The sequence below is a fragment of the Nonomuraea sp. NPDC050328 genome, assembly GCF_044459405.1.
Taxonomy (GTDB): Bacteria; Actinomycetota; Actinomycetes; order Streptosporangiales; family Streptosporangiaceae; genus Nonomuraea.
Map to the genome: position 1 here is coordinate 1 of NZ_JBITIW010000008.1, position 56925 is coordinate 56925.

52 protein-coding genes (1 of these 52 only partly in view) are annotated in these 56925 nt (G+C 71.6%); 24 read left to right on the forward strand and 28 right to left on the reverse strand.

Features of this window, described 5'->3' with window-relative positions; all coding sequences use genetic code 11:
- Both ACIBG7_RS27595 and ACIBG7_RS27600 read right to left on the reverse strand, forming a co-directional pair.
- Positions 1-546, reverse strand: a 546-nt coding sequence (locus tag ACIBG7_RS27595) for an FAD-dependent monooxygenase (protein ID WP_397338137.1), incomplete at its 3' end; no start/stop codon positions are given.
- Positions 543-1940 (reverse strand): MFS transporter, encoded by a 1398-nt coding sequence (locus tag ACIBG7_RS27600; protein WP_357921229.1) that lies wholly within the window; start codon positions 1938-1940, stop codon positions 543-545. The genes ACIBG7_RS27595 and ACIBG7_RS27600, both read right to left, overlap by 4 nt.
- An 89-nt stretch (positions 1941-2029) precedes the next feature.
- Here ACIBG7_RS27600 and ACIBG7_RS27605 point away from each other — a divergent pair, with 89 nt between their 5' ends.
- The 4 genes from ACIBG7_RS27605 to ACIBG7_RS27620 all read left to right on the forward strand — a co-directional run bounded on the left by ACIBG7_RS27605 (position 2030) and on the right by ACIBG7_RS27620 (position 6246).
- Positions 2030-2341, forward strand: coding sequence for a helix-turn-helix domain-containing protein (locus tag ACIBG7_RS27605; protein WP_357921232.1), 312 nt, complete (start codon positions 2030-2032; stop codon positions 2339-2341).
- A gap of 123 nt (positions 2342-2464) precedes the next feature.
- Entirely contained in the window at positions 2465-3667 is a 1203-nt protein-coding gene (locus ACIBG7_RS27610) for a thiolase family protein (protein ID WP_397338138.1), read from the forward strand.
- Positions 3664-5754, forward strand: a complete 2091-nt coding sequence (locus tag ACIBG7_RS27615; RefSeq protein ID WP_397338139.1) for a 3-hydroxyacyl-CoA dehydrogenase NAD-binding domain-containing protein — start codon at positions 3664-3666, stop codon at positions 5752-5754. The genes ACIBG7_RS27610 and ACIBG7_RS27615 overlap by 4 nt, the downstream gene beginning before the upstream one ends.
- A gap of 111 nt (positions 5755-5865) precedes the next feature.
- The gene (locus ACIBG7_RS27620) at positions 5866-6246 is read left to right on the forward strand and encodes an SSI family serine proteinase inhibitor (protein WP_357921241.1); all 381 of its coding nucleotides are present in this window, start codon (positions 5866-5868) and stop codon (positions 6244-6246) included.
- Here the strand turns inward: ACIBG7_RS27620 and ACIBG7_RS27625 are convergent.
- From ACIBG7_RS27625 to ACIBG7_RS27650, 6 genes are all read right to left on the reverse strand, one after another.
- Complete coding sequence (locus ACIBG7_RS27625; RefSeq protein ID WP_397338140.1) at positions 6234-6902, reverse strand: hypothetical protein; 669 nt, start codon at positions 6900-6902, stop codon at positions 6234-6236. The genes ACIBG7_RS27620 and ACIBG7_RS27625 overlap by 13 nt on opposite strands.
- Before the next feature lie 72 nt (positions 6903-6974).
- Positions 6975-8180 (reverse strand): ROK family protein, encoded by a 1206-nt coding sequence (locus ACIBG7_RS27630; protein ID WP_397338141.1) that lies wholly within the window; start codon positions 8178-8180, stop codon positions 6975-6977.
- 34 nt (positions 8181-8214) lie between these two features.
- A complete protein-coding gene (locus tag ACIBG7_RS27635) occupies positions 8215-9441 on the reverse strand; it encodes an ABC transporter permease (RefSeq protein ID WP_357921250.1) in 1227 nt (408 codons plus the stop codon).
- On the reverse strand, positions 9438-10205 hold the full coding sequence (locus ACIBG7_RS27640) for an ATP-binding cassette domain-containing protein (protein ID WP_357921253.1): 768 nt from the start codon (positions 10203-10205) through the stop codon (positions 9438-9440). The genes ACIBG7_RS27635 and ACIBG7_RS27640 overlap by 4 nt, the downstream gene beginning before the upstream one ends.
- A gap of 75 nt (positions 10206-10280) precedes the next feature.
- The gene (locus ACIBG7_RS27645) at positions 10281-11405 is read right to left on the reverse strand and encodes a substrate-binding domain-containing protein (RefSeq protein ID WP_357921256.1); all 1125 of its coding nucleotides are present in this window, start codon (positions 11403-11405) and stop codon (positions 10281-10283) included.
- 107 nt (positions 11406-11512) lie between these two features.
- On the reverse strand, positions 11513-12988 hold the full coding sequence (locus ACIBG7_RS27650; protein ID WP_357921259.1) for an amino acid permease: 1476 nt from the start codon (positions 12986-12988) through the stop codon (positions 11513-11515).
- 86 nt (positions 12989-13074) lie between these two features.
- Between ACIBG7_RS27650 and ACIBG7_RS27655 the strand changes: the two genes are divergently transcribed.
- The 5 genes from ACIBG7_RS27655 to ACIBG7_RS27675 all read left to right on the forward strand — a co-directional run bounded on the left by ACIBG7_RS27655 (position 13075) and on the right by ACIBG7_RS27675 (position 16814).
- Positions 13075-13731, forward strand: a complete 657-nt coding sequence (locus tag ACIBG7_RS27655) for a VTT domain-containing protein (RefSeq protein WP_357921262.1) — start codon at positions 13075-13077, stop codon at positions 13729-13731.
- A gap of 62 nt (positions 13732-13793) precedes the next feature.
- A complete protein-coding gene (locus ACIBG7_RS27660; RefSeq protein WP_357921265.1) occupies positions 13794-14780 on the forward strand; it encodes a GlxA family transcriptional regulator in 987 nt (328 codons plus the stop codon).
- Between the two features lie 78 nt (positions 14781-14858).
- Complete coding sequence (locus tag ACIBG7_RS27665) at positions 14859-15467, forward strand: cysteine hydrolase family protein (RefSeq protein WP_357921267.1); 609 nt, start codon at positions 14859-14861, stop codon at positions 15465-15467.
- A gap of 51 nt (positions 15468-15518) precedes the next feature.
- Positions 15519-16310, forward strand: a complete 792-nt coding sequence (locus ACIBG7_RS27670; protein WP_397338142.1) for an ArsR/SmtB family transcription factor — start codon at positions 15519-15521, stop codon at positions 16308-16310.
- A 33-nt stretch (positions 16311-16343) separates the two neighbouring features.
- Positions 16344-16814, forward strand: a complete 471-nt coding sequence (locus ACIBG7_RS27675) for a hypothetical protein (RefSeq protein WP_357921272.1) — start codon at positions 16344-16346, stop codon at positions 16812-16814.
- 213 nt (positions 16815-17027) lie between these two features.
- Here the strand turns inward: ACIBG7_RS27675 and dxs are convergent, their stop codons facing one another.
- Positions 17028-18905, reverse strand: coding sequence for a 1-deoxy-D-xylulose-5-phosphate synthase (gene dxs, locus ACIBG7_RS27680; protein WP_397338143.1), 1878 nt, complete (start codon positions 18903-18905; stop codon positions 17028-17030).
- Between the two features lie 170 nt (positions 18906-19075).
- Here dxs and ACIBG7_RS27685 point away from each other — a divergent pair, with 170 nt between their 5' ends.
- From ACIBG7_RS27685 to ACIBG7_RS27695, 3 genes are all read left to right on the forward strand, one after another.
- Positions 19076-19855 (forward strand): neutral zinc metallopeptidase, encoded by a 780-nt coding sequence (locus ACIBG7_RS27685; protein WP_357921275.1) that lies wholly within the window; start codon positions 19076-19078, stop codon positions 19853-19855.
- Positions 19856-19902: 47 nt separating this feature from the next.
- Positions 19903-20736 (forward strand): neutral zinc metallopeptidase, encoded by an 834-nt coding sequence (locus ACIBG7_RS27690; RefSeq protein WP_357921278.1) that lies wholly within the window; start codon positions 19903-19905, stop codon positions 20734-20736.
- A gap of 260 nt (positions 20737-20996) precedes the next feature.
- The gene (locus ACIBG7_RS27695; RefSeq protein ID WP_397338356.1) at positions 20997-21611 is read left to right on the forward strand and encodes a neutral zinc metallopeptidase; all 615 of its coding nucleotides are present in this window, start codon (positions 20997-20999) and stop codon (positions 21609-21611) included.
- Positions 21612-21659: 48 nt separating this feature from the next.
- Here the strand turns inward: ACIBG7_RS27695 and ACIBG7_RS27700 are convergent, their stop codons facing one another.
- Entirely contained in the window at positions 21660-22379 is a 720-nt protein-coding gene (locus ACIBG7_RS27700) for a sulfite exporter TauE/SafE family protein (protein ID WP_397338144.1), read from the reverse strand.
- A gap of 100 nt (positions 22380-22479) precedes the next feature.
- Between ACIBG7_RS27700 and ACIBG7_RS27705 the strand changes: the two genes are divergently transcribed.
- Complete coding sequence (locus tag ACIBG7_RS27705; RefSeq protein ID WP_397338145.1) at positions 22480-23208, forward strand: neutral zinc metallopeptidase; 729 nt, start codon at positions 22480-22482, stop codon at positions 23206-23208.
- A 64-nt stretch (positions 23209-23272) separates the two neighbouring features.
- Here ACIBG7_RS27705 and acnA read toward each other — a convergent pair whose 3' ends face one another.
- Positions 23273-25999 (reverse strand): aconitate hydratase AcnA, encoded by a 2727-nt coding sequence (acnA, locus tag ACIBG7_RS27710; RefSeq protein WP_397338146.1) that lies wholly within the window; start codon positions 25997-25999, stop codon positions 23273-23275.
- Positions 26000-26301: 302 nt separating this feature from the next.
- Between acnA and ACIBG7_RS27715 the strand changes: the two genes are divergently transcribed.
- Positions 26302-26802 carry a hypothetical protein gene (locus tag ACIBG7_RS27715; RefSeq protein ID WP_357921290.1) on the forward strand — a complete coding sequence of 167 codons (501 nt, stop codon included), beginning with the start codon at positions 26302-26304 and terminating at the stop codon, positions 26800-26802.
- A 64-nt stretch (positions 26803-26866) separates the two neighbouring features.
- Here ACIBG7_RS27715 and ACIBG7_RS27720 read toward each other — a convergent pair whose 3' ends face one another.
- Positions 26867-27595 (reverse strand): metal-dependent hydrolase, encoded by a 729-nt coding sequence (locus tag ACIBG7_RS27720; protein WP_397338147.1) that lies wholly within the window; start codon positions 27593-27595, stop codon positions 26867-26869.
- A 403-nt stretch (positions 27596-27998) separates the two neighbouring features.
- Here ACIBG7_RS27720 and ACIBG7_RS27725 point away from each other — a divergent pair, with 403 nt between their 5' ends.
- Complete coding sequence (locus ACIBG7_RS27725; RefSeq protein WP_397338148.1) at positions 27999-28736, forward strand: PadR family transcriptional regulator; 738 nt, start codon at positions 27999-28001, stop codon at positions 28734-28736.
- A 7-nt stretch (positions 28737-28743) separates the two neighbouring features.
- Positions 28744-29448 (forward strand): DUF1707 domain-containing protein, encoded by a 705-nt coding sequence (locus tag ACIBG7_RS27730; protein WP_397338149.1) that lies wholly within the window; start codon positions 28744-28746, stop codon positions 29446-29448.
- On the opposite strand, the gene mug is transcribed toward ACIBG7_RS27730, so the two are convergent.
- The 5 genes from mug to ACIBG7_RS27755 form a co-directional block, all read right to left on the reverse strand.
- Positions 29445-29957, reverse strand: coding sequence for a G/U mismatch-specific DNA glycosylase (gene mug, locus ACIBG7_RS27735; RefSeq protein ID WP_397338150.1), 513 nt, complete (start codon positions 29955-29957; stop codon positions 29445-29447). The genes ACIBG7_RS27730 and mug overlap by 4 nt on opposite strands.
- Before the next feature lie 30 nt (positions 29958-29987).
- Positions 29988-31391 carry a sugar porter family MFS transporter gene (locus ACIBG7_RS27740; RefSeq protein ID WP_357921304.1) on the reverse strand — a complete coding sequence of 468 codons (1404 nt, stop codon included), beginning with the start codon at positions 31389-31391 and terminating at the stop codon, positions 29988-29990.
- Positions 31392-31477: 86 nt separating this feature from the next.
- A complete protein-coding gene (locus tag ACIBG7_RS27745; RefSeq protein ID WP_397338151.1) occupies positions 31478-34039 on the reverse strand; it encodes a polynucleotide kinase-phosphatase in 2562 nt (853 codons plus the stop codon).
- Positions 34032-35594, reverse strand: a complete 1563-nt coding sequence (locus ACIBG7_RS27750; RefSeq protein ID WP_397338152.1) for a 3' terminal RNA ribose 2'-O-methyltransferase Hen1 — start codon at positions 35592-35594, stop codon at positions 34032-34034. Before ACIBG7_RS27750 ends, ACIBG7_RS27745 begins: the two co-directional genes overlap by 8 nt.
- Positions 35595-35644: 50 nt before the next feature.
- On the reverse strand, positions 35645-36559 hold the full coding sequence (locus ACIBG7_RS27755) for an LLM class F420-dependent oxidoreductase (protein ID WP_357921310.1): 915 nt from the start codon (positions 36557-36559) through the stop codon (positions 35645-35647).
- A gap of 78 nt (positions 36560-36637) precedes the next feature.
- On the opposite strand from ACIBG7_RS27755, the gene ACIBG7_RS27760 reads away from it, so the two are divergent.
- Genes ACIBG7_RS27760 through ACIBG7_RS27775 form a run of 4 tightly spaced genes read left to right on the forward strand, consistent with a single transcriptional unit; the run spans position 36638 to position 40602 of the window.
- Positions 36638-37774: a hypothetical protein gene (locus tag ACIBG7_RS27760; protein ID WP_397338153.1), complete on the forward strand. Its 1137-nt coding sequence runs from the start codon at positions 36638-36640 to the stop codon at positions 37772-37774.
- 10 nt (positions 37775-37784) lie between these two features.
- Positions 37785-38882: a sensor histidine kinase gene (locus ACIBG7_RS27765; protein ID WP_397338154.1), complete on the forward strand. Its 1098-nt coding sequence runs from the start codon at positions 37785-37787 to the stop codon at positions 38880-38882.
- Positions 38879-40009, forward strand: coding sequence for a histidine kinase (locus ACIBG7_RS27770; RefSeq protein ID WP_357921319.1), 1131 nt, complete (start codon positions 38879-38881; stop codon positions 40007-40009). Before ACIBG7_RS27765 ends, ACIBG7_RS27770 begins: the two co-directional genes overlap by 4 nt.
- Positions 40006-40602 (forward strand): response regulator transcription factor, encoded by a 597-nt coding sequence (locus tag ACIBG7_RS27775; protein ID WP_357921322.1) that lies wholly within the window; start codon positions 40006-40008, stop codon positions 40600-40602. The genes ACIBG7_RS27770 and ACIBG7_RS27775 overlap by 4 nt, the downstream gene beginning before the upstream one ends.
- Before the next feature lie 15 nt (positions 40603-40617).
- Here the strand turns inward: ACIBG7_RS27775 and ACIBG7_RS27780 are convergent, their stop codons facing one another.
- Both ACIBG7_RS27780 and ACIBG7_RS27785 read right to left on the reverse strand, forming a co-directional pair.
- Complete coding sequence (locus ACIBG7_RS27780; RefSeq protein ID WP_397338155.1) at positions 40618-41859, reverse strand: class I SAM-dependent RNA methyltransferase; 1242 nt, start codon at positions 41857-41859, stop codon at positions 40618-40620.
- A gap of 9 nt (positions 41860-41868) precedes the next feature.
- Positions 41869-43884: an APC family permease gene (locus ACIBG7_RS27785; RefSeq protein ID WP_357921326.1), complete on the reverse strand. Its 2016-nt coding sequence runs from the start codon at positions 43882-43884 to the stop codon at positions 41869-41871.
- Between the two features lie 49 nt (positions 43885-43933).
- Here ACIBG7_RS27785 and ACIBG7_RS27790 point away from each other — a divergent pair, with 49 nt between their 5' ends.
- The gene (locus ACIBG7_RS27790) at positions 43934-44599 is read left to right on the forward strand and encodes a TrkA family potassium uptake protein (RefSeq protein ID WP_357921329.1); all 666 of its coding nucleotides are present in this window, start codon (positions 43934-43936) and stop codon (positions 44597-44599) included.
- Positions 44599-45258: a TrkA family potassium uptake protein gene (locus tag ACIBG7_RS27795; protein ID WP_357921332.1), complete on the forward strand. Its 660-nt coding sequence runs from the start codon at positions 44599-44601 to the stop codon at positions 45256-45258. The genes ACIBG7_RS27790 and ACIBG7_RS27795 overlap by 1 nt, the downstream gene beginning before the upstream one ends.
- Before the next feature lie 125 nt (positions 45259-45383).
- On the opposite strand, the gene ACIBG7_RS27800 is transcribed toward ACIBG7_RS27795, so the two are convergent.
- Genes ACIBG7_RS27800 through ACIBG7_RS27830 form a run of 7 tightly spaced genes read right to left on the reverse strand, consistent with a single transcriptional unit; the run spans position 45384 to position 51439 of the window.
- Positions 45384-47492 (reverse strand): protein kinase, encoded by a 2109-nt coding sequence (locus ACIBG7_RS27800; protein ID WP_397338156.1) that lies wholly within the window; start codon positions 47490-47492, stop codon positions 45384-45386.
- 18 nt (positions 47493-47510) lie between these two features.
- The gene (locus ACIBG7_RS27805; protein ID WP_397338157.1) at positions 47511-48194 is read right to left on the reverse strand and encodes a DUF3159 domain-containing protein; all 684 of its coding nucleotides are present in this window, start codon (positions 48192-48194) and stop codon (positions 47511-47513) included.
- A complete protein-coding gene (locus tag ACIBG7_RS27810; protein ID WP_357921341.1) occupies positions 48191-48574 on the reverse strand; it encodes an OB-fold nucleic acid binding domain-containing protein in 384 nt (127 codons plus the stop codon). Before ACIBG7_RS27810 ends, ACIBG7_RS27805 begins: the two co-directional genes overlap by 4 nt.
- 27 nt (positions 48575-48601) lie before the next feature.
- Positions 48602-49234: a DUF3710 domain-containing protein gene (locus tag ACIBG7_RS27815; RefSeq protein WP_397338158.1), complete on the reverse strand. Its 633-nt coding sequence runs from the start codon at positions 49232-49234 to the stop codon at positions 48602-48604.
- 59 nt (positions 49235-49293) lie between these two features.
- Positions 49294-49734, reverse strand: a complete 441-nt coding sequence (dut, locus tag ACIBG7_RS27820; protein WP_357921346.1) for a dUTP diphosphatase — start codon at positions 49732-49734, stop codon at positions 49294-49296.
- Positions 49731-50276 (reverse strand): PaaI family thioesterase, encoded by a 546-nt coding sequence (locus ACIBG7_RS27825; RefSeq protein WP_357921349.1) that lies wholly within the window; start codon positions 50274-50276, stop codon positions 49731-49733. The genes dut and ACIBG7_RS27825 overlap by 4 nt, the downstream gene beginning before the upstream one ends.
- 11 nt (positions 50277-50287) lie before the next feature.
- Positions 50288-51439, reverse strand: coding sequence for an AI-2E family transporter (locus ACIBG7_RS27830; protein WP_357921352.1), 1152 nt, complete (start codon positions 51437-51439; stop codon positions 50288-50290).
- A 101-nt stretch (positions 51440-51540) separates the two neighbouring features.
- Between ACIBG7_RS27830 and ACIBG7_RS27835 the strand changes: the two genes are divergently transcribed.
- Positions 51541-53694, forward strand: coding sequence for a DUF6351 family protein (locus ACIBG7_RS27835; RefSeq protein WP_397338159.1), 2154 nt, complete (start codon positions 51541-51543; stop codon positions 53692-53694).
- Here ACIBG7_RS27835 and ACIBG7_RS27840 read toward each other — a convergent pair.
- A complete protein-coding gene (locus ACIBG7_RS27840; RefSeq protein WP_357921358.1) occupies positions 53672-54916 on the reverse strand; it encodes an MFS transporter in 1245 nt (414 codons plus the stop codon). The genes ACIBG7_RS27835 and ACIBG7_RS27840 overlap by 23 nt on opposite strands.
- A 54-nt stretch (positions 54917-54970) precedes the next feature.
- On the opposite strand from ACIBG7_RS27840, the gene ACIBG7_RS27845 reads away from it, so the two are divergent.
- Positions 54971-55489 carry a winged helix-turn-helix domain-containing protein gene (locus ACIBG7_RS27845; protein WP_357921360.1) on the forward strand — a complete coding sequence of 173 codons (519 nt, stop codon included), beginning with the start codon at positions 54971-54973 and terminating at the stop codon, positions 55487-55489.
- Between the two features lie 17 nt (positions 55490-55506).
- On the opposite strand, the gene valS is transcribed toward ACIBG7_RS27845, so the two are convergent.
- A protein-coding gene (valS, locus tag ACIBG7_RS27850) for a valine--tRNA ligase (RefSeq protein WP_397338160.1) crosses the window boundary here: on the reverse strand, positions 55507-56925 show its 3' portion. Its footprint extends 1059 nt past the window's final position; the window shows 1419 of its 2478 coding nt (coding positions 1060-2478); the start codon falls outside the window, past its right edge — the gene reads right to left on this strand; it ends in the stop codon at positions 55507-55509.

Below are 56925 nucleotides of genomic sequence, written 5' to 3' on the forward strand. Positions count from 1 at the left end.
GCCCGGCGCGCGCCGTACCTCGCCCATCCGGCGGGCCACCCGGGGGGGGGTGCCTACTACGGCGTTGCCCGCGGCCTTGCGGACGGCGCGGGGGGCGCCGTCCGCGCCGACCACGTAGCGGGCCTGGACCTCCTCGCCGCCGACGGTGAGGGTGACGTGCGTGGGGTGCTGGACCAGGCCGGTGACCTCGGCGCCGCGCCGGATCCGCGCCCCGAGCCGGGTGGCGCGGTCGGCGAAGACCTGCTCGGCGTGGGCCTGCGGGCTGCCCACGATGGACGGCCCGTCGGTGGCGACCGCGCCCAGGTCGAGCCCGAACATGCCGGAGAAGTGGAAGCGCTGGCTGCCGTAGGTCGGCCAGCCCGTCTCCTCCAGCAGGCCACGCCGCAGCAGGCTCTGCGCGGTCCTGGCGTGCAGGGTGCCCGCCTTGGACTCCCCGGTCGGTACGGCAAGCCGCTCGAACACCACCGGCCGCACCCCCTGCAGGGCGAGTTCGGCGGCGAGCAGCATCCCCACGGGCCCGCCGCCCGCGATGGCGACGTCGATCATGCCGACACCAGCACCGGCTCGGCCGGCGCGCTCTTCCTGGCGAAGGTGAGCGACACCAGGCTCCCGGCGAGGATGCCCGCGGCGGTCAGGAACAGCGCCAGCCGGACCCCGCCGGCCAGCTCCGCCCCGGGCGCGGCCTCGCCGATGCCGCCGGCGGCGACCAGCACGGCCAGGCCCAGCGCCGAGCCGACCTGGAGCGCGGTGGAGGCCATGCCGGAGGCGACGCCCTGTTCGCCCGCGGCGACCCCGGTGGCCGAGGCGATCCACATCCCGGTCCAGGTGAAGCCCTGGCTGACGCTCAGGACGAGCACGCCGGGCAGGATGCTCCAGTAGGAGCTGTCGGCCAGCACGCCGAGGGCGAGCACCGCCGAGCCGAGCGCGCCGCCGACCGTGCCGGCCAGCAGGAGCGTGCGCATGCCGAGCCGGCCGGCCAGCCGCCCGCCGAGCTGCGTGCCGATCATGATGAGCAGCGAGGGCACCAGGAAGGCCAGGCCGGTGGTGATGGCGCCGTAGCCCAGGACGTTCTGGAAGTAGATGGTCAGGAAGTACGGCTGGGCGTTGAAGGTGGCGCCGAAGATGAGGATGACCAGGATGGCCGGCCGCAGGCTGCGGTTGGCCAGCAGGCTCAGCGGCATGAGCGGGTCACGGCTGGCCCGCTCGACGGCGACGAACGCGCCGAGCAGGATCGCCGCGGCGGCGAAGGCGCCCAGGACGAGCGGCGAGCCCCAGCCGGACTCCGGGCCCTGGATCAGCGCGAAGGCCAGCAGCGTGACGCCGCCGGTGGCCAGCACCGCGCCCGGCAGGTCGAAGCGGCGGCCGCGCTCGCGGGGCGCGTCGGCCGGGAGCAGCCGGTAGGCGGCGGCGATGGCGAGCACGGCCAGCGGCACGTTCACGAAGAACACGCCCTCCCAGCCCCACCAGCCGGTGAGCAGCCCGCCCAGCAGCGAGCCGATCGCCAGGCCGCTGGCGCCGGCGCCGCTCCACACCGACAGGGCCCGGTTGCGTGCGCTGCCCTCGGCGAACAGGGTGTTCACCAGGGAGAGCGTGGCCGGGAAGAGCAGCGCGCCGCCCAGTCCCTGCACCGCGCGGGCCGCGACCAGCAGTTCCTGGCCGGTGGCCAGCCCGCCGGCCAGCGAGGAGCCGGCGAACAGGGCCATGGCCAGGACGAACATCCGGCGGCGGCCCAGCAGGTCGGCCGCCCGGCCGCCCAGCAGCAGGAACCCGCCGTAGGTCACCGCGTAGGCGCTGGCCACCCATTGCAACGTCTGGGGTGAGAAGCCGAGGTCGGCGGCTATGTCGGGCAGGGCGACGATCACGATGTAGAAGTCGAGGGCGGTGATGAGCTGGGAGAGGGCCAGCAGGGCCAGCACCCAGCCCTTGCGTTGCGCGGTCACGAGGGTCCTTACGTCAGTACGGTAAACACGAACAGTTCGTGATTCTCGTATTATCGAACCAATCTCGTCAAGCCGCATAGGATGGCTCCATGGCGCTCCACCCCACTCGCGACCAGATCGACCTGATCGACGTGCTCGCCGCGCTCGGCCACCCCATCCGCGCCCGCATGGTCCGCGCGCTCGCCTCCGGCGAGGAGATGGCCTGCGGCCTGGTCATGCCGGAGGTCCCCAAGTCCACCCAGACCGGCCACTGGCGCGTGCTGCGCGAGAGCGGCCTGGTCTGGGAGCGCAGCCAGGGCCGCAACAACTTCAAGCGGCTGCGCCTGGACGACATCAACGCCCGCTTCCCCGGCCTACTGGACCTGGTCTTCGCCGAGGACCGCGAACTCACCGGCCCCTGATCGCCGCCCGATCGGTCCTTGATCGACGGGGCGCGCCACGCCGCCTTACCCGCCCAAGCGAAGCCGATAGTTACCGGCGAGTAGCATGGAGGGGAAAGCTTCCATCCAGCGAGGAGCGAAAGAGTGCCTTCCTCTCGTGACGTCGTGTTCGTCGACGGCGTACGCACGCCTTTCGGCAGGTCGGGCCCGAAGGGGCAGTACGCGGAGACGCGGGCCGACGACATGGTCGTGCGGGTGATCCGTGAGCTGATGCGGCGCAACCCGAACCTGCCGCCCGAGCGGGTGGACGAGGTCGCCATCGCGGCCACCACCCAGATCGGCGACCAGGGCCTGACCATCGGCCGCAGCGCCGCGGTCCTGGCCGGGCTGCCCAAGAGCGTGCCCGGCTACGCCATCGACCGCATGTGCGCCGGGGCGATGACCGCGGTCACCAGCGTCGCGGGCGGCATCGCGTTCGGCGCCTACGACGTGGCCATCGCCGGCGGCGTCGAGCACATGGGCCGCCACCCGATGGGCGAGGGCGTCGACCCGAACCCGCGCTTCCTCGCCGACAAGCTGGTCGATCCCAGCGCGCTGGTCATGGGCATGACGGCGGAGAACCTGCACGACCGCTACCCGGGCATCACCAAGGAGCGCGCGGACGCCTACGCCGTGCTGAGCCAAGAGAAGGCCGCCAAGGCCTACGCCGACGGCAAGATCCAGCCCGACCTGGTCGAGACCGCCATCCGCACCGCCGAGCAGGGCTGGGGCCTGGCCACGGCCGACGAGTCGATGCGTCCCGGCACCACACTCGACGGCCTGGCCGCGCTGAAGACCCCGTTCCGCCCGCACGGCAACGTGACGGCGGGCAACTCCTCCGGCATCAACGACGGCGCCACCGGCTGCATCGTGGCCGAGCGGCAGGCGGCCGAGGACCTGGGCCTGACCCCGCGGATGCGCCTGGTCTCCTACGCCTTCGCCGGCGTCGACCCCGAGGTGATGGGCGTCGGCCCGATCCCGTCGACGGAGAAGGCGCTCAAGCTCGCAGGCCTGGATATTTCGGATATCGGGCTGTTCGAGATCAACGAGGCCTTCGCCGTCCAGGTGCTGGCCTTCCTGGAGCACTTCGGCCTGCCCGACGACTCCGACAAGGTCAACCAGTACGGCGGCGCCATCGCCTTCGGACACCCCCTGGCCTCCAGCGGCGTGCGGCTGATGACCCAGCTCGCCCGCCAGTTCGCCGAGCGCCCCGAGGTGCGCTACGGCATCACCACGATGTGCGTCGGCATGGGCATGGGCGGCACCGTGATCTGGGAGAACTGCGCCTTCGAGGGAGCCGCGGCATGAGCGACATCAGCGAGCTGTTCAAGGACGAGGTCGTCACCAAGGCCCTGGTCCGCGACGTGGAGCTGCCCGGCGGCGCCGGCACCATGGCGCTGATCACCCTCGACAACGGCTTCGACCACACCAAGCCCAACACCTTCGGCCCCGGCGGCCTGACGCTGCTCGCCCAGGCGCTCGACGCCATCGAGGCGCGCACCGACCTGGCCGCGGTGGGCGTGATCGGCAAGCCGTTCATCTTCGCCGTCGGCGCCGACCTCAAGGGCGCCGCCCTGGTGCGCAACCGCGACCAGGCCCTGCAGATCGGCAGGCTCGGCCACGACGTCTTCAAGCGCCTGGGCGCGCTGCAGGTGCCGACCTTCGCCTTCGTCAACGGCGCGGCCATGGGCGGCGGCCTGGAGATCGCGCTGCACTGCGCCTACCGGACCGTCTCCAGCGGCGTGCCGGCCATCGCGCTGCCCGAGTGCTTCCTCGGCCTGGTGCCCGGCTGGGGCGGCACGCAGCTCCTCCCCCGCCTGATCGGCCCGGCCAAGGCGATCAAGCTGATCATCGAGAACCCGCTGGCCCAGAACCGCATGATCAAGGGCCGCGACGCCTTCGAGCTCGGCGTCGCCGACGCGATCTTCGAGCCGGCCGACTTCCTGGAGGAGTCGCTGCGCTGGGCCTCCAAGGTCGTCCGCGGCGAGATCACGGTCGAGCGGACCCTGCCGCAGGAGGACTGGGAGAAGGTCGTCGGCGACGCCCGCTTCCTGGTCGACATGAAGCTGCGCGGCGCGGCCCCGGCCCCCTACCGTGCGCTCGACCTGATCCTGAGCGCGAAGGACGGCGTCGACTTCGACGCCGAGGACGAGGCCCTGGCCGACCTGCTCATGGGCAACGAGTTGCGCGCCGGCCTGTACGCCTTCGACCTGGTCCAGCGCCGCGCCAAGCGGCCGGCGGGCGCGCCCGACAAGGCGCTGGCCCGCAAGGTGACCAAGGTCGGCGTCGTCGGCGCGGGCCTGATGGCCTCGCAGATGGCGCTGCTGTTCGCCCGCCGCCTGGAGGTCCCGGTCGTGCTGACCGACCTCGACCAGGCCCGCCTGGACAAGGGCGTCGGCTACGTGCACGCCGAGGTCGACAAGCTGCTGGCCAAGAAGCGCATCAGCGGCGACCAGGCCAACCGGCTCAAGGGCCTGGTCACCGGGTCGCTGACCAAGGACGCCTTCGCCGACGCCGACTTTGTCATCGAGGCCGTCTTCGAGGACATGGCGGTCAAGAAGAAGGTCTTCGCCGAGGTCGAGGAGCACGTCTCGGAGACGTGCGTGCTGGCCACCAACACCTCCTCGCTCTCGCTCAGCGAGATGGGCTCGGAGCTGAAGCACCCCGAGCGGCTGGTCGGCTTCCACTTCTTCAACCCGGTCGCGGTCATGCCGCTGCTGGAGATCATCAAGGGCGCCTCTACCGACGCGGCCACCCTGGCCACCGCCTTCGCGGTCGGCAAGACGCTGAAGAAGTCCTCGGTGCTGGTCAAGGACGCGCCCGCGTTCGTGGTCAACCGGCTGCTGACCCGCTTCATGGGCGAGGTCATCGCCGCCGTGGACGAGGGCACTCCGCTGCCGGTCGCCGAGCACGCTCTCGACGACCTCGGGCTGCCGATGACCCCGTTCGCGCTGCTCCAGCTCGTCGGGCCGGCCGTCGGCCACCACGTGTCCGAGACGCTGCACGCCGCCTTCCCCGACCGCTTCGGCATCTCGGCGAACATGGCCGAGCTGGTCGCCTCCGGCAAGCCGGGCGTCTACAAGCCGGACTTCACCCTCGACGAGGAGGCGGTCGCGCTGTTCGCCGGCGGCGACCACGCCTCCACCGCCGAGCAGGTCCGGGTGCGCGTGCTGGAGGCCCTGGCCGAGGAGATCCGGCTCATGCTCGACGAGGGCGTGGTCGCGGCGGCGCAGGACATCGACCTGTGCATGATCCTCGGCGCCGGGTGGCCGTTCCACCTGGGCGGGATCACGCCCTACCTCGACCGCGCGGGCGTCGCGCAGCCGCGCTTCCTGCCGCCGGGCGTGGCCTCGCTGCCCGAGCCGAAGGCCGAAGGCGCGACGATGCCGTCGTAGTTCTCGGCGAATCGGTGCGAAAGGCCCGCCGGAGTGAACCTCCGGCGGGCCTTTGCCGTCCTGTGAGGTGTAGGACACCTGTCATCGAGTCACCGGGGGAAGACCAGACCCATGAAGATCCTCACCGTTCTCGCCATGGCCGGGGCCGTCGCCCTGGGCTCCGCCGCCCCTGCCCTGGCCGACCACCACCGGCCCGGCGCGTCCCTCAAGATCACCGTCGCGGTGGAGGGCCTGCCGGTCAAGCACGCCCGGCTCACCTGCGGCCGCGCGGGCGGCTCGCACCCGACGCCCAAGGCCGCCTGCAAGGTGCTGCGCTCGGTGCGCGGCAACCCGGCCCGGCTCACCGACCCCGGCACGATCTGCACCAAGGAGTACCGGCCGCACACAGTGACCGTCCGTGGCCGCTGGTACGGCAAGCGGGTCGACTTCACCCGCACCTTCGGCAACGGCTGCCTGATGACCGCCGAGGGGCGGGCGCTCTACAAGCTCTGACGTCTGCTCCGCCGTACTGCCAGCAGGGCGAGCCCGCCCACGGCGAGCACCCCGAGCAGGCCGGCGTACGGCGAGCGCCACCACGGCGCCTCGACCGCGGCCGCGACCGGTGACACCGGCGCGAGCGCGGCGGGCGCGGCCGGCTGGGCCGGGGCAGCGGCGGCGGGCGCCTTGCCGCCCAGGCCCGGCGGGCGGACCGCGCCCCACGGGTCCTTGCCGCCGTTGCCGTTCAGCCAGTCGGCCGCGGCGGCCTTGGCCTCGGCGGGCAGCGGCTTGGCGGTGAAGGCTCCGGGCACGGTGAGCGTGCCGAGCTCGAACGGCGCGAACCACTCCTGCACGCCGACGACCTGCCAGGTGCCCGCGGGCAGCGCGACGGCGGTGGCGTAGTGGGCGGGCTCCTTGAGCTTGACGGCGTCGAAGGCGAGGCTGCGCTTGCCGTCGGTGAAGCGCAGCCCGACCTTGAGGTCGGACTCGGCGCCGCCGTAGGGGTGGTTGCCGTGCTGCAGCAGCCACGAGCCGAGGGTGTAGGAGGTGCCCGGCTGGAAGGTCGCGGGCACCGGGTCGAGGTAGGTGACCGCCCAGCCGCCCGCCCGGGCGGGCGCCGCCAGGGCCAGCACGGGGGCGAGCAGGGCGAGGAGGACCAGCAGTCGTCTCATGCCAGGACTACACCGGCCGGCGCCCCGGGGTTCTCCGATGATGCGGCCGGAGCGGTCAGTTGCCGGAGCGGGTCAGTTGCTGGAGCGGGCCAGCACTTCCAGCGGGTCGGCCAGCATCTGCGCGAAGGCCAGTTCGGCGGCGCCCACGAGGGTGACGTCGTCGCCCAGCGCGGAGGTGCGCAGGCGCAGGCCGTCACGGGCGACGGGCAGCCCGCTGGTGTTGATCTGGCTGCGCACCTGCGCGGCGGAGCCGAGGTAGAGCTCGCGGAGCATGCCGCCGAAGATGACGATCTCGGGGTTGAAGATGTTGACCAGGTTGGCCACCCCGATGCCCAGCCAGTCGCCCACGCGGTGCACCGAGTCGCGGGCGGCGATGTCGCCCCGGTCGGCCGCGTCGACCAGGGTGCGGACCGCCTGCCGGCCGACCGCGCCGCTCTGGCCGGCGTGGTCCATCAGCGCCCGCTCGCCCACCTCGGCCTCCAGGCAGCCGCGCGAGCCGCAGCCGCACAGCCGCCCGCCCGGGTTGACGATCATGTGGCCGACCTCGCCCGAGTAGCCGTCGTGCCCGCCGAGCAGGTTGCCGCCGGCGATGATGCCGCCGCCGATGCCGACGTCGCCGTGCAGGTAGATGAGGTTGCGGCTGCCGGCGCCCACGCCCCGGCTGTGCTCGGCCAGCGCGCCCAGGTTGGCGTCGTTGCCGACGGTGACCGGCAGGCCCATGGCCAGCTTGCGGCTCAGCTCCTGGCCGAAGGGCACGTCGGCCAACGAGCCGGCCAGGTTGGGGCTGAAGTGCACCGTCCCGTCGGACTCGCGGACCGCCCCGCAGAAGGCGGCGGCGGCGCCGACGCAGATGGTGTCGGGACGGGTCTTGCGGTGCATCTGCCGGGCGAAGCCGGCCAGGGTGGCGACCACCTCGGCCAGGTCGAAGGTGCCGCGCGGCCGGACGGCCTCGCGGCGGTCGAGGACCACCCCGCCCAGCCCGACGCGGGCCGCGACCAGCCGGTCGACGCCCACGTCGAAGGCGAGCACGTAGATGCGGGCCGACTCCGGCCGCACGACCAGCGACGGACGGCCGGCGCGGCCGGTCTCCCTGGGCAGTTCCTCGCGCACCAGCCCGGCGGCGGCCAGGTCGGCGGTGAGCGCCATGATCGTGCTGCGGTTCAGCCCCATCCGGCTGGTGAGCTCGGACCGGGAGGTGGGACCGCCGAGGTGCACGTGGCGGAGCAGGGTGCCCAGGTTGTACCGGCGGATCTCCTCCTGAGAGGGACCAGCACGCATCGTTCCGTCCTTCGGGTGGTGGGAGAGGTCCACCCTATCGGTGGCCGGTGGCGGCGGCCCGCTTACGCGAAAGGGCGTCCACGCTGGCGGCCAGCAGCAGCACCGAGCCGGTGACGACGAACTTCTGGCCCGCGCCGTAGCCCATCAGGCCCATGCCGTTCTCCACCACGGCGACCACCGCGCCGCCGAGGATCGCGTCCAGCGCCCGGCCCTTGCCGCCGAACAGGCTGGTGCCGCCGATGACCGCCGCGCCCACCGAGAAGAGCAGCACGTTGCTGCCGCCGGTGTTGGGGTCCACCGACGCGGCGCGCGAGGCGGCCAGCACGCCGCCGACCGAGGCCATGAAGGAGCAGATCACGAAGCAGGCGATCTTCACCCGGTCCACCGAGATGCCCGCGCGGCGGGCCGCCTCGGCGTTGCCGCCGACCGCGTAGATGTGCCGCCCGAAGGCGGTACGGCGCAGCACGAAGGTCCACACCAGCAGGAAGAACAGGATGACCGGCACCACGATCGGCACGCCCATGAGCGGGATGAGCCGCCCGCGGTCCAGGTTGAGCACGTAGACGGCCAGCCCGATGACCAGCGCGACCGCGGCGATGCGGCCGCCGATCACCAGCGCCGGGGCGGTCGCCAGCCCCCGCCGGCTGCGGTTGCGCACCTGGACGAGCTGCACCGCGGCGTAGCCCGCCACGGCGGCGCCGGCCAGCGCCCAGCCCAGCCACGGCGGCAGGTTCTTGTTGGCGACGGCGAAGATGATCTCGTCGCGCACCGAGATGTTGGTGCCCTGCTTGAGCAGCAGCAGCACGATGCCCTGGAAGGCGATGAAGGCGGCCAGCGTCACCACGAAGGACGGGATGCCGAGTTTGGCCACCAGGGTGCCGAGGATCAGTCCGATGAAGGCGCCGGTGATCATGGCGGCCAGCACGGACAGGTACCAGGGCCAGCCCAGGTTGGTCAGCGTGATGGCCAGGATGGCCGCGCAGACGCCGCTGGCGAAGCCCGCCGACAGGTCGATCTCGCCCAGCAGCAGCACGAAGATCAGGCCCATCGCGATGACGACGTAGACCGCGCCCTGGGTGAGCAGGTTGGCGAAGTTGCCGGGCGAGAAGAAGATCGGCCGCAGCACCGAGAAGACGGCGACGAGCACGACCAGGCCGAAGATCGCCGGGAGCGCGCCCAGGTCGCCGCCGCGCACGCGTTCGACGTAGTCCTGGACGATGACCTGCGACTCGGCCTTCTTGGGCAGGGTGTCGACGCTCATGAGCCACTGCCGTTCGTCAGGCCGAGCGAGCCGCTGCGGCCGGAGGTGATCAGTTCGACGACCTGCGAGTGAGTGACCTCGGAGGCCTTGACCTGGGCCGCCATGCGACCGAGGTAGAGCGCCGCGATCCGGTCGGAGACGGCGAAGACGTCGTTGAGGTTGTGCGAGATGAGCACGACCGACAGGCCCTTGTCGGCCAGTTGCCGCACCAGTTCGAGCACCTGCGCGGTCTGGGCCACGCCGAGCGCGGCGGTCGGCTCGTCCAGGACGACGACCTTGCTGTTCCACAGCACGGCCTTGGCGATGGCCACGGTCTGCCGCTGGCCGCCGGACAGGCTGGCGACGTGCTGGCGCAGCGACTTGACGGTGCGGATCGACAGGCTCGCCAGCGTCTTGGCGGCGAGTTCCTCCATCGTCGCCTCGTCCAGGACCAGGCCGCTCTTGCGCTCCCGGCCCAGGAACATGTTCTGCACGATGTCCAGGTTGTCGCAGAGCGCCAGGTCCTGGTAGACGATCTCCACGCCGAGGGCGGCGGCGTCGCGCGGGCTGCTCACCTGCACGGGCACGCCCTCGAAGAAGTACTCGCCGGAGTCGATCGGGTAGATGCCGCCGATGCACTTCACCAGCGTGGACTTGCCGGCTCCGTTGTCGCCCACGAGGGCGGTCACCTCTCCGGGATACGCCGAGAAGGCGACGTCGTGAAGGACCTGCACGGGACCGAAGCTCTTGTCGATCCCGCGCAGCTCCAGGACCGGGGTGGTCACGGTGGGCTGCTCCTTGCAGAAGGGGGGTGCGTACGGCTACCGCCTCTTTCTACGCGGTAGCCGTACGCGGGGGAACTAGCTGATTCCGGCTTCGGTGCACTTGGCGGCGAACTCGCCGGCGCACAGCTCGTCCTTGGACACGTAGCCGTCGGCGACGACGTCCTTGACGTTGTCCTTGAAGATGGCGACGGGGGTGAGCAGGACCGCGGGGACGTCCTTGCCGGACTCGGTGTCCTTCACGGTGCCGGTCGCGGCGGGCTTGCCGCCCTTGGCCAGCTCGATCGCGAGCTTGGCGGTGGCCTCGGCCTCCTGCTTGACGGCCTTGTAGACGGTCATGCACTGGTCGCCGTTGAGGATGTTCTGCAGGCCCTGGACGGTGGCGTCCTGGCCGGTGACCGGGACCTTGCCGTTGAGGTTGTTCTTCTTCAGCACCGAGATGGCGGCGTTGCCGAGGCCGTCGTTGGCGGCCAGCACGCCGGCGATCTTCGGCTCCTTGGTGAGCTGCTGCTCGAAGATGGTGCCGGCCTGGGCGTTGTCCCAGTCGGGCACCGAGTCGTCCGGCCCGGCGACGTACTCGCCGGCGTCGAACTTGGGCTGCAGCACGCCGTCGTAGCCCTGCTTGAAGAGCGTGGCGTTGTTGTCGGTGGGCGAGCCGTTCAGCCGCGAGACGACCGGCTTGTCGGCCTTGAGGTCGGTCAGGCACTTGACCAGGCCCTCGCCCTGCAGCCGGCCGACGGCGGTGTTGTCGAAGCTGACGTAGTAGTCGGCGTTGCCGCCGAGGGTGAGGCGGTCGTAGTCGATGGTGGCGATGCCCTGGGCCTTGGCCTTGTCGAGGACGGCCTTGCCGGTGCCGCTGTCGAGGTTGACGATGGCGAGCACGGTGACACCGCCGGTGATCATCTGGTCGGCGATGGTCTGGAAGGCGGCCTTGTCACCCTGGGCGTTCTGGATGTCGTACTCGACGCCCGCGGCCTTGAAGGCCTCCTCCAGGTACTTGCGGTCGGCGGTCTCCCAGCGGGCGCTCGACTTGCTGTCCGGGAGGATGACGCCGATCTTGCCGGCCTTGCCCGCGGCCGGCGCCGAGGCGGCCGGTGAGGTGCCGGTGCCGGCGGTGGTCTCACCGCTTTCGCCCCCGCAGGCGGTGAGACCGAGGGAGAGCGCCACCAGGGCGGCGCCGGTTGTGAAGATCCCCTTGCGCATGACGCGTGGGCCTTTCTCATGGGGGGTGAATGTTGTTTGGCACAACGTAATTCTCGCCCACGAGAGATGCCAGACACAGGACTGTAACGTTTGTTGTCCGGAGGAACTTATCGGCCGAGCACTCTGCTGTGGTGGCGGCCGTACACGAAGTAGATCGCGATGCCGATCACCATCCAGACCAGGAAGCGCAGCCAGGTCTCCACCGGCAGGTTGAGCATCAGGTAGAGGCAGGCCAGCATCGACAGCACCGGGATGAACGGCACCAACGGGGTGCGGAAGGCGCGCGGCAGGTCCGGGCGGGTCCGGCGGAGCACGATCACGCCGAGCGAGACGACCACGAAGGCGAACAGCGTGCCGATGTTGACCAGCTCGGCCAGCGCGCCCAGCGAGATGAACCCGGCCAGCACCATCGAGACCGCGCCGACCAGCAGCGTGGCGCGCGCCGGCGTGCCGTACTTGGGATGCACCCGGGCCAGCGAGCGCGGCAGCAGCCCGTCGCGGCTCATCGCGAACAGCACCCGGGTCTGGCCCAGCAGCAGGATCATCACCACGGTGGTCAGACCGGCGATGGCGCCCAGGCTGATCAGCGAGGCGATCCACGGCTGCCCGACCGAGGTGAACGCGTCGGCCAGCGGCGCCTCCTCGCTGAGCTGGGTGTAGGGCTGCATGCCCACCACCACCAGCGACACCGCGACGTAGAGGAGCGTGCAGATCAGCAGCGAGCCGATGATGCCGCGCGGCAGGTCGCGCTGCGGCTCGATGGTCTCCTCCGCGGCGGTGGCGACGATGTCGAAGCCGATGAAGGCGAAGAAGACGATGGCCGCGGCCGAGAAGATGCCGATCACGCCGAAGGCCACCGGGCTGATGCCGAAGAGCACCTGGATCAGCGGCGCCTGCAACCCGCTGCCCGGCGGCAACGGCTGCGCCGGCGGGATGAACGGCGTGTAGTTGGCGCCCTTGATGAAGAACAGCCCCGCCAGGATGACGAGCAGCACCACCGCCACCTTGATCACCACGATGACCAGGTTGACGCGCGAGGACAGCTTGATCCCGGCCACCAGGACCAGCGTCAGCAGCGCCACCACCGCCATCGCGGGCAGGTTGATGAAACCGGTCTCCGCGCTGGCGATCACGTCGGGCAGGTGGATGCCCGCGGTGCCCAGCAGCGAGTTGAGGTAGCCCGACCAGCCGACCGCCACCACCGCCGCCGCCAGGGCCATCTCCAGCATCAGGTCCCAGCCGATGATCCAGGCCGGGAACTCGCCGAGCGTGGCGAAGGAGAAGGTGTAGGCCGACCCGGCCACCGGCACCGTCGAGGCGAACTCGGCGTAGCAGAGTGCCGCCAGCGCGCACACCACGCCCGCGACCAGGAACGACACGGCCACCGCCGGGCCGGCCGTGTCCTTGGCCACCTGGCCGGTGAGCACGAAGATGCCGGTGCCGATGATCACGCCGATGCCGAAGACCGTCAGGTCGACGGCGGACAGGCGCTTGTGCAGCCGGTGTTCCGGCTCCTCGGTGTCGCGAATCGACTGTTCGACACTCTTGGTGCGAAAAAGACTCCGGGTGCGAAAGGTCTCCACGTTGTGATGCTGCCCACACTTGCGGTGATCATGCGCCTCCTCCCTCCGGCCGGTCGGTCTCAGGGACATCCCAGGGACAACCCCCGATGACCTGGCCCTTTCCCCGGCGGCAGGCTGGGATGATGCTCATCGACCTGCTCGACCTCCTCGCCCGGCAGGAGGCGGGCGTGGTGTGGCCGCTGCTGCTGGCCTTCCTCACGCTCGACGCCTCCGTCGGCGTCGGGCTGGTCATCCCCGGCGACGGCCTGCTCCTGGTCGCCGGGACGACCGCCGACAGCCCCTGGGAGGTCGCCGGCCTGACCCTCGCCGGGGTGAGTGCCTGCTTCCTGGGCGCGAGCGCGGGTCACTGGCTCGGCCGCCGGTACGGCAGGCGGCTGCGCGAGGGCCGCCTGGGCCGCCGGGTGGGCGAGGAGCGCTGGGCGCAGGCCGAGTCCCTGTTCGCCCGCAGCGGCTGGGCGGTCGCCCTGGCGTACTTCCTGCCGGTGGTCCACGCCCTGACGCCCGCGGTCGCCGGCATGCTCGGCGTCCCCTACCGCCGCTTCCTGCCCTGGGCGATGGCCGGGGCGGTGAGCTGGGTCGGCGCCTACCTCACCCTCGGCGCCGCCGCCGGGCAGGTCGTCCGCGAGCACGCCGAGCTGCTCATCCCGGTGCTCGGCACGGTCGTCCTGGTCATCACCGCCGGCTCGCTGCTGGCCCGCCGCGTCTTCAGGGTACGGCGAGCCGCCGGCCCGCGCCGAGGCTGATGTCCTTAACTGACAGAGAACTGTCGTTGCCGTCATTCGCTCCGTTCGGCGAGAATATCCGCATGTCAGCCGCACACCGCGTGGTCATCACGCTCTTCCCGCACGTCGATCTGCTCGACGTGACCGGCCCGGCCGAGGTCTTCGCCCTGGCCAACCGGGTGAGCGGGCGCCCGCTGTACGACGTGCGGCTGGCCGGGCCCGAGGGCGGCACGGTGACCACCTCGGCCGGCGTCCGGATCCTCGCCGACCTGCGGTTCGACGAGGTCGGCGACCAGGTCGACACCCTGCTAGTCCCGGGTGCCGTGGAGCTCACCGGGTCGGGACCGCGGGCGCTCAGCGCTCCCGAGGTCGTGGCCTGGGTGCGCCGGACCGCCCCGCTGGCCCGGCGGGTGGCCTCGGTGTGCGTCGGCGCGCACATCCTGGCCGACGCCGGGCTGCTGGACGGGCTGACCGCCACCACGCACTGGTCCACGGCCGCACAACTGGCGGCCGAGCATCCCGAGGTGACCGTCGACCCCGACCCGATCTTCGTGCGCTCCAGCGGGCGGGTCTGGACCGGGGCGGGCATCAGCACCTGCCTCGACCTCAGCCTGGCGCTGGTGGCCGAGGACCACGGCGAGGAACTGGCCCTCGGTGTGGCGCGCGAGCTGGTGATCTACCTCAAGCGCCAGGGCGGCCAGAGCCAGTTCAGCGTGCCGCTCGCGCAGGCCCCCTCCGGGCGGCGGGGCATCGACGAGCTGCGGTTGTGGATCGCCGAGCATCTCGCCGAGGAGCTCACCCCGGTCGAGCTCGCCGCCCGGATGGGGCTCAGCCAGCGGCAGTTCGCCCGGGTCTTCCGGCAGCAGACCGGGACGACTCCGGGTGCCTACATCGAGACGGCCCGGGTGGAGGTGGCCCGGCGGCTGCTGGAGACCACCGACCTGCCGCTGGAGCGGGTGGCGGCCGACAGCGGGCTCGGCTCGGTGGAGACGCTGCACCGGGCCTTCCGCCGCCGCCTCGGCACCGGGCCGGGCACCTACCGCCGCCGCTTCCGCACCATCCCCGTCTGACCCGGCCCCTCTTCTCCCGCTCGTTCTTCAGCCGCCCCGCGGCGGCGCGAGCCTGCCCTTCCATCGAAAGGAACCACCATGACCGGCACCGTCTCACCCACCCTCCGCGAGGTCGTCGGCCTGCCCGCCGAGCTGCCCAGCCTGGCCGGGGCCACCCTCGTCCTCATCGACTACCAGAACACCTACCGCACCGGCGTCATGGCCCTGCCCGACGCCGAGCGGGCACTCGAGGCCGGGGCGCGGCTGCTGGAGCGGGCCCGTGCCGCCGGGGCCCGCGTCGTGCACGTCGTCAACGACGGCGGGCCCGGCTCGCCGTACGACATCCGGGCCGAGATCGGCTCGATCAGCCCGCAGGTCGCCCCGCGCGACGGCGAGCCGGTCGTCGTCAAGACCTTCCCCAACGCCTTCCACGAGACCGAGCTGCTGGAGGTGCTCAAGGGCCTGGACGCCGGGCCCGACCTGGTGCTGGCCGGGTTCATGACGCACATGTGCGTCAGCTTCACCGCGCAGGGCGCCTTCAACCTCGGCTACCGGCCCACGGTCGTGGCCGACGCCTGCGCCACCCGGCCGCTGGCCCGGCACGGCGGTGGCGCGGTCAGCGCCGAGGCGCTGCACGACGCCGCGCTGGTCACCATCGGCGACCTGTTCGGCCTGGTCGCGGCCACGGCCGACGACCTGCCCGCCTGAGCGAGGGCGCGCCGTTGACAATAGGCAAGTGAATGCCTGCATAATGGAGAGGTGGCCGCCATCGATGCGATTTTCAAAGCGCTCGCCGATCCGACCAGGCGACTCCTGCTCGACCGGCTACGGGAGCACAACGGCCAGACGCTGAACGAACTCAGCGCCCGGCTCGGGATGACCCGGCAGGCGGCGACCCAGCACCTCGACGTGCTGGTCGCCGCCGGCCTCGTCACCGTCGTCCGGCGGGGCCGCGAACGGCTGCACTACCTGAACCCGGCACCGATCAACGAGATCCAGGAACGCTGGATTTCCGGCTTCGACCAGCCCCGGCTGCGAGCCCTCGGCGCCATCAAACGCCAGGCAGAGGAGTACGCCATGACCACCGAGACCAGCACCTTGCCCAGCTACGTCTACGTCACCTACATCCGCGCGAGCGCCGAGCAGGTGTGGAAGGCCCTGACCGACGCCGACCTGACCGCCCGGTACTGGGCACACGCCAACATCTCCGACTGGCAGGAAGGCTCGACCTGGGAGCACCGGCGGGCCGACGAGTCCGGCCACCTCGACATCATCGGGAAGGTGCTGACGACCGACCCGCCCCACAGCCTGGTCGTCACCTTCGAGGACGACCTGGAGGCGCGGCGCGACCCGTCGGTCGTGACCTTCCTGATCGAGCCGCACGAGGACATCGTCCGGCTCACCGTCACGCACGAGAACCTGCCGAACGTCGAGATGTTCAACGGCATCTCCAAGGGCTGGCCCGCCGTCCTGTCCAACCTCAAGTCGCTGCTGGAGACGGGCGACGTGCTGCCTCAGGCGCCCTGGGAGATGGACGACCAGAACGCCTGACCACCGCGTCTTCGATCAGCGAAGGGAGCAGACATGCTGGAGCAGGCTTTCCGGGCTCTGCTGGAGGCCGCCGCCGAGGCGGACGCGGCAGGATTCCCGGGCCCGGCGCCCTCGGACGGCGGGTGGAACGCGGAGCAGATCCTGGCGCACGTGTCGCTGGTCACCGCCACCACCCTCACCACCGCCTCCGCCATCGCCTCGGGGACCGGGGCCGTCTACGACAACCGCGTCGCGCTCGACCTCTGGACCATCGACCGCCTGATCGACCGCTCCGGCGGCGGGACCGGCTTGACCGAGCGGCTCCGCGCCCAGGGCGCCGCGCTCTGCGCCCTCACCACCGGGGCCGCGCTGACCCCGGCCGAGCTCGACACCCAGGTCCCCACCCTGTTGCTGTCCGACGGGAAGGTGCTGGTGGACCAGCTCATGCCGCTGCGTGACCTGCTCACCGGGCTGGCCGAGGTGGAACTCCCCACCCACACCCGCCAACTCCTCACCCTCCGGTAAACGGACTACGGCGGGCCCCTCGGTTAGAGGGAGCCCGCCGGTAACCGGCGTACGGCGGGCCCCTCGATTAGAGGGAGCCCGCCGTACGCCGTTCCACTTGTACGGCGGGCGGCCCCTTAAAGGACGGCCCGCCGCCCGCCGTTTCACCTATGCGGCGAGAACCCCAGCATCAGGCCCATGCCCCAGTACGGCGCCCCGCCCCCTACGGCGAAACTACCGAGGAGCATCAATAGGCGCAGACCGCCGAGCAACCGCCTCAGTGATCTCCCGAGCCAAATCCTGCCCAGTAAGCCCGATCTGCCCCAGAATCGCCGCCCGCTTCGCATGATCCAGGAACCGCTGCGGAATCCCGAACGTCCGCACCGGCACGTCCACATCCGCATCCCGCAACATCCGCGCGACCGCGTCGCCGACGCCCCCGACCCGCCCGTTGTCCTCGACCACCGCGACCAGCTTGTGCGCCCCCGCCGCCAGCACCAGCGCCGGGTCGAGCGGCTTGACCCACCGGGGGTCGACCACGGTCGCCGAGATGCCCTGCGCGTCGAGCAGCACGGCCGCCTCCATCGCCGCGTGCGCCATCGGCCCCACGGCGACCAGCAGCACGTCGGGGTCGCCGGCGCGCAGCACGTCCATCTCGCCGAGCTTGCCGACCGCCTCCAGCGTCTCGGCGACCGGCCCCTTGGGGAAGCGCAGCACGGTCGGCACGTCCTTGGCGACGGCCTCGCGCAGCAGTTCGCGCACCCGCTCGCCGTCCCGCGGCACCGCGATCTCCAGCCCGGGGACGACCTGGAGGATCGACAGGTCCCACATGCCGTTGTGCGAGGCGCCGTCGTCGCCGGTGACGCCGGCGCGGTCGAGCACCACGGTGACCGGCAGCTTGTGCAGGGCCACGTCCATCAGGAGCTGGTCGAAGGCCCGGTTGAGGAAGGTGGCGTAGACCGCGACGACCGGGTGGAGCCCGCCGAGGGCCAGGCCGGCGGCGCTGGTCAGCGCGTGCTGCTCGGCGATGCCGACGTCGAAGATGCGCTCGGGGTAGGCGGCGGCGAACTCGTTGAGCCCGGTCGGGTGCAGCATCGCCGCGGTGATCGCGACGAGGTCCTCGCGGTCGCGGCCGAGCTTGACGAGTTCCTCGCTGAAGACGTTGGTCCAGATGCGGCCCTTGGGCTTCTCCAGGCCGGTGGCGCGGTCGAAGGCGCCGGGCGAGTGGAACTGGTCTTCCTCGTGGTTCTCCGCGGGGGCGTAGCCGCGGCCCTTCTGGGTGAGGGTGTGCACGATCACCGGGCCGCCGAAGTCGCGGGCCTTGCGCAGGGCCGCCTCCATCGCCTGCTCGTCGTGGCCGTCGATGGGCCCGACGTACTTCAGGCCGAGGTCCTCGAACATCACCTGCGGCGAGACGATGTCCTTGACGCCCTTCTTGAACCCGTGGAGCGCGTCGTAGACCAGCGGGACGTTCTCCAGCTTGCCCTTGAAGTACTCCAGCATGTCCTCATAGCGGCGGGTGACGCGCAGCGAGGCGAGGTGGCGGCCGAGCCCGCCGATGGTCGGCGAGTAGGAGCGGCCGTTGTCGTTGACGACGATGACGACCCGCAGGTCGTCGGTCTCGGCGATGTTGTTGAGCGCCTCCCAGGCCATGCCGCCGGTCAGGGCGCCGTCGCCGATGACGGCGACCACCGTGCGCTCGTCGTCGCCGCGCAGCCGGAAGGCCTTGGCCAGGCCGTCGGCGTAGGACAGCGCGGTGGAGGCGTGGGAGTTCTCCACGAAGTCGTGCTCGGACTCGGCCTGGCTCGGGTAGCCGGACAGGCCGCCCTCCTGCTTGAGGCGGTCCCAGCCGGTGGTGCGTCCGGTGAGCATCTTGTGCACGTACGCCTGGTGGCCGGTGTCCCAGATGATCGGGTCGCGCGGCGAGTCGAAGACCCGGTGGAGCGCGATGGTCAGCTCCACCACGCCGAGGTTGGGGCCGAGGTGGCCGCCGGTCCTGGCGCACGAGTCGACGAGCAGGTCGCGTATCTCCGCCGCGAGTGTCGCGAGCTCCTCCACGTCGAGCCGTTTGACGTCGTGCGGCCCCCGGACAGAGGCAAGCAAGTCGCTCACGGATAGGTCCCCTCCTGCTAGCCGACACCCAGAGTCTAGTTCGTGGAGGGGCCGGGACCCCACTTGACCGGACTTAACGAGCGTATGTCTGATCTTGACCTAGTCTTTCCCTCAAGATGAACACTCGCCCCATAAGACGAGTTTCTTCACTGGCCGCGCTCGTGTTGGCGATGCTGGCGATCAGTGCCGGAACCGCGCACGCCCCCGCGACCCGCGCCGCCGCCGAGCCGGCGGGGGCGGGCCAGCGCGCGCAGGCCGCCCGGGTGGCCACGCACAGCCCGCTGTACCGGACCGGCAAGCTGGCCCGCACCGGCTGCGCGCCGGGGACGCTGGAGAAGGACGACGTCGAGGGCTACAAGCGCTTCCTGGTGAACCTCACCGGCTGCCTGAACCGCGCGTGGGGCGCGGAGTTCCGCCAGGCGAACCTCTCCTTCGCCCCGCCCGCCCTGCGTTTCGTGACCGCGCCGGTGACCACCGGGTGCGGCCCCTGGGCCACCGGCGCCGACGGCGTCTACTGCTCCGAGGACCGCACCATCTACATGCTCATCAACCAGGCCGCGCTGCGCCAGCCGTTCGCGCTGGGGGTGGCCCGGCTGCTGGCCCACGAGTACGGTCACCACGTCCAGGAGAGCGCCGGGATCTGGCACTACTACTGGACCGCCCGCTCCGCCGCGGGGGTGGCCACCCGGCTGCAGTTGTCGAGGCGGTCGGAATTGCAGGCCGAGTGCCTGTCGGCGGTCTTCATGAGCAGCATCAAGGAGAGTTTCCCCGTCGACCAGGACGAGTGGGACTACGCGGTCAACTGGTTCCGGCGCAACGGGCACAAGGGCTGGGCGCAGAACGACCACGGCAAGGGCGCCACCCAGGCGGTGTGGATGGAACGGGGTTTCGCCTCCGCCTCGCCGCTGTCGTGCAACACCTGGGCGGCGAAATCCGCCGCCGTTTCGTGAATTACCGTTCTTTGCCCCTGCTTTACCTTGATATAGGGTCCCTTGCCATGCGTAATTCCGTTAAGGCGCTGGTGTGCGGAGTGGCTCTCGCGCTCAGCGCCGGCCTCACCGGCGGCGCCGCCCAGGCCGCGAGCGCCGACCCCATCCCCAAGGTCAAGGCCCTGATCGCCAACCCCATCTACCGGGTCGGCGCCTTCCCGCTGAAGACCTGTGAGGAGGGCCGCTACTCGCGCGGCGACGTGGCCGGCGCCCAGGCGTACCTGGAAGGCCTCCTGGACTGCCTCAACACCACCTGGTCCAAGCAGTTCAAGAAGGCCGGGCTGAAGTTCAAGGAGCCCAAGTTCGCCATCGCCCAGCGGATCGGCGACCCGATCGGCCGCTGCGGCAAGATCGACAACCCGGCGATGCTCGCCGTGTACTGCCACCTCGACCAGACCTTCACCGTCCTGCTCAACCCGGACGCGCTGCTCGACCCGGACGACATGACGCTCATGGGCGTGCTGGCCCACGAGTACGGTCACCACGTGCAGAACCAGGCGGGCATCTGGAAGGCCTACGCCTACGGCAAGTACACCGACAACACCTGGTACGAGATCAGCCGCCGCACCGAGCTGCAGGCCGACTGCTGGGCGGGCGCCTTCATCGGCAGCGTGTGGCCGTCCCTGGGCCGCAGCAAGGCCGACTTCAAGGACATGGCCGAGCACGAGCTGGGCGGCACCAGCGACGCCGTCACCGGCTACGGCAACTCCCCCGACCTGATCACCGGCTCGCCCACCCACGGCCGGCTGACCAGCCAGCGCTACTGGCTCTACCGCGGCTTCACCAAGCCGGAGCCGGGCTCCTGCAACACCTGGACGGCCTCCAAGAAGCGCGTCGCCTGACGCCCTTCCCGGCCTCCCTGGTTGAACATGGGGGCGATGTCTGTGACATCGCCCCCATTTTTCGCGTTTTAATCGCATATTGATGGCGAGCCAGCACACTGCTCTCATGATGCTCCCCTTTCGTTCTGACGCTCGCCCTCAGCGCCACCGGTTCGGTCGCCCCTGCTGAAGCCGCCTACCCGATCAAGAACCGCGTCCTGACGCACAACAAGCTCTACAAGAGCGGCGACCTGCCCTCGACGGCGTGCGCCGAGCCCCCGCTGGAGTCGCAGAACCTCACCCAGGCGAAGGCGTACTCCCGCAAGGTGTTCGACTGCCTGGGCCGTACCTGGGGCGCGCACTTCAAGGCCGCCGGCATCCGGTTCACGCGGCCCACCATCGGCTTCATCACCAAGCCCAAGCGTTTCTGCGGCAGCAAGTGGGGCGACGCCGGCGCCGCCTACTGCCACGAGAGCGACCACTTCGTGGTGCTGCTGGACAAGAACGCCTTGGAAGACCCGTCCGACCTCTACCTCATGCACCTCATCGGCCACGAGTACGGCCACCACCTCCAGGACCTGGCCGGGATCACCAAGGCCTGGCAGTACATCCCCTACCGCCACCGCAAGGAGGAACTGGAGCAGTGGCGGCGGCTCGAGCTGCAGGCCGACTGTCTCGGCGCCGCCTTCATCGGCAGCATCTGGGACTCCCTCGACCGCTCGGCCGCCGACTGGGACTACCTCCTGGACATCATGCGCGAGAGCGGCGACGAGAACAGCAAGGTCAAGGACCACGGCAAGGGCCGGAGCAGGGCCTACTGGGTCTCCCGCGGCTTCCGCGCGGCCGACCCGGGGGCGTGCAACACCTTCACCGCCCCCTCCAGCCGCGTCGCCTGACCTCCGGACGGGCGGGCGGCGGCTCCGGTCGCCACCCGTCCGGTACGGCTAGCGCAGCACGCTCTGCCCCACCAGGGCCAGGGCCGAGACCGCGGCGACGACCAGCACCGCCGCGCGCACCCGCCCGCCGTCGAGGTAGCGGCGCAGCGGCCCCGAGACCAGAAACCCGACGATCATGAACGGGACCAGTGACAGCCCCGCCACCACCGCCTCGCGGGGCAGCCGGTCCACCGCCCACAGCAGCACGAGCGACTGCGCGGCGCTCAGGCAGAAGAAGGCGGCCAGCGTCGCCCGGATCTGCGGGCCCTTGGCCGACTGGTAGACCAGCGCGATCGGCGGCCCGCCGATGCCGGTCGCGGTGCCGGTGATCCCCGAGAGGAATCCGGCGGCGGTCAGGGTGGCGCCGTTGCGCGGCACCGAGAGCGACCGGGCGGTCAGCACGACCGCGATCAGCACCATCACGCCGACCAGCACGCCGAGCGTCTGAGCGGAGACGTAGACCACGATCAGCGCGCCGATCGCGCTGCCGGGCAGCCGGCCGAGCAGGGCCCAGCCGAGGCCGCGCCAGTCGATCCTGCGCCACTCGGCGGCCAGGGTGAACAGCGGCAGGGTGACGTTGACGATCTGGATCGCGCCCGGCATCAGCCCCGGGTCCAGCATCGTCACCACCGGCGCGGCCACCAGGCCCAGCCCGAATCCGACGCCGCCTTGGACGATCGCCCCGACCAGCACTGCCAAACCCGCTGCAATCAGGACAAACGACTCCATGTCCCGCGAGCCTAGTCCGCCCGCCCCACCCGACGATCGCGCGGGGCCCTGTCCGGCCGGGGCTGCCGTCGCGGGGGAAAGGTCCGATAGGCTCCCCGCCGTGCTTCGCCGACTCCCCCTGCTGGCCGCGGCCGGCTCCCTCGTCGTCCTCCTGCCCGCCGGGCCCGCCGCGGCCGCCCGGGACCCGCTGGCCGGGAAACCGCCCGCCACGGCCTGCCGTACGCCCGCCTTGACGCAGGGCGGCGTCACCGAGGCGGAGCCGTACGCGCGGGCGGTCTTGAAGTGCCTGGAACGCGCGTGGTCGGCCCATTTCAAGCGGGCGGGCGCGAGCTTCGCCCGGCCGAAGGTGCTCTACCTGGCCGAGCCGCGCTCGGAGATCTGCGGCGGCGCGTGGCCCGAGGGCGCCTGGGCCTTCTACTGCATCAAGCCGCGCACCCTGGTGCTGCCGCTGTTCGGCCCGTGGATCGAGGGCCGCGAGGACCTGTTCCCGCTCAAGGTCATGGCCCACGAGTACGGTCACCACCTCCAGCGGCTCGCCGGCACCTGGTCCCCGGCCAGGCCGGTGGCCAAGCCCAAGGCCCTGGAGTTCCGCCGCCGTTACGAGCTGCAGGCCGACTGCCTGGCCGGGGCGTTCCTGGGCTCGGTGTGGGCGTCCACGGGCGGCACGGCCGCGGACTGGGCGGCGCTGGTCGAGGAGTCGAGCCGCGGCGACTGGCTGGACGACCAGCCCACGCACGGCTCGGGCAAGACCCGCGGCGCGTGGCTCAAGCGCGGCTTCGCGGGCGGCTCGTGCGACACGTGGAGCGCCCCCGCCGCCAAGATCACCTGATTCCGGCCCCGGACACACCGATGGCCCGGCGCGGTGCGCGCCGGGCCATCGCCGTCGGACGTGGCTACTTGGCCAGCAGCGAGCGCAGCACGTACTGCATGATGCCGCCGTGCCGGTAGTAGTCGGCCTCGCCGGGGGTGTCGATGCGCACGACCGCGTCGAACTCGACGTCACCCGCCTTGACGTGGACGGTCGAGGGGATGGTGCCGGAGTTGAGCTCCTCGACACCGGTGATGTCGAAGACCTCCTCGCCGGTCAAACCGAACGTCTCGGCGCTCTGGCCCTCGGGGTACTGCAGCGGCAGCACGCCCATGCCGATCAGGTTCGAGCGGTGGATGCGCTCGTAGGACTCGGCGATGACGGCGCGGACGCCGAGCAGCGCGGTGCCCTTGGCCGCCCAGTCACGGCTCGAACCCGAGCCGTACTCCTTGCCCGCCAGGACGACCAGCGGGGTGCCGGCGGCCTGGTAGTTGACCGAGGCGTCGTAGATGAACGACACCGGGCCCTCGCCCTGGGTGAAGTCGCGGGTGTAGCCGCCCTCGGTGCCCGGCGCGATCTGGTTGCGCAGCCGGATGTTGGCGAAGGTGCCGCGGATCATCACCTCGTGGTTGCCCCGGCGCGAGCCGTACGAGTTGAAGTCCTTGACGGCGACGCCGTTCTCCTGGAGGTACGTCGCGGCCGGGGTGCCGACCTTGATCGAACCGGCCGGGGAGATGTGGTCGGTGGTGACCGAGTCGCCCACCTTGACCAGCACGCGCGCGCCGGCGATGTCGGTCACCGGCTCCGGCTTCTCCGGCATGCCCTCGAAGTACGGGGGCTTGCGGACGTAGGTCGACTCGGCGTCCCACTCGAAGGTGTTGCCGGTCGGGATCGGCAGCGAGCGCCAGGTCTCGTCGCCCTTGAAGACGTCGGCGTAGTCGGCGGCGAACATCTCGCGGTCGATCGAGGTGCTCACGACCTCGGACACCTCCTGCGGGGAGGGCCAGATGTCCTTGAGGAAGACCGGCTCGCCGTCGGAGCCGACGCCCAGCGGCTCGTTGTCGAGGTCGATGTCCATCGTGCCGGCCAGCGCGTAGGCGACCACCAGCGGCGGCGAGGCCAGGTAGTTCATCTTCACGTCGGGGTTGATGCGGCCCTCGAAGTTGCGGTTGCCCGACAGCACCGCGGTGACCGCGAGGTCGTGCTGCTGGATGGCCGCCGAGATCTCCTCGGGCAGCGGGCCCGAGTTGCCGATGCAGGTGGTGCAGCCGTAGCCGACCAGGTTGAAGCCGATCTTGTCGAGGTACGGCTGGAGGCCGGAGCGCTCGAAGTAGCCGGTGACGACCTGGGAGCCCGGGGCGAGCGAGGTCTTGACCCACGGCTTGCGGGTCAGGCCCTTCTCCACCGCGTTGCGGGCCAGCAGCGCCGCGCCCAGCATCACGTACGGGTTGGAGGTGTTGGTGCAGCTCGTGATCGCGGCGATCGAGACGATGCCGTGGTCGATCTCCAAGCTCGTGCCGTCGGCCAGCGTCACCGGGACCGGCTTGTGCGGCCGGAAGCCGTTGGCCTGCGCGTTGGACGCGGGCGGGTCGGAGGCCGGGAAGGACTCCACGCCCTCCTCGTCGAGCGCGTCGGGCACGAAGACCTGCACGTCGCGGCGCCAGGTCTCCTTGGCGTCGGTCAGCGCGATGCGGTCCTGCGGGCGCTTCGGGCCGGCGATCGACGGCACGACGGTGCCGAGGTCGAGCTCGAGGTACTCGGAGAAGACCGGCTCGTTCGCGCTGTCCAGCCACATGCCCTGCGCCTTGGCGTAGGCCTCGACGAGGGCGATCTGCTCCTCGCTGCGGCCGGTCAGGCGCAGGTAGTCGGTGGTCTGGCCGTCGATCGGGAAGATCGCGCAGGTCGAGCCGAACTCGGGGCTCATGTTGCCGATCGTGGCGCGGTTGGCCAGCGGCACGCTGGAGACGCCCTCGCCGTAGAACTCGACGAACTTGCCGACCACGCCGTGCTTGCGCAGCATCTCGGTGACGGTCAGCACCAGGTCGGTCGCGGTCGCGCCGGCCGGGAGCTGGCCGGTCAGCTTGAAGCCGACCACCCGCGGGATGAGCATGGAGATCGGCTGGCCGAGCATCGCGGCCTCGGCCTCGATGCCGCCGACGCCCCAGCCCAGCACGCCGATGCCGTTCTCCATCGTGGTGTGGGAGTCGGTGCCGACGCAGGTGTCGGGGTAGGCCTTGCCGTCGCGGACCATGACGACGCGAGCGAGGTGCTCGATGTTGACCTGGTGCACGATGCCGGTGCCGGGCGGCACGACCTTGAACTCGTCGAAGGCCGTCTGGCCCCAGCGCAGGAACTGGTAGCGCTCGCGGTTGCGCTCGTACTCCCGCTCCACGTTGCGCTGGAAGGAGTCGGGGTGGCCGAAGTAGTCGACGATGACCGAGTGGTCGATGACCAGCTCGGCCGGGGCCAGCGGGTTGACCTTGGACGGGTCGCCGCCCAGGTCGCGCACGGCCTCGCGCATCGTCGCCAGGTCCACCACGCACGGCACGCCGGTGAAGTCCTGCATGATCACGCGAGCGGGCGTGAACTGGATCTCCACGCTCGGGGTCGCGTTCGGGTCCCACTCACCCAGCGCCCGGATGTGGTCGGCGGTGATGTTGGCGCCGTCCTCGGTGCGGAGGAGGTTCTCCAGCAGGATCTTCAGGCTGTACGGCAGGCGCGCCGAGCCCTCGACGGCGTCAAGCCGGAAAATCTCGTATGACGCATCGCCTACGCGTAGCGTGTCACGGCTGCCGAAGCTGTTCGCGGACACGGTGAATCGCCTCCTCGGTGGACCTGTGTTCAGTCAAATCCTGCCGCACCTCGGAGGGTGTTACGACGTTAGGTAACCCTAACCCGCAGGCCGCAGCGGATGTCTCGACGTCAAGATATCCCGGAAAGTATCTCGACATCAAGTTAAATGCCGCCGCCCTGGATCATGAGCAGCCCGCGCCTCTCCCCCGCCGCCCCCGCCACCTGGCCGGACACCGGCCCAGCGGCCTGCGGAGCTCATCCGGAGCGGCCGTCCCAGCGAGACCCAACCGGTCCCCAAGCCGTCCTTCCTACGGTCGGGCCATGAGATCACTCACCCGCTGGGCGGCGGCGCTCACCGCCCTCGTGCTCTCGCTCACCACGCTCACCCCGGCTCCGGCCTCGGCGAGCGTCCGGCTCCAGCTCACTCTCGAACTGCTGGTCGTCGACGACCAGAACGAGAGCGGCAACGACGAGATCGGCATCTTCTTCATCGCGCCGGTGGCGCCGGGCAAGAAGTACCTCATGTGGCCGGACGACCGCGACCGGATGAACGTCAACGCCGGCGACTGCTGGTACATCAACCTGGTCCGGGGCTGCCCGAACGGGTACACCAACAAGTCGGTGGGCGAGCAGGGCCCGCTGCCGATGTACTTCACCACCGGCGAGACCTGGACCTTCGAGATCTGGGAGGACGACGTCACCTCGTCCGACGACCTCATCCTGCGCGAGTCCTTCACCGTGGGCGAGGAGCCCTACCAGGAGCTGGTCTTCCGGGGCACCCGGAGCGGCGCGGACTACACGCTCTACGCCCGCCTGTCCTGACCGGCGCACCGCGAAGGCCGGAGGCCGGGCACGCTCAGCGCCCGGCCTCCGCTCTTCCGGGCCGCTAGATGGGGGCCAGCCGGACGAACAGCAGCCCCACGATGGCGACGGACAGCACCGGCGCCAGCACCTTGGTCTCGAACTTCTTCCCGGTCTTGATGCCGATCTTCCACGGCAGCACGAAGCGGGCGCCGAGCGGCCAGAGCACCGGGCAGCCCTTCTCCGTCATGCAGTCGCCGATCACGTGCATCAGGCAGCCCAGCCCGATGGCCAGGCCCATCCACGCGTAGCCCACGTCGAGCGAGCGGAAGACGACGTAGATGCCCGCGGTCAGGCCCACGTTCACCATCGCCGAGCCCAGCTTGTTGCCCGGGATGCCGATGCCGATGGCCCTTAACGCCAGCCCGACCATCAGCACCACCAGGATGTCGCGCCCGATCGGGTAGGTGTTGGCCAGCCAGTGCGCGCCGAATCCCATGCCGACGGCGAAGGCGAAGGAGTGCGTCATCCCGCGATGCCCGCCGGCCACCCAGTTGACGATCTTGCTCAGCAGCCAGGTGACCGGGCCGAAGGTCTGGGCGATCGTCGCGCTGGGATGGTCGAGGTCGGGCAGCATCGCGGCGCCGGCGCAGATCAACGCCCCGGCGATCAGCTCGGCCGGGGTCAGCGCGGTGGCCATGATCCCGGACTCGATGAACCGGCTCGACTCGTTCAGCAGCGGAAGTGCCGCGAGCGCCGGCGCCAGCGCTAACCAGCCGATCGCGCCGGTCATGGCGTGCGAGTGCCCCATCATGATCGGCACTCTACGACACCGGACCGACAGCCGGCGGGCCCCGCACGCCCTAGCCACAAGGCTTTCCGGTCACCTCGGGGTCACTTCCCGGCCACTCCCGAGCACTCCCCCGCGTTCGGGGCGACCCGGTGATTCCCGGACCTCCCGGACGGACCGTCTTCCGGGCAAAACAAAGACGAGGTCGTTACCGCAGCGACAGCACCCCCCAGCCCTGCCGACGCGGAACGACCTCGTCTGACTGATCCAACGGTACCGTCCCGGGTCTTGTTCCCCAATTCCGCGACTTTTTCGTGATGTAGCTCACGTTGGCCGCTTTTCGGGATCCATTCGGACACGATTGCTTGCGAACGACTGGTTAGCGATATATCTTTGAAGCATCGAGAACGATCGAAGGAGTATCACCATGAACCACACACACGCCATGGGAGGCCACTGGCCCGACCCGCGCGAACTGCGCCGGGCGGCCCGCGAGGCCGTCAGGTCCATCGCCGAGAGCTGGGAGCGCGGCGCGCCGGGGCCGCGTCCGCACCCGCACCCGCACCACGAGGGCGGCCCCCACGAGCACCGGCACCGCGGCCGGCGCGGACCCGGCCCCTTCCCGTTCGACTTCGGTCGCGGGCCCTGGGGCGGACCGGGCGGGCCGTTCGGTCCCCGCCACGGCGGCTGGGGCGGGCGGGGCCGCAAGGCCAAGCGCGGCGACGTGCGCGCCGCGATCCTCGCCCTGCTGTCGGAGGAGCCGCGCAACGGGTACCAGATCATCCAGGAGATCGCCCAGCGCAGCGAAGGCGGCTGGAAGCCCAGCCCCGGCGCCGTCTACCCGGCCCTCCAGCAACTCACCGACGAGGGCCTCGTCATCGCGGAGGAGGCCGAGGGCCGCAAGACCTTCCGCCTCACCGAGACCGGGCTGGCCTACATCGCCGAGCACGCCGACGAGGTCCGCGCGCCCTGGGACGAGATGCGGCCCGACATCGACGACAACACCGCCGACCTGTGGGACATCGCCCGCCAGTCGGCGTTCGCGATGATGCAGATCCTGCAGACCGGGTCCGAGGCCCAGATCCGCGAGGCCCGCAAGGCGCTCAGCGACACGCGGCGCAAGCTCTACCAGATCCTCGCCGACGGCGACGGCGACGAGGAGTGACCGCGGCATGAGCGGCGAGCTGCGCATCGGCGACGCCGAGCGCGACCAGGTGACGGCCGCCCTGCGCGAGCACTACGCGCAGGGCCGCCTCACTCGTGAGGAACTCGACGAACGGCTCGAACTCGCGCTCACGTCCAAGACCGCGAGCGAGCTCTCCCGCGCCACCACCGACCTCCCCGGTCCCACCTCCGGTCCCGGCGCGCGCCCCTTCCACCCCGGGCCTCCCCCGCTCCCCGGTCTCCCCGGTCTCCCCGGGTCCCCCGGCTCGTCCGGCTTCCCAGGCCTTCCCGGGCCGTGGCAGCACGCGCCGGAGCGGTTCGCCGCCTGGCGGGAGGAGGCCGAGCGCCACGGGCTGGCCTGGCCCCCCGCCGACCGGGACGCCTGGCGCGCGGCCCTGCGCGCCCACCGCCAGGAGATGCGCCGCCTCCGTCACGAGGCGCACGCCCGGCGCCGGCACACCCCCTGGCCCCACGACGCGGCCGCCTGGAGTCAGGGCGCAGGCTGGGGCGGCCCCATGAGCCGCCGTCGCGGCCGGCCGGGGTATCCGTGGGGACCCCGGCGCGGGCCGGGCCCGTTCGTGCCCCTCCTGCTCCTCGCCCTGGCCGCCGGGCTGATCTTCGGTGGGTTCGGGGTGCTCAAGGTCCTGCTGGCGCTGTGGATCGGCTCGATGGTCTTCCACACCGTCCGCCGGGTACGGCAGGCCAGGTCCTAACGGCCGCGGGCCAGCTCGACCTGCTTCCTGAGCAGCCGGAGCTGGTCCGCGATCCCCTCCAGCCGCCAGTGCGCGTTGAGCCCGCTGGGGTTGGGCAGCACCCACACCTTCGCCCCGCCGACCTGCACGTCCTGGGGCCCGATCGCCGCCTTGGGCCGGGCGAAAGCCGTACGGTACGCCGAGATCCCGAGCACGGCGAGCACCACGGGCCGGACCTCCGCCACGAGCCGCGCCAGCCGTACCCCGCCCTCGCGCAGCTCCTCGGCGGTCAGCTCGGCGGCGGTGGCGCTGGGCCGGGCGACGATGTTGGTGATGCCGAGCCCGAAGCCCGGCAGCAGGTGCTGCTCGGCGGGCGTGAGGCGGCGCGGGGTGAAGCCGCTGAGGTGCAGGGCGGGCCAGAAGCGGTTGCCCGGCCGGGCGAAGTGGTGCCCGGTGGCCTCGGACATCAGCCCGGGGTTGATGCCGCAGAACAGCACGTCCAGGTCGGGCCCCAGCACATCCTCGATCACCGCCCCAGCCTACGGGCCGGCCGCCGGCGTTCAGCCCATGTCTTCGAGCCTGCGGCCCTTCGTCTCCTTCACGAACTTCGTCACGAAGAGGAAGGAGAGCGCGGCGAAGATCGCGTACCCCAGGTAGGTCATCGGCAGGTTCCACTCCGACAGCCGCGGGAACGACACGGTGACCGCCCAGTTGGCCACCCACTGCGCGGCCGCCGCGACCGAGAGCGCGGCGGCGCGGATCCGGTTGGGGAACATCTCCCCCAGCAGCACCCAGACCACCACACCCCACGACAGGGCGAAGAACAGCACGAACAGGTTGGCCGCCACCAGCGCGATCGTGCCCTGCGGGTCGGGCAGCCGCACGTCGTCGCCCGTGCCGACCGCCGCGCTGAACGCCCACGCCGCCGTGCCCAGGGACAGGGCCATGCCCGCCGAGCCGATCAGCAGCAGCGGCTTGCGCCCGACCCGGTCCACCAGCGAGATCGCGATCAGCGTGCCGACGATGTTGATCGCCGCGCTGATCACGCTGATCAGCAGCGACTGGCTCTGGTCGATGCCGACCGACTGCCACAGCGACGAGGAGTAGTAGAAGATCACGTTGATGCCGACGAGCTGCTGGAAGACCGAGAGGCCGATGCCGATCCAGACGATCGGCAGCAGGCCCAGCGCCGAGCCGCGCAGGTCGCGCAGGGTCGGCGCCTTCGAGCGCAGCAGCACGCTCTGGATCTCGCGCACCTGGGCGTCGAGGTCCACGTCGCTGTTCTCGACCTTGGCCAGCACCTCGCGGGCCTCGGCGTTGCGCCCCACCGAGACCAGGAAGCGCGGGGACTCCGGGATGATCGACGCGAACAGCAGGTAGGCCAGCGCCGGGATCAGGCACGCGCCCAGCATCCACTGCCAGGCCTCCAGGCCCCACAGGACGTTGTTCACGTTCCCGCCCGCCACCTGGGCGATGCCGTAGTTGACGAGCTGCGACACCGCGATGCCCAGCACGATCGCCAGTTGCTGGAAGGAGCCCAACCGCCCGCGGTAGGCCGCCGGGGCCACCTCCGCGATGTAGGCCGGGCCCAGCACCGAGGCCATGCCGATCGCCGCGCCGGCCAGCACGCGCCAGATCGCCAGGTCCCAGATCGCGAACGGCAGCATCTGCCCGATCGAGCTCACCGCGAACAGCACGGCGGCGATCTGCATCGTCCGGGTGCGGCCCCACCGGTCGGCCAGCCCGCCCGCGAACCACGCGCCGACCGCCGAGCCCAGCAACGCGATGGCGACCACGAAGCCGGTCTCGACCGCGCCCACGTCGAAGTGCTTCTGGATGCCGGTGACCGCGCCGTTGATCACCGAGCTGTCGTAGCCGAACAGGAAACCGCCCAACGCGGCCGCCGCTGCGATGAACACGACGTGCCGCAGGTGCTCCTGCCGGCCGGGCTGAGTCGTTGCCATGTAGGTCCCCCTCGCGAGGGACCTACCCGTTCGTCACTCTCTGTACGTGATCGATGACCGAACCTTGACCACACCCGGCCGCGGGTTCACAGGCGCGGGTCGACCGGCTCCGACTCCAGGGCCAGCACGCCGAAGACCGGCTCGTGGATCCGCCACAGCGGGTCGCCGTCGGCCAGGCGGGCCAGCGCCTCCAGACCCAGCGCGTGCTCGCGCAGGGCGAGCGAGCGCTTCTTGCCGAGGAAACGCCGGCGCAGCAGGTCGAGGGAGTCGGTGTAGTCGGGGCCGTAGATGATCCGCAGGTACTCGCGGCCACGAACCTTGACCCCCGGCTGCACCCGCGCGGGCGGACGCTTGGGCGGCGCGCCGTCCGGCTGAGTGCCCTCGGCGGGCTGGACGCGGCCGGTCGGCGGCTGCACGGCGGGCTTGACGACCATGCCCTCGCCGCCGCCTGCGGTGAGCTCCTCCCACCACGCGGTGGCCGCCGCCCTCGACTCGGCCGAGCCGAGGGTGACGAAACGGTGGCGGGTGGGCGTGATCAGCTCGTGGTCGAGCAGCCCGAGCGTCGACAGGTGCCAGGCGTGCGGCTCCAGCGCGCTCGCCCGCCCCTCGCACGCCAGGATCTGGAAGGGCGCCAGCCGTATCCCCTCCAGCCCGTCGACGGGCCAGCAGTAACGCGCATAGGCGTCGCGGAACAGGGCAGCGTTGTCCTGGCGACGTCGGGCGCGGTCCAGCAACCCGCCCACATCCAGGCCGCGTCCGGCTGCCGCCGTGAGCGCGGCGACCGCCTCGGGCAGCGCGGCCCCGGCGGCGGCGCCGACGGAGGCGTACTGCGTGCGGATCAGGTCGAGCGCCTTGGCCGACCAGGGCAGGAGCTCGCAGTCCAGGATCACCCAGTCGGAGTCGAGCGCCTTCCAGAGCGGCGCGACCGCCTCCCGCAGCCGCTCGACCAGAGGGCCGGTGTCGGCGAAGAAGGGCCGCCCGGTGCGGGTGTAGACCGAGCCGCTGCTGCCGTCGGTGATCCCGAAGCGCGCCGCCGCGACCTCGGGGGTCCTGGTCAGTACGGCTATCGCCCGCGAGCCCATGTGCTTCTCCTCGCACACGACCTCCGTCACCCCCGCGGCGGCGAACTCCTCGAACGCCTCGTGCGGGTGCTCCAGGTAGCCGTCGAGCGGAGAGGTCTGGGGCGGGGCCATGGTCGGCGGCAGATACAGCAGCCAGCGCGGGTCGACGGCGAACCGGCTCATGACCTCCAGCGCGGTCGCCGCGTTCACCTCCTGGATCTTGATGCGGCCGCCGTACCTGGTCTCGATGTGCCGGGTGCCCTGGACGTCGTTGATGTCCAGGGTGCCGGGGTCGCGGTAGCCGGGCGCGGACAGCGGCTTGACCGGCTCGTACCACATCTGCTCGGCGGGCACCGAGACCAGCTCGCGCTCCGGGTAGCGCAGCGCGGTGAGCTCGCCGCCGAAGACCACCCCGGTGTCGAGGCAGATCGTGTTGTTGATCCACTCCGGCTTGATCGTGGGCGTGTGCCCGTAGACGACCATCGCCCGGCCGCGGTACTCCTGCGCCCACGGGTAACGCACCGGCAGGCCGTACTCGTCGGTCTCCCCGGTCGTGTCCCCGTACAGCGCGAAGCTGCGCACGCGGCCCGACGCGCGCCCGTGGTAGGACTCCTTGAGCCCCGCGTGCGCGACGACCAGGTTGCCGCCGTCGAGCAGGTAGTGGCTGAGCAGGCCGTCCATGAAGATCCGGGCGTCCTCGACGAAGACCGGATCGGCCGCGGCGAGCTGGTCGAGCGACTCCTGCAGGCCGTGCGCGACCCGGACCTTGCGGCCGTTGAGCGCGCGCACCAGCTTCTGCTCGTGGTTGCCCGCGACGCAGATCGCCCGGCCCGCGGCGACCATGGACATCACCAGGCGCAGCACGCCCGGCGTGTCCGGTCCGCGGTCGACCAGGTCGCCGACGAACACCGCGGTGCGGCCGGCGGGGTGCGAGGCGTCGGTCCACCTGCCCTCGGCGTCGCGCACGGGCTCCCAGCCGAGCCGCTCCAGCAGCGTCTCCAGCTCCGAGCGGCAGCCGTGCACGTCACCGATGATGTCGAACGGCCCGGTGAGGTCCTTCTTGTTCGACCAGGACTTGTCGTAGCCGATCGTGGTGGCGTCGATCTGCTCCTGGCCGCGCAGGACGTGCACCTTGCGGAAGCCGTCGCGGTTGATCCGGCTGAGCGAGCGGCGCAGGTCCTTGCGCTGGCGGATCACCACGCCCGCGCCGAAGTCGCGGTCGGGCCGGGACTCGTTGCGGGCGATGGCGATCTCGTCGGAGACGTCCAGGACGATCGCCTCGGCCAGCACGTCGTGCCGCTTGGCCAGGTCGATCAGGGATTTGCGGGCCTCGTACTGCACGTTGGTGGCGTCGACCACGGTCAGCAGGCCCCTGGCCAGGCGGACGCCCACGATGTGGTGCAGCAGCTCGAACGCCTGCGGGGTGGCGCTCTGGTCGTTCTCGTCGTCGGAGACCAGGCCACGGCAGTAGTCCGAGGAGATCACCTGGGTGGGCTTGAAGTGCTTCGCGGCGAAGGTGGACTTGCCGCTGCCGGAGACTCCCACCAGGACGACCAGGGAGAGCTCGGGGACTCGGATCTCAGCCACGGGAGCCGTCCTTCGTGTCGGTGACCGTCTCGGCGTCGGCCGGGGTCAGCTTGCTGAACACCGCCATCTGGGTGGGCGGGCCCAGCTCGGGGTCCTCCTCGCCGACCGGGCGGTAGCTCACCTGGTAGCCGTACTGCGCGGCGGCCCGGCCGGCCCAGTCGCGGAACTCGGCCCGGGACCACTCGAAGCGGTGGTCCTTGTGCCGCAGGCCGACCAGGGACTCGTACCGGACGTTGTACTCGACGTTCGGGGTCGTGACGAGCACATGGCCGGGGGCGGCGTGGCCGAAGACCACACGTTCGAGCGCGGCCAGCCTGGGCGGGTCGACGTGCTCGATCACCTCCATGAGCACCGCGGCGTCGTAGCCGGTGAACCGCTTGTCGGTGTAGGTCAGCGCGGACTGGAAGAGGGTCAGGCGGGCGCGCTTGCTGTCGGGCATGCGGTCCAGGCGGAGCTTGCGGGCGGCGATCGTCAGGGCCAGGACCGAGACGTCCGTGCCGGCCACGCGGGCGAAGCGGCGGTCGGCGAGCAGGGCGCCGACCAGTTCGCCGCCGCCGCAGCCCAGGTCGAGCACGCTGCTCGCGCCCAGCTCGGCCAGCATCGCCACGACGCTCTCGCGGCGCTGGAGGCTGAGCGACTTGGGCCTGACCCCAGGCTCGGCGGACCCGTCCGCAGGCTCCGCGGACCCGCTCGCAGGCTCCGCGGACCCGTCCGAAGGCTCGGCGGCTGCGGTTTCGGAGGCGGTGGCCTCGTCCAGGGCGGTCTCGCCGGGGGCGGCGTCCTCGGCGACGGCGGGCTCCAGCGACTCCTCGGTCTCGTCGCCCAGCTCGGCCAGCCGGGCCAGCGCGGCCCGGGCCAGCGTGGGCCGGCGGCCGAGGTACCGCCGCGTGATCAGCCCCCGCTCGGGGTGCGCCCCCAGCCAGCCGCCCGCGGCCCGGATGAGCTTGTCCACCTCGTCCGGCGCGATCCAGTAGTGCTTGGCGTCGTCGAGCACCGGCAACAGCACGTACAGGTGGTTGAGCGCATCGGCCAGCCGCAGCGTCCCGCGCAGGGTCAGGGACAGGTACCGCGAGTCGCCCCACTCGGGGAACCGCTCGTCGAGCGGCACGGCGACCGCCTCCACCGCCCACCCGAGCGGCTCGAACAACCGCCGCGCCAGGTCCGCGCCGCCCCGGCAGGGCAGCGCGGGCAGGGTGAGCTCCAGGGGCAGCGCGGTGTCCGGGAGCTCGGGCTTGGCCTTGCACCGCCCGGCGCGGGCCGTGCGGAAGACGTCGCCCAGCGCGACCGCGAGCAGCGAGGAGGCGGCGTAGGGGCGGTCGTTGACGTACTGCGACAGGCTGAAGTCCGGCGAGGAGGCCCCGCGGCTGCGGACCAGCTTGACGGGGTCGACGTCCAGCAGGAGCGCGGCGGTGCAGCGTTCGTCGCCGGCCTCTGGGTAGAACACCGCGGCCGTGCCGAAGGACTGGCTGAACTCCTGCACTCTGCCGGGATGCTTGTGCAGGAGAAAGCCCAGGTCGGTGGCGGGTTTCCGGGTCGTCGAGATCGTCAGCAGCACGTCCACAGTCTGCCGCACCGGCGAGCGGTGCGGCCAACGGGTTTCCGTGCTCAGACCTGTGGGAGGACCTCCGCGGCGAGGAGTTCGAGGTGGTCCAGGTCGGCCAGGTCGAGAACCTGCAGGTAGATCCGGGACGCGCCCAGCTCCCCGAAGCGGCCGATCTTGTCCACGACCTCCGCGGGCGTGCCGGCCAGGCCGGTGGCGCGCAGGGCGTCGAGGGGCTGGCCGATGGCCGCGGCGCGGCGGTCGAGTTCGGCGGCGTCCCGGCCCACGCAGACGGTCTGGGCGGCCGAGTACTCCAGGGTGCGGCCGGCGTCGGTGGCGGCCTGCCGTACGCGGGAGAAGTGGGTGCCGGTGGTCTCCAGCGCCTGGAAGGGCACGTTGTACTCGTCGGCGTACCGGGCCGCCAGGCGCGGGGTGCGCTTGGGGCCGAAGCCGCCGATGATGAGCGGCGGGCCGCCGGGCTGGACGGGCTTCGGCAGGGCGGGCGAGTCGACCAGGCGGTAGTGGGCGCCGTCGAAGGAGTACGGCTTCTCCGCGGCCCACAGGCCCTTGATGATCTCCACCTGCTCCTCGAAGCGGGCGAACCGCTCGCCGACCGGCGGGAACGGGACGCCGTAGGAGCTGTGCTCGGTGTCGAACCAGCCCGTGCCGAAGCCGAACTCGACCCGGCCGCCGCTCATCTGGTCGACCTGCGCGACGCTGATCGCCAGCGGGCCGGGCAGCCGGAAGGTGGCCGGGGTGACCAGGGTGCCGAGGCGGATGCGCGAGGTCTCCCGGGCCAGCCCGGCGAGGGTGATCCAGGCGTCCGTGGAGCCGGGGCCCGGGTCGCCCTGGCCGATGCGCTGGTAGTGGTCGGAGCGGAAGAAGGCGTCGAATCCGAGGCGCTCGGTGGCTTGCGCGACGGCGAGCAGGTCGTCGTAGGTGGCCCCTTGCTGGGGCTCGGTGAAGATCCGCAGCTTCATGTTCCCCATTATCCGGGCGTATCACGGCAAGCCTTGCTATGGTTCCGGTCCGTAATCGGATAGCCACTAGGAGTGGCCATGGCTGAGCATCGCCGGGCTCCCGGCACCCTGCCCCGCTCGCTCGCCATCCTCGCGGGGCTGGCGCTCGCGGGGGTGACCGGGGCGGCCGTCTGGATGCTGCCGTCCCAGGCGCAGCCGGACCGGGCGGGCGCGTCCCAGGCCGGGGCGCCGCCCAGGCCCAGCGTGAGCGCGCGCTCGGGTCCCGTGCCGTTACCGTCCGGCGCGGCCGTGGCGCGGGTGCCCGGGACGTTCGTGTCCTACGTGGACACCGGGCGGACGCCCGTGCCCGACCTGCCCGGCGAGGCCCGCCGCGGCGGCGTGCGCTGGTTCATGCTCGGCCACGTCGTGGCCGGCGACGGCGGGTGCGCGCCGGTGTGGCGCGGGCGCACCGATCAGAGCGGCGTACGGCTGGCCGAGACCGTCCGGCGGCTGCGGGCCGCGGGCGGCGAGCCCCTGATCGCCTTCGGCGCCCCGCCGGAGGCCACCTCCACATCCCCCCAGACCGGCACCCGCCGCTCCCCGCAAACGCGCACCCGCCCCTCCACCGCCTCCCTCACCTCACCCGCCTCCCTCACCTCACCCGCCTCCAGCCGCGATCTGGCCGACGCCTGCGCGAAACCCCCCTTGCTGGCCAACGCCTACCGCCGGGTCCTCCAGGCGTTCACCGCCGCCCACGCCGCGTTCGAGATCCACGACACCTCCACCAGGACCACCCTCCGCCGCGCCGAAGCCCTGCGCGCACTCCAGACCGAGGCCAGAACCCAGGGCAAGCGGCTGCACGTCACCTTCACCCTCCCCCTCGACCAGGCCGGACAGGTCGTGCGCCTCACCACCCAGGCGGGCGCGACCGTGGACACGGTGAACCTGCTCGCCCCCATGGAGCCGCAGTCGGCTCCCGACGGCCGGATGCGCCGCCTGGCCGCGGACCTGCGGAAGGCGAACGCCGCGGTGGCGCTGGCGACGGGCGACGACCCGGCCCAGGCGTGGCGGCGGATCGCGGTGACGCCGGTCCTGGCCGCGCCGGGCGACCTCAGCGAGCTGGACGCGCGCAAGCTGGCGGTGTTCGCCGCGCGGTACGGCCTGGCGTGGCTCTCGGTGCGCGGAGCCGTACCATCAGGGGATATACCCGGCATTCTGGCTCGCGCCCGCGGCTAGACTGGCCCGTGTGACCCGTCCCGAAGTAGCACGAAAAATCCTCGTGTACTGGATGGACGGCACCGTGGCCTTCCTGGGCCTCCTCTACCTGATGTCCGTGCTCGGCGCGGCCATGAGCGGCACGATCTCCCTCGCCGTCGCGGGCGTGCTGACCGTCTGCCTCGCCGGCGTCTGCGTGATCTTCGCGCTCGTGCTGCGCATCGCCTTCGCCGGCCGCCCCCGCCCCACCCTGCTGCTGGCCGTCATGGGCGTGCTGGCGGTGACCGCGGTGGCGCTCGTCCCACCGGGCGGCGCCGCGGCGTCGGGCTGGGACACCATCGTCCTGCTGTGGGTGTCGATCAGCGGCCTGTTCCTGCACCGGGGCATCACCGCGGCCCTAGCGGTGGCCGCCGTCGCCGGGACGACCGTGCGGCTGCACCTCGTCGGCGGCCATGACTGGATCGCCCAGGCGATCGTGCTCTCCATCGCCATGATCGCGATGACCTTCGGGCTGTGGCTCTGGCTCTGGCTGTGGCGCACGATCAGGGAGGCGTACGAGAGCAAGGAGGCCAAGGCCCGGCTCGCGGTGACCGAGGAACGGCTGCGTTTCTCCCGCGACCTGCACGATCTGCTGGGCCGCAGCCTCGTCATGCTCTCGCTGAAGAGCGAGCTGGCCGGCAAGCTCGGCTCGGCCGAGGAGATGCGCCAGGTGCACCGGCTGGCCGGCGAGGCGCTGAGCCAGCTCCACGCCACCGCCACCGGGCTGCGCGCGCTCGACCTCGACGAGGAACTGGCCGAGGGACGCGGCGTGCTGGAGTCCATCGGCGTGCGCTGCACGGTCGAGACCGGCGCCGCCGCGCAGCTCCCCCCGCACTCGCGCGACCTGCTGGCCTGGGTGGTGCGCGAGGGCACCACGAACATCCTCAAGCACAGCACCCCGACCCACTGCCTGATCAAACTGGACGGCGGCGTGCTGGAGATCCGCAACGACGGCGTACGGCCCGCCTCCGACCAGCACGGGTCGGGCTTGGAAGGCCTCGCCGAGCGGCTGACCACGGGGGGCGGCTCGCTCCGGGCCGAGCAGGTGGGCGAGACCGAGTTCGTGCTCAGAGCGGCGGTCCCCGCATGACCTCCGCCGTCGCCACCTCCGCCCCCGCTCGGCGGCGCTCCCTGCGCGCCCGGGTGCGCGAGGCCTCCCGGCTGGACAAGATCCGCTGGCTGATGGTCTATTCGGTCGACGTCATGATGCTGGTGCTCGGCCTCGGCTTCGTCCAGCTCCTCGCCATGGCCGACATCGACGGCTACCCCACCCCGCTGGCCGTCGCCGCCGCGCTCCTGCTGGCCGTGCTGTACGCGCTGGCCACCCGGCCGTTCCGAATCCTCGTGGCCGGCCGCCCGACGCCGGTCCGGCTGCTGGTGATCGCCGGAGTGATCACCCTCTGCCTCACCGCGCTCGGGCTGATCGTGACATTCCCGGTATACCTGGCGATGCTCGCCCCGTTCGTCCGCAAGCGGGTGATCCTGCTGCTCGGCGGCCTGTTCCTCGCCGGTGCCACCGCCATGCTGATGATCTACGCGCCGGAGGCCGCCCCCGACGTCGCCCTGCTGCTCGTCATCGCCGAGGCCGTGCTCGTCGGCAGCGTCCTGGCCAACCTGTGGCTGTGGCGGATCGCGGTCGAGGCGCACGACGGCGAGGAGGCCAAGGCCAAGCTGGCCGTCTCCGAGGAGCGGCTGCGCCTGGCCCGCGAGCTGAACGCGCTGCTCGGGCAGAGCCTGTCGGACATCTCCGTCAAGAGCTACCAGGCCGCCACCCTGGCCGACGAGGGCGAGGGCGAGGCCGCCGCGCGGCAGATGTTCGAGGTGCGGGACCGGGCGCGGGTCTCGCTCAAGGAAGTCCGCGCCGCCGTACAGGACTACCGGGCGCTCAGCCTGGACGAGACGCTCGCCAGCGTGCGCGCGGTCCTGGAGGCGGCGGGCGTGGAGTGCGCCGTGCGGGTGCGGGCGGCCGGCCTGCCGGCCGCCGGCCTCACCCTGCTGGCCGCCGCCGTCCGCGAGGGCACCACCGTGATCCTCCGCCACGGTACGGCGAAGCGGTGCGTGATATCGATCGAGAAGGGAGTGCTGGAGATGACCAACGACGGCACGCGGGAGCCGGGCGACCTCGACGCCCTGGCCGAACGCGCGGCTGCCGCGGGCGCCGCCCTCACTCCCCTGCCCGGCCCCGGGGCCGGCTTCATCCTGAAGGTGGCCGCATGATCCGCGTCCTGCTCGCCGACGACGAGCACCTCATCCGCGGCGCCATCGCCGCCCTGCTCGACCTGGAGGACGGCATCCAGGTCATCGCCCAGGTGGGCCGGGGCGACGAGGTCGCCGCCGCGGTCGCCGAGCACCGGCCGGACGTGGCGGTGCTCGACATCGAGATGCCCGGCATGGACGGCCTGGCCGCCGCCGAACGGATCAGCGGCCAGTGCTCCATCGTCATCCTGACCAGCCTCGGCCGGCCGGGCTACCTGCGCCGGGCCATGGCCGCGGGCGTGAGCGGCTTCCTGGGCAAGGACGCCTCCGCCGAGGAACTCGCCCGCGCGATCCGCAAGGTGCACGGCGGCGGGCGCTACCTCGACGCCGACCTGGCCGCCGCCGCGATGACCGCCGGGGACAGCCCGCTCACCGACCGTGAGACCGACGCCCTGCGCCTGGCCGCCGACGGCGCCGCCGTCTCCAAGATCGCCACGGAGCTGCACCTCACCGAGGGCACCGTGCGCAACTACCTGTCCAGCGCGATGACCAAGCTCAACGCCCAGAACCGCCTGGAGGCGATCCGCACGGCCCAGCGCATGGGCTGGCTGTGACCGCCTCGCGCCCGATCACCTGACCAGCAGCGCCACGCACTCCACGTGGTGGGTCATCGGGAAGGCGTCGAAGGCGCGCAGGTCGGCCAGGTCGTAGCCGAGTTCGGCGAACCAGGCCAGGTCGCGGGCGAGGGTGGCCGGGTCGCAGGAGACATAGACGATCCGGGAGGCCTCCAGGCCGGACACGCGGGCGACGACCTCGCGGCCGAGCCCGGAGCGGGGCGGGTCGACCACGACGAGGTCGGCGCGCTCGATCCCGAAACGGTCGAACGCCGACTCCACCCGCGACTTCTCCACCTGCGCCTGGGGCAGGTCGCGGAGGTTGCGGCGGGCGTCACGCACGGCGCTGGCCTCGGACTCGACGCCGAGCACCGCGCCCTCGGGCCCGACCGCCTCGGCCAGGGCGGCGGCGAACAGGCCGACGCCGCAGTAGAGGTCGAGCGCCCACTCGCCGGGCGCGGGCGCGGCATAGGACATGACCGCGTCGAGCAGGGTGACCGCGGCGCCGGGGTGGACCTGCCAGAAGCCGCTGCCGGTCACCTGGAACCGGCGCTCGTCGACCTGCTCGTGCAGCAGGCCGGAGCCGTGCCGGGGTTCGGTGCGGCCCTTGCCCTGGTCGACCAGGATGGACGCGGGCGACTCCAGCGGCGGGACGGCGACCGAGCGGCGCGGCCTGGGCCGCACGACGACCGCGTGCTCGCCGGTGGAGGAGGCGATGACCTCGACCCCGGCCGCGCCCGGCCAGGCATCGGCGAGCACGCCGACCGACTCGACCTCGGGATGCGCGATCAGGCAGGCGTCGATCGCCTCGATGTCGTGGGAGCGGTGCCGGCGCAGGCCGAGCACGCCGTCGGGCCGCGCGGCGAACTGCACGCGGGTACGCCAGCCGAGGCCGTCGGGTGTGCCGGGCAGTTCCTCGACCACGACCTTGCGCTCCAGGCCGGCCAGCCGGCGGAGCTGCTCCTCGACGATCGCGGCCTTGATCTCGCGCTGGGCGGGCAGCGAGGCGTGCTGCCAGTCGCAGCCGCCGCAGCGGCCGGGGCCGGCGAAGGGGCAGGGCGGCACGACCCGGTCGGGCGAGGCCTCCAGGACCTCGACCGCGTCGGCGCGCAGGAATCTGGCGGTCTCCTCGGTGACCTCCGCTCGCACGCGCTCCCCGGGCAGGGCGTGCCGTACGAAGACCACGCGCCCGTCGTCATGGCGCGCGACGCACCAGCCACCGTGCGCGGCCGGACCGATCGTCAATTCGAGAAGCATCAGACCAGCCTATTGCTTGGACGTGTCCGCTCCGGCCCGCCGTACCGAACCCGGGGCGTACGGCTCGCGCCGCTTGCGCAGCCGGTCGGAGGAGTGCAGCTGCCACGGCACGCTGGTCACCATCACGCCCGGCTTGAACAGCAGCCGCGCCTTGAGCCGCAACGCGCTCTGGTTGTGCAGCAGGTGCTCCCACCAGTGGCCGACCACGTACTCCGGGATGAACACGGTCACCACGTCCCGCGGCGAGCGCTTGCGCAGGTTCTTGACGTAGTCGAGGACCGGCTGGGTGATCTCGCGGTAGGGCGAGTCGAGCATCTTGAGCGGCACCGGGATGCCCAGCCGCTCCCACTCCTCCTGCAGTTGCCTGGCCTCCTCGCCCTCGACGCCGACGGTGACCGCCTCCAGCGTGGAGGGCCGGGTGGCGCGGGCGTAGGCCAGGGCGCGCAGGGTGGGCTTGTGCAGCTTGGAGACCAGCACGATGGAGTGGTTGCGCGAGGGCAGCATCGAGGAGTCGAAGTCCTCGGTGATGGACAGCTCCTTGGCCACGTTGTCGTAGTGCCGGCGGATGCCCTTCATCATCAGGAACAGCACCGGCATGGCCAGGCAGACGATCCACGCGCCGACCAGGAACTTGGTCATCAGCACGACGATCAGGACCAGCCCCGTCATCACCGCGCCGAAGAAGTTGATCACGCGCGAGCGCTGCATCTGGAAGCGCAGCCGCGGGTCGGCCTGGGTGCGCAGGTGGCGCGTCCAGTGGATGACCATGCCGGTCTGGCTGAGGGTGAAGGAGACGAAGACGCCGACGATGTACAGGTTCAGCAGCTTGCTCACGTCGGCCTGGAAGCCCCACAGCAGCAGGCAGGCGCCGAGCGCCAGGATGACGATGCCGTTGGAGAAGGCCAGCCGGTCGCCGCGGGTGTGGAGCTGGCGCGGCAGGTAGCGGTCCTGGGCCAGGATCGAGCCGAGCACCGGGAAGCCGTTGAAGGCGGTGTTGGCGGCCAGGAACAGGATGAGCGCGGTCACCGCCGAGATCACCACGAACAGCAGCGAGCCGCCGCCGAAGACCGCGTCGGCGACCTGGGAGATGATCGGCTGCTGGTAGTAGCCCTCGCCCGCCGGCTTGCCGTCGATCACGATGTCGATGGCCGGGTGCTCGGCGACCTTCACCCCGGAGACCAGGCCGAGGGCGATGATGCCGCTGAACATGCTCACCGCGACCAGGCCCATCATCAGCAGCGTGGTCGCCGCGTTCCGGCTCTTGGGCTTGCGGAAGGCGGGCACGCCGTTGCTGATCGCCTCGACACCGGTGAGGGCCGCGCAGCCGGAGGAGAAGGCGCGCAGGATCAGGAAGGCGGCGGCGAAGGAGGTGAGGTTGGTCTGCTCGGCGACGATCTCGTAGTCGGCGGTCGGCGCCCGCAGCTCGTCGCCCAGCGCGAAGTACTTGAACGCGCCCCACGCCACCATGCCCAGCACCGAGATCATGAAGGCGTAGGTCGGGATCGCGAAGGCCGCGCCCGACTCCCGGATGCCGCGCAGGTTCACCACCGTCAGCAGGATCACGATCACGATGGCCACGGTCGGCTTGTGCTCGGCGACGTACGGGATGGTCGCGCCCACGTAGTCGACGCCGTTGGCCACCGACACCGCCACGGTGAGCACGTAGTCGACCATCAGCGCACTGGCGACGGTGAGCCCGGCGTTCTTGCCCAGGTTGACGGTGGCGACCTCGTAGTCGCCGCCGCCGCTCGGGTAGGCGTGCACGTTCTGCCGGTAGGAGGCGACGACGGTCAGCATGACCACGACCACCGCCACGGCCACCCATGGGCTGTAGTGGTAGAACGAGATCCCGGCCAGCGAGAGGATGACGAGGATCTCCTGCGGCGCGTAGGCCACCGAGGAGAGCGCGTCGCTGGCGAAGACCGGCAGCGCGACGCGCTTGGGCAGGAGTTGCTCGTGCAACTGCCCGCTGCGCAGCGCTCGTCCGACGAGCACGCGCTTGACAAGATCCGTCATCTTCGCCACGTATCCAGATGCTAGTACGCTGACTACCAGGCAAGCTGGTGGGGAGCGTATGCACATCGTGATAATGGGGTGTGGGCGCGTCGGTTCGACGATCGCGCACATCCTTGAGGACAACGGCCACTCGGTCGCGATCATCGACCGCGACCCCCAGGCCTTCCGCCGGCTGCGCGCCGGTTTCCGCGGCCGCCGGGTGACCGGCGTCGGCTTCGACCGCGAGGTGCTCCAGGAAGCGGGCATCGAGTCCGCCGCCGCCTTCGTCGCCGTCAGCAGCGGCGACAACTCCAACATCATCTCCGCGCGCGTCGCCCGCGAGACCTTCGGCGTCGACAACGTCGTGGCCCGCATCTACGACCCCCGCCGCGCCGAGGTCTACCAGCGCCTGGGCATCCCCACCGTGGCCACGGTGCGCTGGACCGCCGACCAGATCCTGCGCCGCGTCCTGCCCGAGGGCGCCGAGCCGCTCTGGCGCGACCCCACCGGCGAGGTCGTCCTGGCCGAGGTCGCCGTGCACCCCGGCTGGATCGGCACCCAGGTCACCCGCCTGGAGGAGGCCGCCGGTGTCCGGGTCGGCTTCCTCAACCGGATGGGCGAGGCCCTGGTCACCAAGAACGACACCGTGGTTCAGGAGGGCGACGTCCTGCACGTGATCGCCGCCGAGGACGACATGGACCGGATCAACAAGGTGTTCGCCACCGCACCGGAAGAGGACCACTGATGCGCGTCGCCATCGCCGGGGCGGGCGCCGTCGGCCGCTCCATCGCCGCCGAACTCCTGGAGAACGGCCACCAGGTCCTGCTCATCGACATCGACCCCAAGGCCATCAAGATCGACTCGGTGCCGCGGGCCGAGTGGCTGCTCGCCGACGCCTGCGAGATCTCCTCGCTCGACGAGGCCGGGCTGTCCAACTGCCACGTGGTGGTCGCCTCCTCCGGCGACGACAAGGTCAACCTGGTCGTCTCCCTGCTGGCCAAGACCGAGTACGGCGTGCCGCGCGTGGTGGCGCGGATCAACCACCCGTCGAACGAGTGGCTGTTCAACGAGTCCTGGGGCGTGGACGTCGCCGTCTCCACCCCGCGCCTGCTCTCCGCCCTCGTCGAGGAAGCGGTCAGCGTGGGCGACCTGGTCCGGCTCATGACCTTCCGGCAGGGGCAGGCCAACCTGGTCGAGCTCACCCTGCCCGAGGACGCCCCCGTCGTCGGTCAGCGCGCCGGCTCCGTGCCGTGGCCGACCGACTCGGCGCTCGTGGCGATCCTGCGGGAGGGGCGGGTGCTCGTGCCCACCGCCGACGACCCGCTGGAGGCGGGGGACGAACTGCTCTTCGTCGCCTCCCAGGAGGTCGAGGAGGAGCTCGGCCAGCTCCTCTCGCCGCACTAAACCCACCGTCCCGCTGTACGGCAGGCCGCCGTATGGAAGGTCAGGTACGGCAAGGCAAGGTACGGCGGGCCACCGATACGGCGGGGCCGGGGTACGGCGGGCCGGCCGGTGCCGTGGGAGCGGGCTCAGGGGCGGGGGCGGGTGCGGCGGGCTGCCCGGATCAGCCAGGGCACCGTCAGCAGGGCTCCCCCGGTGAACGTCTTCGAGAGCAGCTCGTCCGGGCCCACGTCCGCCGCCAGCAGCCCGGATACCGCGAAACCGGCCGCCGCCCCGATCAGGGTGACGGCCACCGGCTTGGCCGCGTTCTGCCAGGTCCGCACCGCGACCACCGCCGTCCACACCGCCAGCAGCCCCGCCACGTACGGCAGTGCCTGCCCCGTAGCTCCGTAGAGCGTCGGGACCAGGCTCAGGCGCACGGCCATCGCCCCCGTCCTGCTCCGGGCGAGCAACCGGGCCGGGACCGCCAGGACGGTCACCAGCAGGCCGGCCAGGATCAGCAGCAGCGCCACCTCGGGCGGGAAGTCCACCATCGAGCGGCCGACGAGCCGGTCGGTGACCTTGCTCGCCACGTGGGCCGCCAGGCCGGCGATCACCGTGGCCGCCGCCACTCCTGCCACGACGCCGCGCACCTTGTCCGTTGTGGTGGCGGGAGGCGTGGGCCGCACGCTCGGGCCCTCGGCCGTGTCGCCCAGGCCTGCCGGACGACCGCTGCCCTTCGACCGGGCCGCCTCGGGGTTCCCCCCGCCCGCACGCTGGAGGGCCTCGGGCCGGAGCACCAGCGTGGGCCGGGACACCTCACCCGCCCGTGAGTCCTCGGATCGGGTCTTCCCGGCGGGCAGGTGGTCGGCGGCCTGGGGGTCTCCCGGGCGTGCGGCGTCGGCCCGGCTGGGCTCGGGCCGGACGGCTCCGGTTTCCGGGGAGACGCGGGTCGGCGGGATGGCGGACGGGGGCTCGGAGCGGCTGAGGGCCGGAAAGAGCCCGGGCGTGTCGGCCACCCTGGACGAGCGTTCCCCAGAGGCCCCCTCACCCGACAAGGCCCGTCCCACGGAAGACCGCTCTCCAGGGGACCGGTCCCCAGAAGACGGCTGCCCAGAAGACGACTGCCCAGAAGACGGCTGCCCGGAGGACCGCTGCCCCGACGAAGGCCGGCCCGACGAAGGGCGCCCGCTGGAGGACTGCTCGATCGCGGACTGCTCGCTCGAGGAGTGCCACTCCCCCACGGAGGGCCGCTCTCCTGGTGAGGGCCGCCCGGCCGAGGCCCCCTCGCCCCGGGCCTTCTCCCCCGGCGCCCGCGACTGCGCCGGGCGGGAGGTTCGGGAGCCGGGAGTGGTGCCCGGGCGGCCGGCGAGACCGGCTTCTGCCTCGTCGGCCTGCCGTACGAGGTCGGCCAGGGCGCGGGAGCCGGTGCGTTCGGGGTGGCCGCCGGCGCGGATGAGGGCGGCACGGGCGGCACCGTGGGACATCCGGTCGGCGGGGTCACGGGCCATCAGCCCCTCGATGACCGGCCGCAACCGCCCGGCCCGCTGCGGGGGCCGGGGCTCGGACATGAGGATGGCCGCCAGCACCGCCACCGGCGTCGGCCCCCGGTACGGCGGAGCCCCCTCGACCGCGTTGTAGAGCGTCGCCCCCAGCGCCCAGAGGTCGGACGCGGCGGTGGCGGGCTTGCCTTCGAGCCGTTCGGGCGCCATGAAGGCGGGCGAGCCGAGCAACATCCCGGTGCCGGTGATGGTCGGCGAGTCGGCGACGTGCGCGACACCGAAGTCGGTGAGCACGACGCCCCCGTCGTCGAGCAGCAGCACGTTGCCCGGCTTGACGTCGCGGTGGGTGATCCCGGCGTTGTGCGCGGCCTGGAGCGCGTCGAGCAGCTTGACGCCGATCTCGACCGCGACCTCCTCGGTGAGCGGCCCCCAGCGGTCGACGACCTCGTGCAGCGACTCGGCGGGCAGGAGTTCCATGACGATCCACGGGTAGCCCTCGTCGAGGACCACGTCGTGGATGGTGACGACGCCGGCGTGGCGCAGCCGGGCGGCCGAGCGGGCCTCGCGCAGGACGCGTTCGAAGGCGCGCTCGCGTTCCTTGCCGCTCACCCAGTCGGGCAGCAGCACCTGCTTGAGCGCCACCGCGCGGTCGAGGATCTCGTCACGGGCCCGCCAGACGACGCCCATGCCGCCACGGCCGAGCTCATCGGCCAGCCGGTAGCGGCCGCCGACGAGCTGCGGAGGTGAATCGGGCACGAGGCGAAGCGTACCCCGCTACGCCGACGCGTTCACGGGGGTGCGCCCGCGAGCGAGCACCCACCCCATGGCGGCGAACGCGGCGATCTGCAAGGGCCACCCCATGGCGTACTTGACCACGAGCTGGACCACGACCCAGTTCTCGGACAGCATGCCGTTGGAGACCGCCAGATAGAGCGGGACCTGCACGACCAGCCGGATCAGGTTGGGGGCCAGCAGGAGCCAGGTCAGCTTGGTGCAGAGCTTGACCATGCCCGGGTCCTTGCGCCACTCCACGGGGTCGCCGGCCACCGAGCCGACCATGAAGCCCACCACGGGCCAGCGGGTGACGATGGACAGCAGCATGCCCGCCGCCCACAGCGCGTTGACCAGGATGCCCGGCAGGGCGATGTCGGCCGCGTCGCCGGTGCGGGAGACGAAGAAGGCGGCGATCGCGATGCCGAAGACGCTGTTGAGCACGAACTGCACGCTCTGCTTCTGCGCCAGCCGTACCAGCAGGAGGACCGCCGCGAAGGCCCCGCTGATGAGCAGGGACTGCTTCATGTCCTTGGTGGCGAGCCAGGAGATGGTGAACGCGAGGGTGGGCACGGCCGCCTCGATCATGCCGCGCTTGCCGCCGAGCGCCTTCATGAGCTGGTGGCGTACGGCGGCCTCGACGGTGTCGTAGGCCGTCGGCTGCAGCGACTTCGCGTCCGACGTCACGTGGTTCCTCCTGGGCGCAGCTCGTAGCGCGGGTTGAACATCACCTTGCGGCCGTCCTGCAGGCTGACCAGGCCTTCCGCCTTGACGATGCGCCCGGGTTCGATGCCGGCGATCCTGCGCCGGCCGAGCCAGACCAGGTCGATGACGTCGGAGCCGTCGTACAGCTCCGCCTCTAGGGCGGGAGCGCCGCCCCGGGGCCGCAAGGTCACGGTACGTAGCGTACCGGCCACGCAGAACCGGCGGCGGTTGGCGCACGACACGATGGGGGTCGCGCCGGTGTTCTCGGCGTCTTCTCGCAGTTCGGCGGCCTCAAGCTCCGACTGGCTCGTTGCCAGCCGGTTGAAGAATGCCCGCAAGCCGCGTTTCGGAGGCTCAGTCATGATGAATCAGCTTAAGCGATGAAATTGTCAGCGGATTTCGCTAATTTCTGGTCCGCGGCGGAACGGGTCTAGCTGGGGTGTTTCGTCCTCTTGCTGAGGCCGTTCGTTGGGCCGCCGCAGCGGAATCGTCTCCTCCCGGGCCATCGGCTCCTGCCCCCGGACTACCACCACATCGCGCAGGTAGTCCTCGAAGCGGGCGGCGATCGTCTCGTCCTGCGCGGCGGGGCCGCTGACGACGCCCAGGAGCAGCCAGCGCGGCCCGTCGACGCCGAGGTAGCGGATCGGCCGGGTCTCGCCCTCCGACTCGACCTCGCCGACGAGTTCGGGGCCGAAGACGCCCTCCCGCTCGTTGGCCGTCTTGAGCTGGCCGGCGACCTTGGTGCGGACCTCGCTCCAGATGCCGCCGGACTTGGGCGCGGCCAGCGCCTGGAGCTGCAGGGTGCTGTCGCCGAGCAGGACGAGCACGCCGACGTGCTGGTCGCCCATGGAGGCGAGCCGTACTTCGAGGTCGTCGGCCTGCGGCACGCGCAGCCCGCCCAGGTCGATGCGCTCGTGGTCGGGGTGGGGCTCGTCGGCGTCCCAGGGGCCCGACTCGCGCATGGTCTCTTCTACGGCCTGTTCGGCCTGCTTGGCTTCGTCACGCCGGCGACGTCGGAACACGTCTAATCACTCCCTCTGCCGAGCTCGGGTGAGCTCTGGCGGCCGAGCTCTGGTGAGCTCTAGCGTCCTGTCGATCCGTGCCCGCCGGCGCCGCGCGCCGAGCCGGGAAGCTGCTCCACCTCGGCGAAGCGCACGCGCTCCACCCGCTGGACCACCAGTTGCGCGATCCGGTCGCCGCGGCGCAGCCGTACCGGCTCCTTGGCGTCGGTGTTGAGCAGGATGACCATGATCTCGCCACGGTAGCCCGCGTCGATGGTGCCCGGGGCGTTGACGACGGTGACGCCGTGCTTGGCGGCCAGCCCCGAGCGGGGGTGGACGAAGGCGGCGTAGCCGTCGGGGAGCGCGATGGACAGCCCGGTGCGGACGATCGCCCGCTCCCCCGGCTGCAGCTCGACGTCCTCGGCGCTGTGCAGGTCGGCGCCGGCGTCGCCCGGATGGGCGTAGGACGGCACCGGCAGCTCGGGGTCGAGCCGCTGGATCAGGACCTCTACCGCGGTCATGGGTTCACCTCGAAGTCGTGGTGCTCGGCGGCCAGGGTGGCCACGTCGCCGTGCTTGGCGAAGTGTTCCATCGCCACCTCGATGAACAACGCCGCCGCGCGGACGGCGACCGGACCGTCGGGGCCGCCGAGCCGCCCCTCAGCCTCAAGGTACGCCTTCCGGCCGGAGACGCCGGTGCACCAGGCGCGGAGGTGGAGTGTCGCGCCCACCGGGACCGGCAGCCGGAAGTCGGTCTCCAGGCGGCCGGTGACGTAGGGGCGCTGGAAGAGCCAGACGGACATGCCGATGATCTCGTCCATGGCCGCCGCCAGCACGCCGCCGTGCGCGAGGCCCGGCGCGCCCTGGTGGGCCTCGGCGACGGTGAACTCCGCCTCGACGGTCGAGCCGTCGGGGGTGCGGGCCGCCAGGTGCAGGCCGGTCGGGTGGTCGGCGCCGCAGCCGAAGCACCTGCTGTAGTGGGAGCCGAGCTCTTTGGGGCCTGCGGGGTGCGGAGCGGGGAGTTCGGCGCCGGGCGGCGGGGTGGTCAAGGAGGAACGAGTCACGGGCGACGAGGTTACTCTGCCTGGGCGGGACCCCGCTGCGCAGGTGCCGCTTCCTCCTCTTGATCCACTTGTTCCGGTTCCTTCGGATGAGGAGGTGGAGGTGGTAGTTCGGGGGTGTCGTGGCGGAGCTCCGGTATCGCCCGGTAGATGACCGCGGCGATGGGCACGGCCACGGCGGCGCCGGCGATGCCGCCCAGGATGCCGCCGATCGCCAGGACCAGGATGATCGCCAGCGGGTGGAAGTTGAGCGCCCGGCCCACGATCAGCGGCTGGAGCACGTGGTTCTCCAGTTGCTGCTCGATGATGAGCACGATGAGGAAGACCAGGGCCTTCCACGGCCCGACCGAGCCCAGCGTGACCAGGGTGGCGACGGTGCCGGCGAAGAAGATGCCGACGAGCGGGATGAAGCTGGCCAGGAAGATCAGCACGGCCAGCGCGGCCCAGAGCGGGACGCCCAGCCCGGCCAGGACGATGCCCATGATCACGCCGTGCACCGCGGCGACGGCGACGGTGCCCTGCACGTAGTGGGAGATCGTGGTCCAGGCCGCCTTGCCCGCCCGGTCGACGCGCGGCGCCATCGTGCCGAAGGCCTTGAGGAACCAGCCCCAGATCCGGTCGCCGTCCTTGAGCAGGAAGAAGGTGACGAACAGCAGCAGCACGATCGAGGCCAGGACCTCCACCGCCACCTGCCCGGCGGTGATGACCGTGCTGGTCAGTGCCTGCTGCTGCTGGCTGACCAGGTCGGTGATCTGCTTGGTCCAGTCGTTGAGCTGCTGCTGGCTGAGGTGCCAGGGGCCGGTGAGCAGCCAGTCGCGCACCTCGGTGACGGTCGTGGTGATCTGCTCGGCCAGCCGGGGGAACTCCTCGTTGGCGCGGGCCCCGACCAGCCAGCCGGTGCCGACCAGGACCGCGAGCGCGATCAGCATGGTCAGCCAGGTGGCGTAGATGGGCCGCATGCCGGCGTTGCGCAGCCAGCGGGTGACCGGGTAGAGCAGCGCGGTCAGCAGGAGCGCGATGGCGACCGGCAGGGCGACGAAGCTCAGCCTGGCGACGATCTGGGAGAAGAAGTAGACGACGACTCCGACCACGATCAGGCAGGCGCTCCAGGCGGCGGCCTTGGCCAGGAAGGGCGGCACGAGTTTGGTCGGAGATTGGGAGCGCACGAGTTCAAGACTGTCATGTGCGGGGGCCGGACGCGCACGGTTATTCGACAGGCGGAAGATCGGGCCTGGGCAAGCGGGGCCGGGCGTGTCACCTTCGGGGGGTGCGGACGATTATTCTGGTCTCCACGCTGCTCCTCGGCCTGCCCGCGATGCCCGCCGGCCACGGCGGGATCGACGTCGAGGTGGTCTCCAGCCACCCCGAGCAGGTGAGCGGCGGCGACGCTCTGGTCCGGGTACGGCTGGGCCACGGCGCCCGGCCCTCCCGCCTGACGATCCTGCGCAACGGCGAGGACGTCACCTCGGCCTTCAAGCCGGCCGGCGGCGCGCTCGTGGGCCTGGTCGGCGGCCTGGTCGAGGGCCGCAACACGATCACCGCGCGGGCCCGGCCCTTCAGCGGCTCGCTCACCCTGCGCAACCACCCGATCAGCGGCCCGATCTTCGCCGGGCCCAAGCAGTACCCGTTCGTCTGCAAGACCGAGCGCGCCGGGCTCGGCCCGCCGGTCGCCGACAACACCGCCGGGCAGGGCTACCGCGTCGAGGGCGGCTGGAGCCGCGACTGCTTCGCGCCGACCGTCACCGACCGGCTCTACCGGAGCACCGGCGGCCAGTTCAAGCCGATGCCCGCCGAGGGCCGGCCCGAGGACATGAGCCGGACCACCACGCTCGACGGCCGCACGGTCGACTTCGTCGTCGCCCGCGAGCGCGGCGTGATCAACCGGTTCCTCTACTCCATCGCCGTCCTCGAGGACGCCTGGAACAAGCGGGCGATCTACCGCTTCGACGGCGGCGTGGCGATCGGCCACGACCAGGGCACCCTCGGCGGCGGCCACCTCGACGCCCACGGCCTGGGCAAGGGTTACGCCATTCTGCACTCCTCGGGCACGCGCACCTCGACGCACTACAACCTGATCCTCGGCGGCGAGACCGCGCTGATGGTCAAGGAACGCTTCGTCGAGCGGTACGGCGAGCCGCTCTACACCGTCGGCGTGGGCGGCTCCGGCGGCGGGATCCAGCAGTACATCTACGGCCAGAACCACGGCAGCCGGGTGATCGACGCGGCGATCCCGCAGTACTCCTATCCCGACATGGTCACCCAGACCATCCACGTCGGCGACTGCGAGCTGCTCGAACGCTACATGGACCAGAACCCGCAGCGCTGGGCCCGCTGGGACGACCGCACCGCGCTGATCGGCCTCAACGCCTCCGACACCGTCGCCAACCCCTACACCCGGCGGCCCGGCGCCACCGAGTGCGTGATCGGCTGGCGTGGCCTGACGCCGCTGTCCATGAATCCGAAGTGGACCGACGACAACGATCCCGAGTGGGCCAAGATGGACCCGCCGGGTGTCAAGGACACCGTGCACTGGACGCACTGGGAGGACGTCAAGCACGTCTACGGCGTCGGCCCCGACGGCTACGCCCGCTCGACCTGGGACAACGTCGGCGTGCAGTACGGGCTGAAGGCACTGACCGACGGGGTGCTCACCCCGGCCGAGTTCCTCGACCTCAACGCCAAGGCGGGGTCGTGGAAGGAGGCCGGGCAGATGGTCCAGGAGGGCTGTCCCTTCGTCCCGTCAGCCTGCCCGGGCGACTTCGACCCGTGGAGCGCCCGGAACATGAACCTCGGCGACCCCGCGCCGCGCCGTACCGGCGACCCGGTGGCCATCCGCAACGTGCAGCGCAGCGGGCTGGTCTTCCGTGGCGACATCGACCTGCCGATCATCGACTGGCGGCACTACCTGGAGGAGGAGCTGGACATGCACAACAGCCACCAGTCCTTCGCCACCCGGCAGCGGATGCTCGACCATGACCGCGACGCCCGCAACCAGGTGATCTGGTTCACCGACGCGCGGCCCGACGGGGCGCGGTTCGACCAGACGCCGGAGGCGCTCGCGGTGATGGACGAGTGGATGGCCAACATACGGAAACATCCGCACAAGGGGGTGGCGCGGAACAAGCCGGCCCTCGCCGTGGACCGCTGCTTCGCCACCGACGGCTCCCAGCTGGCCGCGGGACCCGACGTCTGGGCGGGCGTGCTCGACCGCCGGGCGCCGGGCGCGTGCACGAAGGCGTTCCCGCTCTACTCGACCTCCCGCATCGTCGCGGGCGGCCCGATCGAGGGCGGCGTCTACAAGTGCGACCTGCAGCCGGTCTCCCGGGCCGTCGCCCGCGGCCTGTACGGCTCGTGGAAGCCGTCGCCGGCCGAGCGGGCGCGGCTGGAGCAGATCTTCCCTACCGGGGTGTGTGACTACTGACCGGCAGCTCGCGCATGGTCCGCATGGGCGAGGTGAAGACCCACAGGAAGGCCAGCGACACCCCGCACGCTCCGACGAGCAGGGTGGCGCGGACCCCGATCACCTCGCCCAGCAGGCCGCCGAGCAGGCCGCCCAGCGGCATGGTCCCCCACACCAGGAAGCGCATGGTCGCGTTCATCCGGCCCAGCAGCGGCTCGGGGGTGGCGGCCTGCCGGAAGCTGAGCTGGGTGACGTTGTAGACGACCACGCTCACGCCCAGCACGAACTCGTAGAGCACGAAGAGGCCGAGCCGCCAGTCGGCCTCCGTCCACGGCAGGACGAAGGTCAGAGGCGCGCCGAGCAGCGACGACATCCAGATGGTGGGCCCCTGGCCGAAGCGCGCCACCATCCTCCCGGTCAGGGCCGCGCCCACGAGCCCGCCGAGCCCGCTCGCGGCGAAGAGCAGCCCGATCGTGCCCTCGCTCAGGCCGAGGTCCTGGGTGAGCAGGAGGATGCCCATCGGCATGAGCATCGAGCCGAACAGGTTGAAGGTGCCGGTCGAACCGGCGATCCGGCGCAGCAGCGGGTGGCCGAGCACGAACTTCAGCCCCTCGACGATCTCCCGTCCGAGGTGCGCGTCCGGGCCGCGCTCCGGCGGCTGCTCGCGCTTGCGGATGCCGTTGAGGAAGAGCGCCGACCACACCAGGCCGAAGACGGTGGCGATCATCGCGAAGGGCGCGGTGACGGCCTGGATGAGGAAGCCCGCGGCGGTCGGGCCGCCGAGCTGGGAGACCGTCCTGACCACTTCCAGGGCCGAGTTGCCCTGGACCAGGTGCTCGCGGCCGACCAGGAAGGGCAGGTAGCTCTGGTAGGAGACGTCGAAGAAGACGGTGAAGCAGCCGACCAGCAGGGCCACGCCGTACAACTGCCAGATGGTCAGCGCCTCGGCCCACCAGGCGAGCGGCACGGTGACCAGCAGCAGCGCGCGGCCCCAGTCCGCGACGATCATCACGGTGCGCTTGCGCAGCCGGTCCACGATCGCCCCCGCGGGCAGGCCGACCAGGATGAACGGGAGCGTCTCGAACATCACCAGCAGGCCCATCTCGACCGGGCTGGCCCGCAGGGCGCTCGCCGCGATCAGCGGCAGGGCGAGCATGAGCACCTGCGAGCCGACCTGGCTGGCGGTGTCGGCGAGGAACAGCCCGCGGAAGTCGTGCTCGCGGAGCAGGGCGAATCTGGTCACGTCGCCCAGCGTGAAGCAACCGATTGGGAAATGTCAATCGGTATGCTGTCCGTCATGGCGACCACCCGGCGACCCGCCACCGAGGCCGAGGCCCGCGCGCTGGCCTCGGCGATCCGGCTGCGCATCCTGCGGCTGTGCCTCGACACGGCGCTGACCAACAAGGAGATCGCCCAGCGGCTCGACGCCAACCCGGCGACCGTGCTGCACCATGTCCGCAAGCTGGTCGACACCGGTTTCCTGGCCGCGGGACCGGCCCGGCCCGGCCCGCGCGGCTCCACCGAGATCCCCTACCGGGCCACCGGCAAGTCGTGGCTGATGGACGTGGAGGAGTCAGGCGTCCCTGGCACGCGCGAGGCGATGCTGGACGCCTTCCTCCAGGAGGTACGGCTGGCCGACCTGGCCGAGGCCAGGCTGGCCCGGCTCGGCCTGCGGCTCACCGCCGAGGAGGTCGAGGAGCTCGACCGGCGGCTGCACGAGGTCTTCGAGGAGTTCCTCGCCCGGCCCGCCACGCCCGGGGCGACGCCCTACTCGCTGTTCTACACGCTGCACCGGGACGTGACCCGCGACCCCTGAGCCGGGGCCGGCGGCCCTCAGAGCGATACGCGGACCGTGAGGTGGTCGCCCGGCTCCAGCACGAACTCCTCGACGTTGCCCGCCCCGCACAGGTCGTCGGCGGCCAGCCGGACCAGCGCGTGCTCGGGCCCCGAGACCTCCAGCAGGGAGACCTCGGCCCGCATGGAGAGCTTGGCCTCCGACTTGGCCTTGCGGATGCGGCCGAGCACCTCGGCGGCCACCGCCAGCACCGCCGGGTCGCCGGCCGCGTCACCGGGGACCGGCCAGGAGGCGCGGTGCACCGAACCGGCCCGCCACCACGACCAGACCTCCTCGGTCACGAACGGCAGGAACGGCGCGAACAGCCGCAACTGCGCGTCGAGCGCCAGCCGCAGCGCCGAGTGCGCGGAGGCGGCCTCCGGCCCCTCGCCGTAAGCGCGCGCCTTGACCAGCTCCAGGTAGTCGTCGCAGAACGACCAGAAGAAGCGCTCGGTGACCTCCAGCGCCCGGGCGTAGTCGTAGCCCTCGAAGGCCTCGGTCGCCTCCCGGATCGCCTGGTCGAGCTGGGCCAGCATCGAGCGGTCCACCGGCTCGCCCACCTCGGCGTCGGAGTCGGGGAAGCCGAGCACGAACTTGGAGGCGTTGAGGATCTTGATGGCCAGGCGGCGGCCGACCTTCATCTGCCCGGTGTCGAAGGCGGTGTCGGTGCCGGGACGGCCGCTGGCCGCCCAGTAGCGCACGCCGTCGGAGCCGTACTCCTCCAGCAGGCCGAGCGGGGTGGTGACGTTCCCCTTCGACTTGGACATCTTCTTGCGGTCGGGGTCGAGGATCCACCCCGAGATCGACACGTCGCTCCACGGCAGCGTGCCGAGCTCCTGATCGGCCCGGACCACCGTGGAGAACAGCCAGGTGCGGATGATCTCGTGCGACTGCGGCCGCAGGTCCATCGGGTAGACGCGGGCGAACAGGTCGGGGTCGCGCTCCCAACCGCCGGCGATCTGCGGGGTCAGCGAGGAGGTGGCCCAGGTGTCCATGACGTCCGGGTCGCCGGTGAAGTCGATGCCGCGCTGCTCCTCGGTGTAGCCGGGCGGCACGTCCGACTGCGGGTCGATGGGCAGCATGTCCTCGCTGGGCACGATCAGCGAGCCGTCCTTGGCGTACCACACCGGGAACGGCACGCCGAAGAAGCGCTGGCGCGAGACGAGCCAGTCGCCGGCCAGGCCCTCCACCCAGTTGTCGTAGCGCACCCGCATGTGCGGCGGGTGCCAGTGGAGCTGGGCGCCGCGCTCCAGCAGCCGCTCGCGCAGCGCCGCGTCGCGTCCGCCGTTGCGGATGTACCACTGCCGGGTGGTGACGATCTCGAGGGGCTTGTCGCCCTTCTCGTAGAACTTCACCGCGCGGGTGACCGGCCGCGGGTCGCCGACGAGGTCGCCGGACTCGCGCAACATCTCCACGAT

Excerpts from the sequence above, each read along its gene's own strand:
- ACIBG7_RS27775 (WP_357921322.1), top strand. The coding sequence starts at position 40,006 with ATGATCCGCGTCCTGCTCGCCGACGACGAGCACCTCATCCGCGGCGCC.
- ACIBG7_RS27620 (WP_357921241.1), top strand. The coding sequence starts at position 5,866 with ATGAAGATCCTCACCGTTCTCGCCATGGCCGGGGCCGTCGCCCTGGGC.
- ACIBG7_RS27810 (WP_357921341.1), bottom strand. The coding sequence starts at position 48,574 with ATGACTGAGCCTCCGAAACGCGGCTTGCGGGCATTCTTCAACCGGCTG.
- ACIBG7_RS27675 (WP_357921272.1), top strand. The coding sequence starts at position 16,344 with ATGCTGGAGCAGGCTTTCCGGGCTCTGCTGGAGGCCGCCGCCGAGGCG.
- ACIBG7_RS27700 (WP_397338144.1), bottom strand. The coding sequence starts at position 22,379 with ATGGAGTCGTTTGTCCTGATTGCAGCGGGTTTGGCAGTGCTGGTCGGG.
- ACIBG7_RS27760 (WP_397338153.1), top strand. The coding sequence starts at position 36,638 with ATGGCTGAGCATCGCCGGGCTCCCGGCACCCTGCCCCGCTCGCTCGCC.
- ACIBG7_RS27665 (WP_357921267.1), top strand. The coding sequence starts at position 14,859 with ATGACCGGCACCGTCTCACCCACCCTCCGCGAGGTCGTCGGCCTGCCC.
- ACIBG7_RS27685 (WP_357921275.1), top strand. The coding sequence starts at position 19,076 with ATGCTGGCGATCAGTGCCGGAACCGCGCACGCCCCCGCGACCCGCGCC.
- ACIBG7_RS27755 (WP_357921310.1), bottom strand. The coding sequence starts at position 36,559 with ATGAAGCTGCGGATCTTCACCGAGCCCCAGCAAGGGGCCACCTACGAC.
- ACIBG7_RS27730 (WP_397338149.1), top strand. The coding sequence starts at position 28,744 with ATGAGCGGCGAGCTGCGCATCGGCGACGCCGAGCGCGACCAGGTGACG.
- ACIBG7_RS27770 (WP_357921319.1), top strand. The coding sequence starts at position 38,879 with ATGACCTCCGCCGTCGCCACCTCCGCCCCCGCTCGGCGGCGCTCCCTG.
- ACIBG7_RS27795 (WP_357921332.1), top strand. The coding sequence starts at position 44,599 with ATGCGCGTCGCCATCGCCGGGGCGGGCGCCGTCGGCCGCTCCATCGCC.
- ACIBG7_RS27615 (WP_397338139.1), top strand. The coding sequence starts at position 3,664 with ATGAGCGACATCAGCGAGCTGTTCAAGGACGAGGTCGTCACCAAGGCC.
- ACIBG7_RS27630 (WP_397338141.1), bottom strand. The coding sequence starts at position 8,180 with ATGCGTGCTGGTCCCTCTCAGGAGGAGATCCGCCGGTACAACCTGGGC.
- ACIBG7_RS27845 (WP_357921360.1), top strand. The coding sequence starts at position 54,971 with ATGGCGACCACCCGGCGACCCGCCACCGAGGCCGAGGCCCGCGCGCTG.
- ACIBG7_RS27740 (WP_357921304.1), bottom strand. The coding sequence starts at position 31,391 with ATGGCAACGACTCAGCCCGGCCGGCAGGAGCACCTGCGGCACGTCGTG.
- ACIBG7_RS27720 (WP_397338147.1), bottom strand. The coding sequence starts at position 27,595 with ATGATGGGGCACTCGCACGCCATGACCGGCGCGATCGGCTGGTTAGCG.
- ACIBG7_RS27725 (WP_397338148.1), top strand. The coding sequence starts at position 27,999 with ATGAACCACACACACGCCATGGGAGGCCACTGGCCCGACCCGCGCGAA.
- ACIBG7_RS27645 (WP_357921256.1), bottom strand. The coding sequence starts at position 11,405 with ATGCGCAAGGGGATCTTCACAACCGGCGCCGCCCTGGTGGCGCTCTCC.
- ACIBG7_RS27790 (WP_357921329.1), top strand. The coding sequence starts at position 43,934 with ATGCACATCGTGATAATGGGGTGTGGGCGCGTCGGTTCGACGATCGCG.
- dut (WP_357921346.1), bottom strand. The coding sequence starts at position 49,734 with ATGACCGCGGTAGAGGTCCTGATCCAGCGGCTCGACCCCGAGCTGCCG.
- ACIBG7_RS27690 (WP_357921278.1), top strand. The coding sequence starts at position 19,903 with ATGCGTAATTCCGTTAAGGCGCTGGTGTGCGGAGTGGCTCTCGCGCTC.
- ACIBG7_RS27780 (WP_397338155.1), bottom strand. The coding sequence starts at position 41,859 with ATGCTTCTCGAATTGACGATCGGTCCGGCCGCGCACGGTGGCTGGTGC.
- ACIBG7_RS27605 (WP_357921232.1), top strand. The coding sequence starts at position 2,030 with ATGGCGCTCCACCCCACTCGCGACCAGATCGACCTGATCGACGTGCTC.
- ACIBG7_RS27625 (WP_397338140.1), bottom strand. The coding sequence starts at position 6,902 with ATGAGACGACTGCTGGTCCTCCTCGCCCTGCTCGCCCCCGTGCTGGCC.
- ACIBG7_RS27655 (WP_357921262.1), top strand. The coding sequence starts at position 13,075 with ATGACCTGGCCCTTTCCCCGGCGGCAGGCTGGGATGATGCTCATCGAC.
- ACIBG7_RS27635 (WP_357921250.1), bottom strand. The coding sequence starts at position 9,441 with ATGAGCGTCGACACCCTGCCCAAGAAGGCCGAGTCGCAGGTCATCGTC.
- ACIBG7_RS27715 (WP_357921290.1), top strand. The coding sequence starts at position 26,302 with ATGAGATCACTCACCCGCTGGGCGGCGGCGCTCACCGCCCTCGTGCTC.
- ACIBG7_RS27660 (WP_357921265.1), top strand. The coding sequence starts at position 13,794 with ATGTCAGCCGCACACCGCGTGGTCATCACGCTCTTCCCGCACGTCGAT.